Genomic DNA, 57,671 nt, shown 5'->3' with positions numbered 1-57,671 from the left:
CTGTATATGCAAATAGATTTAATACTTTTATAGGTCTGTCAGCTTTCTTTATTTTGTCTATCATCCAATCCCAATTGGCTGCTTGTTCTGGAAATAATCCAGTATGTTTAAATCCAGTTGGTTTAATGTGAAACTTTAAATTTTTATAATTTATAGTCCATTGTTCAGGGTATCTTTTTTTGTGTTCCCATTGCCCCCCACCTTTATTACTTCTATGATAATGTCCATGAGGGTTTTTCCATAATGCCCATTCAGATTCCATTGGCCATACAACTTGTGGGTCTGGTCTTCTAAGTACATAATTACCCCAACGTTCTAATTTTTCTCCATTTCCCATATCTATAAGTTCATAATCTTTCCATTTATCTGCTAATAATAACATATCTTTCCTCCTATAAAATAACTCTCAATCCTATGTATTATACCACAAAATTAGTCATTTTTTGCTGTTTTAGATACTTTCTATTCTTTACATTTACTATTAACATTATTACTGTTTTAAGCATATTATATTGTATCTGATTTTTTTAATAAAAGGGGGAGGATTTTAATGGAAAATAATCAATCTACAAATACTTGTACATATAATATATTATATGTGCAATTTAATGAAGACTTTGAAAGAAGTAAGTATTTTTCTTATGATGTAAAGTATCCGATTATATACAATATCAGAAATCAATCTACTTTCGTAAATCCAGCTATTTTAAATAATATAAACAACGCTGTAAGAATGACTGTAAACAATTTTAAAAATGGCTTAAAGGAAGAAGAACAAGAGTATAATAATGCAGCTTCTCAAAATTCACTTCCAAAACAAAGTTACTGGGTATCAACTAGTTATGCAGTTACTTTTAATAAAAATTATGTACTAAGTATGATATTAAGCCTTATGGGATTTGCTAATAATGCTGGACCTAAATATAATACATTGAATAATTACAACATAGATTTGACAACTGGAAAAGAACTTTTAATTGGTGATATTTTTAGAGATGGGACTGATTATATAAATATAATAACTGATTATATAAAGTCTCAAATAAATGAAAATAGAGATATGTATTATTCTAATGTAGAATTGGTTATACCTGAAGACCAAGCTTTTTATCTTACAGATGATGGAATCGTTATCTATTTTGGAGTCGATGAAATAGCACCTGAGAGCTTCGGGATACCTAAGTTTGAGATGAAATTTTCTGATTTCGGCAATTTTATAAATTCACGTTTCTATTGTATTTCTCCAGATATATATGTTCAATCAAGAGGAAAATCGAAACATTTTATAGTATAAAAATATAGATAATTCTGAGCCCTATTTTAGTATTTATACTGGAGTAGGGTTAAGATTTATCTATCTTAAATAATGTGATTTAAACTGTACTATTTATATGTGTTAATTATATAAATTTAGACATATTGATAAATATTTAAAATAGCACGATTGTTTTGTATTAAAAGTTTTAACTTTTGAATCCACAAGAGGTTTATATTATTATATACATTTAAGTCACTATTTTTTTTTATACATTTGCTGATAAGCAGAGTTTTTATTGATAACCTCTACATCTAAATTGGGATTACTTACCACTTCATATAAAAAGAGCTTTCCTAATTTTAATCTGATATTCATCTCCAACCTGTTCCATTCATAGCCTTTGAACAATTCTTTTAATAAAAAAACTTCTCCACAATTGATGTTTTTTAATTCATCTATTGCTTCTTTTAACAGACTATTCATATTATTTCCTCCAATTTGTATAAACTCATTAATTTCATTATATTGGTAAATTTTGACAGAGTCAAACAAATTATAAAGGAATTATTATGGTGTCAAAAGTTAACAGTATTGACACCAAAAAACCATTTTAGTAAAATGGATAAAGATGATTAGATACAAGCCTCTAGGCAACTTCTGTACTAAATCTTTATGTTAGGAAGTGATTATTATTATATATGGATATTGTCGTGTAAGCACAAAAAATCAAACAGATAACAATAGTCTGTATCAGCAACAACAGGAAATATTGAGTAAATATAATGATGCTAAGATAATAAAAGAAACTTATACAGGTACTACTACAAATAGACCTAAGTTTGAAAAAGTTATATCATCTTTAAAAAAGGGCGATTTACTTGTTGCAACTAAATTAGATAGACTAGCTAGGAGTACATCAGAAGGAATACAATTAATAGAGGGATTGTTTGCTAAAGAAGTGAGTGTTCACATTTTAAACATAGGACTCTTAGAAAATACTTCAATGGGAAAATTCTTTCTAACTACATTGCTTGCAGTTGCAGAGCTTGAAAGAAATATGATAATAGAGCGTACTCAATTAGGTAAAGAATTTGCCAGAAAGAAAAAGGATTTTAAAGATGGTAGACCAAAGAAATACAGTAATCAACAGATACAATATGCATTAGGTTTATTAAACTCTAAGCCATATAGAGAGGTTGTGAAGATGACTGGCATCTCTAAAAGTACACTTATTCGTGCAAAGAAATCAATATAATAGAGGTGTAATTTATGAAAAATTAGAGGTATAAATAAACTAAAGATATTTATACTTCTAACTAATCTTATTTTCAGCTATAATGCATAAAAGATTCTTAAAGTTTTTGTAAGTTATTTTTTTATATTATATAATTTTATTGTCAGGGTATGACTGATTAAAAATATTAAGTAATATTAAAATATTTAACTGTAGTATATCTATAAAGAGGTAATAAATCTTTAAAAATTTATGTGTTACATAAAAAATTAATGATTTATGTAATTATTTAAAATACAATATAAAAATAGGTATATCTTAGAGTGACATTAGTTATTCTAAGGTATACCTATTTTTGTGCTAAATATTTTAAACATTGTAAAAAAAATATCAAAAACATATTGACTCTATAGTTACTATAGAGTTTATAATTAGAACTGTAAAAAGACAAAATAAATGTCAGATTTTTAGAAATTATAACAAATATAAAAGTATACTTAAAAAATTTGTATTAAGATTAAGTCAAATTGGTGAAATTTGGCAGGGAAAACGTTGTATAAATAAGTCAAACCAGGAGGGAATTAAAATGAGCAATAATATTAATCAAGATTTGGAGACAAAAATAATACATTGGGGACATAGTGCAGACCCAACGACAGGGGCATTAGCTACACCAATATGTCAAACAGCAACATTTGCAGCAAAAACAGTAGAGCATTTTGAAGAGTTATGCATGACATGGGGATATGTATATACGAGAGAATGTAATCCTACACTTACAGAGTTAGAGACTAAATTAGCTATGCTTGAAAATGCAGAAAGTGCTATATCTAGTACATCAGGCATGGGAGCAATAACATCTACTATTTTAGCGTTAGTAAAAAGTGGAGACCATATAGTTAGTTCAGATGGTATATTTTCACACACTAAATTATTTATGTCTGAATTATTATCTAAATTTGGAGTGGAAGTTACATTTGTAGATGCAGTAAATCCACAAAATATAAAAGATGCAATGAAACCAAACACTAAGATAGTTTATATAGAAAGTCCTTTAAATCCATCTTTAGATTTAGTAGATATAAAAGCAATAGCAGAAATTGCTCATGAAAATAAGAGTTTAGCTATAGTTGACAGTACTTTTGGTACACCAATTATACAAAGACCAATAGATCTAGGTGCAGACTTAGTAATACATAGTCTTACTAAATTTATAAATGGACATGGAGATACTTTAGGAGGATCAGTAGCAGGTTCAAAAGAATTAATAGATTTAGTTAGATGGCCAAGTTTATGTTGTTTTACAGGAGCATCTTTACCACCAATGAGTGCATGGATGATTCTAAGAGGTATGAAAACGTTAGATATGAGAATGAAAAAGCACTGTGAAAATGGATTAGCAGTAGCAGAGTTTTTAGAGCAGGAAGAAAGTGTAGAATTAGTAAAATATCCAGCACTAAAATCTCATCCTCAATATGAACTTTGTAAAACTCAGATGAACGGTTTAGGTGGAGGAGTAGTCTCATTTAAACTAAAAGATGGTATCAATGGTTTGACAAGAGACCAAGCTAGTAGAAGATTAATGAACTCTTTAGAACTTGCAACAATAGCAACAAGTTTAGGAGAAGAGCATACATTAGTTCAAATGAATGGAGAGAATCTAATAAGAATAGCTGTAGGATTAGAATCTTCAAATGACATAATAAATGATTTTAAACAAGCAATCGAAAAATTAAAATAAAATTACATGCATAAATTTATAAATAAAAAATTTTAAGGAGAGAAAATCAATGGAGAACAAAAGTAATGTTAAAAGATTTCTAATAATATTCATATTGGCATTTGGAACAACAGCTATGTATAGTTTACCATATATGAAATCATCATTTTATGACCCAATGCAACAAGCTTTAGCATTGAGTCATACACAAATAGGGAACTTATTGAGTTTATACGGATTAGTAGGAATGGTATCTTATTTTATAGGGGGATGGTTTGCGGATAGATTCTCAGTTAGAAAGCTGATAACTTTTTCTTTAATCACTTCAGGATTACTAGGATTTTATTTTTCAACATTCCCATCATATAGTATGATACTTTTAATATTTGTATTATGGGGATTCACAACAATATTAACTTTCTTCTCAGCATCTGTTAAAATTGTTAGAATGCAAGGAAGTGAATCAGAGCAAGGTAGAATATTTGGTTTTTATGAAGGATTATCAGGTGTATCAGGTACATTAATTTCTTTTATAGGTCTTTACTTCTTTGGTAAATTTGCTGAAATAACAATAGGATTCAAATATGTAGTATGGTTATATTCTGCAGCATCTATAATATGTGGTATACTTTTATTCTTCTTAGTAGAAGAGAAAAAAGATACTGGAGCATCAGATGAAGGTCTAAGCATTAAGTCATTATTAAAAGTAGTTACAATGCCAAAAGCTTGGTTAATTGGTCTTATAATATTTTCAACTTATCTAGTATTCTCAAGTTTAACTTATTTAAGCCCATATTTATCAGAAGTTTATGTAATGCCAATGACTCTAGTTTCAGCTCTATCAATAATTAGAACTTATGTTATAAAAATGGGAGCATCTCCTATTGCTGGTGTCATAACAGATAAAGTTGGTTCATCTATAAGAGTAATGTTTGTAGGGTTTATACTAATGACAGTAAGTACAGCTGCCTACTTGGTAATTCCTAAAGGAGCGGGATTTATATGGATAGCTGTAATAAATATGATAATACTAAGTGTAATCTTATTTGGATTTAGAGGTATATACTTTGCATCTGTTTCAGAATCTAATATATCTTTAGAAACTACAGGAGCTGTAGTTGGATTTGCTTCATTTATAGGATTTTCTCCAGACGCATTTTATTACACTGTAGCAGGTAATTGGTTAGACAAATATGGACAAACAGGATATACTTATATATTCATTTTATCTGTAGTGTGTGCAGTTATAGGTATATTTGCTACTTATGCTCTAAATAAAATAAATAAAAAAGAAAATAAGAATTTGAATAATAAGATTGCTTAATAACAAGATTGATTAAATACTTATAATTATTATATAACTCTACCTATTTTTTATGAAAATGGGTAGAGTTGTTCATATTTAAATATTAAAGAAGGAAAATTAAAATATAAGAACATGGAGATTAGATATGTTAACATTGTGGGAAAATGGAATTATAGTTATATTTGCATTTATATTATTAGGGATAGGTTATTATTTTTCTAGAAATGTAAAAGATATGGAGAGCTATTACCTAGGAAATCGAAGTTTACCATGGTCATTGATAGTAGGTACTTTAGTTGCCTCATGGTATGGGGGAGTTGGTACAGTAGGTAGTGTGGAGTATGCGGCTATATATGGGATATCTGCTTGGGCAGTTTGGTCAATAGCTGCACATATTGGAAGAATGCCTTTAGCATTATGGGTTGGACCAAGAATCCACATAAGAACCAATATAACAGTTCCTGATTTATTAGAAAGTTTTTATGGGAAACATGTTGCTATAATTGGGGCAATCTTAATGTTTATATATTGTGCACAACTTGGAGAAATAACAGCTATGGGAACTATAGGTAATGTAGCTTGGGGAATAGATAAAGAATTGATAGGCCTAATAATGGTAGTTGTAGTCGTTGTACTTACAGTACTTGGTGGACTTATGGGAGTTGCCATTACAGATATGGTATTATTTTTCTGTATGGTATTTGGTCTAACTATGGTTATGCCAGGTCAATTTGAACAAATAGGAGGTTTCCAAGGGCTTACAGAAGCACTTAAAGATGCGCCTCAGCTTATGCATCCTACAAAAGGAATGTCAGCGATGAAAGCACTGATGCTAATTGTATATTCTTTTGGAGCTTATTCAGACCCAACTTTTTATCAGAGATTTTCGGCAGCAGACTCTCCTAAAGTTGGTAGAAGAGCCTTATTAACTTGTTTCTCACTATGGATATGTTTTGATATGGTTTTAACTATGACAGGTCTTATAGTAAGAGCTACTTATCCAGAAATGGCACCAGCCGCTGGGTATATAACTTTAGTTTTGGAGACATTGCCACAAGGAATAAGAGTAATATTCATAATAGGAATTTTAGGTTCTATAGTATCAACATTAGATAGTTATTATCTAGCAGCAGGAGCTACATTAGCCAATGATATATATGGAAGAATTACTAAAAAGGAGTTATCTCAGAAACAATTAGTAAAATTTACTAGGGTAGGTGTATGTTTAGCAGCAGTTATGGGACTTAGTGTAGCGTTTAGATTTGAAAATGTATATGATGCATGTATATTTGTAGGAAGTATTTGGATGGGTTCTGCATTTGTACCTATAGTAGGTGGACTTCTTGGAAGTGGAAGAAGAACATCTATGGGTGGTATTTTAGGAATGATTGTAGGAGGAGTGACTTTTGGTTACTTTAAAATATTCCCAGTTCAAAGCTTTGAGTTAGAGCCTCTTGTAGTGGCTATACCTCTTTCATTTATTGCATGGATGATTGGAAATAGAATAGGTAAGAATTTAAATACACAAAATAATCTATAAAAGGAGAAACTGCTATGTCTAAATTAGTGTCTAAGGTAAAAAAAGATTTAGAAATAAAATGGTTTGGGATAGATGGTTTTCTAGTATTATTGTACTTTTTAATAACAGGATTTATATTTTATGGTATAGTGACTAGAAATGATATTATAGTTGGCAAGATAATTCCATATGGAGTTATGACAGTTGTAGTTATAATATTTTTTGATTACATATATAGAGTTCTAAAAATGACAAGAAAAAAATAAGAAAGAGAATGATTTTATGGATATAAGAGCGTTACCTATAAAAATTACAAAAGATAAAGCTATAGATATAGCTAAAAGTGGAAAAAACTCTTTAATTAGCAAATTGATATTAAAGAATAAGGATACTCATGAAGTTAGACTTCACTATATAGAGTTTAAAATTGTTACGCTTAAAATTCATAAAAATAAATCTATTTTTATGAAGAAAAAGCATTCTAATAATATAAATGAATTGAAAATTTTGGTGAATGGTTCTACTGGTGCTGGTAGTATAGTACAAGAGTTGCCAGTCTGTGAAATGGTTAAAAACGTAGATTGTAATATTGTACAATATAGTGATAAAGATGAAAGAAGAGTAAGAGCAAAGGCAAATAAGATGGCTATGAGGTTAACTCATAGGTTTATGGGAGGAATTCCAGAGATTGAAATAGTTAAAATCGAAAGTATTTTTAGGCCATACTGGGTAGTATTTTTTGGAAAAGTCGAATTGAATACAAGAGTTAGTTATCTCCCAATTGAAGCTGATGGCTTTGTTATAGGAATGTAAAATATTTTGCACTTATTGTATAATACATATTAAGGGAAGATGTTATATTTAGTTGTATAAGATGTCTTCTATAGTAGATAATATGATTTGCAATAAGTGCATTTTAAGTTTTACAGATTATAAAAATGGAGGAAATTAAGTCTTATGCAAAATTATGAATACAATGGATTTTATATAGAAAAGCCAATGGGAAATAATGTATTTTCATATGATAAAAGAGATAATAAGAGTATATATGTACCAAAACTTATAAGTGGCACATTAGATGATGTAAAGTTGGGTAATAAAGTAGTTTTTAATGAAGTAGATGAAAATGAGGAAATAAAAGCAATAGGATTGGAGAATATGGTCGAATATGTCCTGGGAAATAAAAAAATATATGTATTTGATAATCATAATCATGCATTTTATTTTTGGTTAAAATCTATGATGAATGATGAATTTACAAGAGGATGCAAGTTAGTACATGTAGACCAACATAAGGATACTAGAGAACCTGATAACTATGATGTAGATATAAACAATATAGAAGATGTATTTAGGTATACAAATGAGGTTTTAAATGTAGGAAGCTTTATAAAACCAGCATTGCAACATAAAATATTCTCGGAATTAATAATAATAGATAGTTTATATGGATTTGATTTAGATATAGAGCCAGAGTTTGTTCTCGATATAGATTTGGATATATTTTCAAGTGATATGGATTACATACCGTTTGATTTCAAACTGGATAAGATAAAAAACTTAATTAAAAAAGCTAAAGTCATAACAATTGCCACAAGCCCTTACTTTATAAACCAAGAGTATGCTATAAAAGTATTAAAAGAATTGTTTAATTATGATATAATATAAGAGTTAACTTTAAATAGAATATGGTATAAACAAAAAGAAGAAACTTACAATCTAACCAAAAGATTTTATACTATAAAAACTATAAAAATATAGATTTACTTAGGAGGAAAAAGTATGAGTTTATATACTGAATGGAGAAATTTAAGCGATAATCATGAAAATCAAGAAGCAGAGGTAAAATTCTGGGAAGAATATTTAAAAATTGAAGCTGGAATATACAATGAAATATTAAACAATAAAATGGATGTTGTTGAAGGTAAAGTAAGTGAATTGGCTGAAAAATTTGGAACTACTAATGAATTTTTCATGGGATTCATAGATGGAATCAGTGAAAGTCTAAAAGAAGATATAGTTTTAGAAGATGTAGAAGCTGATAAAGAGGTTTCTATAAAAATAGATTGGGAAAAATTATATAACAATATGGTGACTGTTGAAGCTCATTGGCTATATAATTTACAAGGTTGGGAAGAAATATTACCAGCAGAACAAAGAAAAGAAATAATAAAAGCGTACAAAAAATCTAAAACAGTAGTTAAAGAAGCAAAAATAGGAAGAAATGATTCATGCCCATGTGGAAGTGGTAAAAAATATAAGAAATGTTGTGGGAAGTAAGGTAGTCTTATGTTTATTTTAAGATTTGCAGACGATGATGACAATTTATCAGTTAAAGATTTTACATCTTTAACTGATTTAAAAAAATATATTAGTGAAAATGATATAGATAAAACATGGCATCAAATTGAAGAAGTTAAAAGAGTAATACCCAACTTAAAAGAGGAATAAGATTAAGTAATATAAAAAAGAATATTAAAAAATAGTTGTCAATAGTTGTCTATAAGGACAACTATTTCTATTTTTGGATATAAATATAAAATATACAGGGGGTATAAATATGAAATTTATTGATTTACATTGTGATACTATAGCAAAGCTAATGGAAAATGTAGAAACAAGTGAACTTAAGTCTAACAAGTATTCTGTTGATATAGACAGATTGAAAAAAGGGGATTCGTTAGCTCAAACATTTGCTCTTTTTGTTGATACCGAAGAAGTAAAGCATCCTTTTGATTATTGTATGAGCATGGCAAATAAATTTCATGAGGAAATGAAAAAAAATAGTGATGTAATAGCTTTAGCTACTAATTATGAAGAGATTATGAAAAATCAATCAGAAGGAAAACTTACTGCACTTTTATCTATTGAGGAGGGAGCAGTACTTGAAGGTAAGATAGAGAATTTAAAGAAATTTTACAATTTAGGGGTTAGAATGATGACAATAAGTTGGAATCATGTGAATGAATTAAGTTTTCCTCATAATAAAGTAGAGTATAGAGAAAAAGGTCTCACTGATTTTGGAAGAGAAGTAGTACATAAAATGAATGAATTGGGAATGTTAGTGGATGTTTCACATATTTCAGATGGTGGATTTTATGAAATTGCTAAGATTTCTTCTAAACCAATAATTGCTACACATTCTAATTCAAGAGCAATGATGAATCATTCTAGAAATCTAACTGATGATATGATTAGAGTATTGGCAAATAAAGGTGGAGTTACAGGTATAAACTTTTTCCATTTGTTTTTAAGTGATAAAAGCGAAAGTAAGCTTGAAGATATGGTAAGACATATAAAACATATTGTAAATGTTGGAGGAATAGATGTTGTAGCTCTAGGCTCAGATTTTGATGGAATAGATTCAAAGGTTGAGATTGAGGATATATCTCAGATGGGTAAATTATATGAACCTCTAAAAAAAGAAGGGTTTAGTGAAGATGATATAGAAAAGATATACTATAAAAATGCTTTAAGAGTGATAAAAGAAGTATTATAAGAAATGTTTTTTTGACATTAGGAAACAAAGTTTTATATCGAACATAGTATAAACTAAGATAAAAATTTATTGGAGGTTTAACTATGAAGGTAGGAGACATTGTAGCTAGAAAGTCACATAACAAAGATATAGTATTTAAAATAGTCTCTTTTGGTGTAGATGAAAATAATGAAAAAATAGCTATACTAAAGGGAATTGCATTTAGAGTAATAGCAGATGCTTATATTGATGATTTAGAGTTAGTAAAAGCACCTGATATAAAAGATATATTAATAGATAAAAATGTAGAAAATTTATTATATAAGTCAGTAAGAAAAGCTAAAGAAAGACAGAAAAGAATGACAAGAGCAGTTCCAAAACTTCAATTAAATCCTAACACATATGGAATGCCTGGAAAAGTATTACAGATAGATGGAGATAAAGAATATTTAAAAATTTGTTTGGATGTATATGCTCAACTTGGAATACCTGCTGTAGGAGTGGCAGTTTCAGAACAAAATCAATATAAAGAAGTAAGAGCACTGCTAGAAAAATATAATCCGGATATACTAGTAATAACAGGTCATGATGCAATGACAATAAAAAGAGGCGATATAGAAGATATGAGTAACTATAGAAACTCTCTGAACTTTATGAAAACAGTAAAAGAAGCACGTAAATGGCAACCAAATTTGGATAATCTTGTTATATTTGCAGGAGCATGCCAATCAAATTATGAAAAAATAATAAGTGCAGGAGCAAATTATGCAAGTTCACCTGGAAGAATAATGATACATGCTTTAGACCCAGTTTTTGTAGTGGAGAAAATTGCTTGTTCAAGAATCGATGTAGTAGTGCCTATTGATGAGGTTATAGAGCAGACTATTACAGGTGTTAAGGGGATTGGTGGCTCTGAAACAAGAGGCAAATTTAGATGGGCAATGCCAAAAACAATATTACATTAAAAAAAAATAGAATAATTATACTGTATATCTTCAAAAATAGTATTGACATTTTTGCAAAAAATATATAAAATAATTAGTTTAAACATTTGACAAAAATGTTTATATGTGATATTATGTAAACATATAAACGTTAAAGAAGGTGATATTGTGGCTACTGTTCAAACTCTAGATAAGATAAGAGTAAGCTTAGAGAGACATATAGGAAAGAAAATATTGTTGAAAGCTAATAAAGGAAGAAAGCAGATTATTACAAAAGAGGGTATACTAGAAAAAGTTTATCCAAGCGTGTTCGTTATAAAATTAGATGATGAAAGTAATGGATATCCTAGGGTATCTTATAGTTACTCAGATTTATTAACATCTAATGTAAAATTGCAAGTTTTTAGAGATCAAGATAAATTACAGATAAGTTAAAATTATACCTATTAAAAATAGGTGTAATTTTTTTTTTGCTCCTTAAATATAAATATAGTGTGATACTTTTATAATACTTAAGGAGGTAAACTATGGAATTAATTAAAGATGTAATAAAGATTGACAATAGAATAGACTTCGGGAAATTTCAAACATTTATTGAGGCGGAGGCGGTAGTACCAGACAAAAAATTAGATGTATATGAAATCGTAAAGACAGAAGGATACATATCACTTAAAAAAATTGAAATGGCAGATGGGAAGATACTTTGTAGAGGAAGTTTTAATTATAATGTAATTTATATTGCAGATGATAAAAATACTATTTCTAATGTAGATGGAAAAGTAGATATAAACGAAGTTATAGAGAAAGATAATGTTGTTCAAGATATGGAATACATGTTATTTTCAGAAGTAGAGCATATGGATTGTACTATAATGAATGAGAGAAAAATCAAAGTAGGAGCTCTTATGAATATAAGAGGAAGTTTATTTGAAAAGCAAAGATTAGATATAGTAAAAGATGTATCACAAGTAGAGGGGATACAGAAACATAGAAAAGAAATTTGTTTCCAAGATATAGTTGGAATAGAAAAAGCAGAAAGTTCTATAAGAGATACTATAACTATAAATACAGAAGAAATTCAGTCTATAATAAGTTTAAATCCATCTATTAGAGTAAAAGAAAGTAGAGTGACTGATAATAAGGTTATCATTGGTGGAGTATTGGAAATAAATCCATTAGCTTGTACATATGAGGGTGAACTTGTAGAGTTAGATAGAGTAGGTATTGAGTTTACTCAATTTGTAGAGGTGCCTGGAGTTAGTGATGGCATGATTGAAGAAGTCTTGTTGTCTATGTCAGACTTCAATCATATCTTCAAACAAAATAGTGAAAGTAATACAGGTCTTCTAGAAATAGATTGTATGGCTTCTTGTAAAGTAAAAGTTACAGATGAAGTGACAAGAGAGGTATTGCAAGATGCATATTCTCCTCAAAAAATAATAAAATTTGATCATAAGCCTATTCAATTAAACAAGACTCTAAGAAATAGCGAAGAGACATTTATGGTTAGAGAAGGCATAAGAAATGATAATGATGATATACAAATAAAAGATATTGTAAGCGTTTGTCCAACTATGTCTATAGAAAATAGTTATATTGAAGAAAATAAAAGTATTATACAAGGGATTATAAAAGTTGAGATTTTATTTGTTCCAGTTGAGGGTCTAAAATTAGTTTATAAAATTAGTGAAGAAATTCCATTTGAACATGATATAGAGATGGATAACTTAACTGATACAGCATCTGTGTTTAATACAGCATGTATTGATAAAATTGAAGTTGATTTAAATAGAGATCAAATAGATTTAGTTATAAAAATTAAGCGATTTACTGAGGCACTAGACAAGAAGGCAGAAAACTTTATAATCAAAGGTGAAGACCAAGGTGTATATGACTTGTCTAAAGCTCCTAGTATAATTGTATATATATGTAAAGAGGGCGATACTTTCTGGAATATCGCAAAAAAATACAATACAACAGAAAATGAAATTGCAGAGCTTAATGATATAAAACTGGATGAACCAATTAAGCCTGGCAAGTGTCTTATTTTAGAAAAAAAAGTCGTATTAGTAGATTAATATTAAAAAATTTAAAGTAATTAAGTATAATAGGGTATTATAATACCCTATTATTTTATTTTTTGTAGTATAATATTATTGTTAGTGATGCATTATTCTTTAAACAAGGAGGATAGAATGGATTTTATAAAACTAAAAAGTAAGGCAAAAATAAATTTATCCATTGATGTCTTAGGAAAAAGGCAAGATGGTTATCATTTTGTTGAAATGATAATGCAAACGATAGATTTATACGATATAGTAAAAGTAAAAGGATTAAATGAAGATGAAATAAAGGTAAAAAGCACTAGTTTAGATATTCCTTTAGATGAAGATAATATTGTTTATAAAGCCGCCAAAATACTTAAGAATAAATTTGATATAAAAAAAGGTGTAGAAATATTCATAGAAAAAAATATCCCTGTAGCAGCAGGAATGGCTGGAGGAAGTTCTAATGCAGCTGCGGTATTAGTAGGTCTAAATCAATTATGGAAGCTTGAATTATCTGAATATGAATTAAAAGACATAGGATTTAATTTAGGAGCAGATGTTCCATTTTGTATATCAGGACAACCTGCTTTAGCTCAAGGAGTTGGAGAAGAGCTAACTAATATCAAAGGTTTGCCATATCATATAAATATATTGATATGCAAACCAGATTTATTTGTTTCTACTAAGGAAGTTTATCAAGGTTTAGATTTGAATAATATTAAAAAAAGACCAAATAATAAATATTTGATAGAGTGTTTAAAGTCTGAAGACATAAAAGCTTTATCAGAAAATATGGTAAATGTTCTTGAAAATGTTACTATAAGTAAACATAAAGAAATAGATAATATAAAGCAAGTCATGATGAAAAATAATGCTTTAGGTTCTATGATGAGTGGAAGTGGTCCTACAGTTTTTGGACTATTTGAAAGTAAAGAAGATGCTCTAATTGGAAAAAAAGAATTATTAAAAAAATATAAACAGGTATATGTTGTTAATAGCAGTCAAAAAGGGGTTGAAATTTGTGGAGAATTTAACTAAACTGAACTTGGATAATTACAAGCCATTGAGAGATGTAGTTTTTGAGAATTTAAGAGAAGCAATCTTAGAAGGAAAATTAAAGCCTGGTCAAAGGCTAATGGAAGTACAACTAGCAGAACAATTAGGAGTAAGTAGAACTCCAGTAAGAGAGGCAATAAGAAAGCTTGAATTAGAAGGTTTAGTTGTTATGTTGCCTAGAAAAGGTGCTTATGTAGCAAATATGTCATTAAAAGATATTATGGATGTATTAGAAGTAAGAGCGAGTTTAGAAGGTTTAGCAGCATATCTTGCAGCTGAAAGAATCAGTGATGAAGATATCAAAAAACTTAAAGATATATCAGAAGACTTTAAAAAAAGCACTTTAGAATGTGATGTAGATTCATTATTAAGACTTGATGTAGAATTTCATGAATGTATATTTAAAGCAACAAACAATAAAAAATTAATCCAATTGATAAACTCACTATGGGAACAAGTATATAGGTTTAGAGTTACTTACATGTCTGATTATGACACATCGCACAATATCGTTGAAGAACATAGATATTTACTTGATGCTATAATTAAAGGAGATAGTGAATTATCTAAGCAATATGCTACTGAACATATAGAAAAAGCAGAACAGTTTATGATAGATAAAGCTATGATTAATAAAGACTTATAAAATATAAAGTAAAAAAAGCTATTTTAAAATGATTATAATCATTTTAAAATAGCTTTTTTTATTAATATTAAAAAATATTATGAATAAATTAAATTAAATTGGACATAATTGATGATATAAATTTATCTTAAGGGGGAATTTTCAGTGAGAAAAGTTAAGATTAGATTGGGATTATTAATATTAAGTTTTATATCAGTTATATCAATAATGACAATAGTAATAAATGGTGAAGTAAAAAAAGTCGATAATATATCAAAAGACTATAAAGATAAATTAATAAGATTTCATGTTATAGCAAATAGTAATACAGATGAAGACCAAGCACTTAAATTAAAAGTTAGAGATGAAGTGATAAAATATCTACAACCTAAGCTTCAAAATTCAAAAAGTATAGAAGAAAGTGAAGCGATTATAAAAAGAGAATATGGTAGTTTGGAAGAAATAAGTAAAAATATTATTCTTGAAAATGGATATAATTACAGTGTAAAGGTAGGTATACAATATAGTAATTTTCCTACTAAACAATATTCTAATATAGTTCTTCCAGCTGGTGAATATAAAGCTTTAAAAATTATCATTGGAAAAGGTGAAGGGAAAAATTGGTGGTGTGTCATGTTTCCTCCATTATGTTTTGTTGATGAATCTAATGGAGTGATAGATAAATCTACAGATGATAAGTTGAAAGAAGTATTAACAGATAAAGAATATAAGTTGATAAAACAAGATACACCAAAGAAAACAAGTAGAGTAAAAATTAAGTTTAAGGTACTTGAAGTAGTAAAAGATTTAGAGAAAAAGTTCTAAAAATAAGATTTTAAGGAGTGGTTTTAATCATGGACAGGTGGAGTAAACTGATGGCTATACTATTAGCTTTTACTTGTATATTTATGCCTATTGAAGAGGTGTTTGCATATGAACCAGCAGAGAAAGTTAATAAAATAAATAAAAAAGAAGAAAATATAGCAAAGAAGGAAGTCATAAATTTATCTAATGACGATTTGATGTTATTATCTAGGTTGGTTGCAGGAGAAGCTAGAGGAGAAAGCTATGAGGGACAGGTCGCTGTAGCAGCTGTAGTAATAAATAGGATATTGGACCCTAGATTTCCAGACACAATAGAAGAAGTCATATATCAAAAAAATGCATTCTCAGTTGTGCTTGATGGTTCGATAAATATGGCACCAACAGATTCAGCATGTAAAGCAGCTCAAGATGCACTTTATGGAACTGACCCAACTAATAAAGCAGTATATTTCTGGAATCCAGAAATAGCCACTTGCAAATGGATAAATAGACTAAGTCCATATATGAGAATAGGAAATCATGTGTTTGCAAAATAAATATAAATTTTGAGTAGTGAAAGGAGTTGTCTTTTTCTAGAAATTATTTTCTAATTTGAGATAGCTCCTTTATTTTTTGTGTAAAATAAACTATAATAATCATTTAGGTAATAATATATTAACTATGAATATAAATATAAATTTTAGCGATAAATAAGTTGTTGTTAAACACAAAAATGTAAAGTAGGTGTTGTATAAAGATGAGTAATAAGCCAATAGGAGTTTTTGATTCAGGATTAGGTGGATTAACAGTTCTAAAAGAGATAATGAAAATATTACCAAATGAGGATATAATATACTTTGGAGATACTGCCAGAATACCATATGGTTCAAGATCTAAAGAAACCATAATTAAATATACTTTTCAAGCTATAAACTTTCTAAAGACTAAAGATGTAAAAGCTATAGTTATAGCATGTAATACTGCTACTGCAAGGAGTTTAAAAGAAGCCCAAGAAAAATATGATATACCTATAATTGGAGTTATAGAAGCAGGAGCTAGAACTGCTGTAAGTTCTACAAAAAACAAAATTGTAGGAATAATAGGAACTGAGGGAACTATAAGTTCAAAAGCATATAATTTAGAAATATCTAAAATAGATGAAAGCATAGAAATTGTTAACAAAGCATGCCCTTTATTTGTACCTATTGTTGAAGAAGGATGGGCAAATACAGAAGTAGCTAAATTAACAGCAAAGATATATTTACAAGAATTAAAAGAAAAGAATATAGACTCTTTGGTATTAGGATGTACTCATTACCCTATTTTGAAGAGAACAATAGGCGAAGAAGTTGGAGAACATATAAAACTGGTTAACCCAGCTAAAGAGACTGCTAAAGATTTAAAGACTATTTTAGAAGTACAAAATATGATAAATAACAAAGAAGTTCATGGAGCATATCAATATTATGTATCAGACATACATGAAAAGTTTTCGGATATAGCAAGAGAATTCTTAAAGAAAAAGATTGATAAGATTCAAAAAGTAGAAATACAAAAATATTAGCGTATATGAAGAATTTATGGAGGGAAAATCGTTGAGTGTAAAAATAAGTATAAATACTAGACAATATGATGAAAAAGGAAATATGGACACCATAGAGATGACTACCTTTGGTAAAATTTTTTATAAAAATGATGGAATATATGTTATTTACAAAGAAAAAGAAGAAAATATAGAGATAACTAATACTATAAAGATACTTAAAGATAAAGTTAGTATCAAAAAATTTGGTGCTATTAACTCAACAATGTTGTTTAAGTGTGGAGAAAATAGCACTACAAAATATGTGACCCCACAAGGTACTTTATTAATTGATATTAATACAAGGGAATTGGATATAAATATACAAGAAGGGGAACACATAAAATTGAAAATAGACTATAATATAAAGATACAAGATTTATTTTTAGGTAGGAATAAAATAGATATATACATAGGTATTAAATAATAACTATAGCTATTTTCTAGAAATTTTATAAAGGTAGTGAAAAAACTACCTTTTATTTAATTTATTTGGTATTATTATATTTATATTAAACTTTAATTTCTTAAAATTGATACAAGGGTTTAGCGTTTTTTTATAGAAAGTATACTTAAAAGTGAATAAAACTAAGTGTAAGAGGGATAAATATGATATTTGATAAGGTACTAGGTACTATAAATAAACATAATTTAATACAAAAAGGCGATAAAATAGTTTTAGGTCTTTCTGGAGGGCCTGATTCGGTTTGTTTATTGCATGTACTAAATAGATTAAAACAAGATTTTAATATAGAAATATATGCAGCACATTTAAATCATCAGATAAGAGGGATAGAAGCTCAAAAAGATGCATTATATGTATCTAAACTTTGTGAGGAAATGGGAATTGTATTCTTTGTAAAGTCTATTAATGTACCAAAATATTGTGAAAATGAGGGAGTGTCATTAGAAGAAGGAGCAAGGAAATTAAGATATGAAATGTTTTTTGAAATTAAGGATAAGATTAAAGCTAATAAGATAGCCATAGGTCATAATCTTAATGACCAAGCTGAAACTGTTATGATGCGTATCATGAGAGGAACAGGTCTAACAGGTTTAAAAGGAATTGATTATATTAGAGATAATTGTATAATTAGACCAATATTAGATGTGGAAAGAAGTGATATAGAGGATTATTGTGAAGCTTATAATTTAAATCCTAGAATAGATAAAACAAATTTAGAGAATATATACACTAGAAATAAGATAAGGTTAGACCTTTTACCATATATGAAGGATAATTTTAATTCAAATGTAATAGAATCTATAGTGAGGATGAGCAATAGTTTAAAAATTGATAACGATTATATTGAGAAAGAGGCAGAGGCTAAATTTATAGAAGTTTCAAGTGTAAAAGAAAAGGGCTTTGTAGAGATAAATTTAGACGATTTTATTTGCTTACATGATGCTATCAAAGTTAGGGTTCTTAGAAATTCTATAAAACATATACTAGGAGATACTAATTTTGTTGACCAAAGACACATAGAAGATATAATGTCTTTAGAGGATAATTCAAAAGTAAATAAAATGTTAACTCTTCCAAGAAATATATTTGTTTATAGAAAAAAAGACAGTATAATATTAACCAATGAGGAAATTGTTAATGAGGAGATTGAATTTTATTACAATGTACCTAGTAATGGGTTTATTAAAATAAAAGAATCAAAACAAATTATTGAGACCCAAGTAATGAGTATAGATAGGTATAAGAGTATGAAATTAGACAATTCATCTAAAGGGTTTGATTTTAATAAGGTAAAAGGGGGTATAGTAATAAGGAGCAGAAGGCAAGGTGATAAGATAAAACTTGCTATGGGAAGTAAAAAAGTGAAGGATTTATTCATAGATTTAAAAATCCCAAGAGAAGAAAGATGCAAAATTCCTATAGTCGCAGATAGTGAAGGGATAATATGTGTTGGAGATTATAAAATCAGTGAGAATTATAAAATTGATGAGAACACAAAAGAAGTATTAAAAATTAATTTTAACAAATTATAGAGCAAAGCAATGTATGAAAGGAGGGCTTCTATATTGAATAAGTTGCTAAAAGGGGCAGGTTTTTATCTACTTGTTTTTATAATTATAGTGGGTATAGTTCAATTCTCAGGTAAGCCTACAGAAAAAATAAAAGATTTAAAATTCTCTGAAGTATATAGAGAATTAACCGATGAGAATATATCAAGATTATACTTTGTAAATCAAACTTCAGTAGAAGGTACTATAAAAGATACAAATACAAAGTTTAAGTCATATGTTCCAACAGAAGTAATGGGAAATAAACTTGCAGATGAGGTGTTAGACCAAGCCAAAGCTGGGAAACTAACTTTTGGTGGTGAAGCTAAGCCATCTACACCTTGGTTTGTAGAAATGTTGCCTACATTACTGTTAATATTCTTTATGGTAATTCTTTGGTTCGTATTTATGAATCAGTCTCAAGGTGGAGGCGGAAAGGTTATGAGCTTTGGTAAATCAAAGGCTAAGGTTCATAAAGATGATGAAAAAACTAGAGTTACATTTAAGGATGTGGCTGGATTAGATGAAGAAAAAGAAGATTTACAGGAAGTAGTAGACTTCTTAAAGAATCCTAAGAAATATATTGAATTGGGTGCAAGAATACCAAAAGGTATGCTTATGGTAGGTCCTCCTGGAACTGGTAAAACATATCTATCTAGGGCTGTCGCAGGGGAAGCAGGAGTTCCATTCTTTAGTATAAGTGGTTCTGATTTCGTTGAGATGTTTGTTGGGGTTGGTGCTTCGAGAGTAAGAGATTTATTTGAACAAGCTAAGAAAAGTGCTCCAGCCATAATATTTATAGACGAGATTGATGCAGTTGGTAGAAAAAGAGGTGCAGGTCTTGGTGGAGGTCATGATGAAAGAGAGCAGACTCTTAATCAACTTCTAGTTGAAATGGATGGATTTGGAGTAAACCAAGGTATAATAATCATGGCTGCTACAAATAGACCAGATATACTTGACCCAGCATTACTTAGACCAGGAAGATTTGACAGACAAGTTGTTGTTGGTACACCAGATGTAAAAGGAAGAGAGGCTATATTTAAAGTTCATTCAAGAAATAAGCCACTAAGTGATGATGTTAAAATGGATGTATTAGCTAGGAGAACACCAGGATTTACTCCTGCAGATATAGAGAACTTAATGAATGAAGCTGCAATATTGACAGCTAGAAAAAGAGAAAAGAAAATTAAGATGGAAACTATAGAAGAAGCTATAACTAAGGTTATAGCAGGTGTGGCTAAAAAATCAAAAGTAATAAGTGAAAAAGAAAGAAGACTTACAGCATATCATGAAGGTGGGCATGCAGTTTGTGCTCATGTACTTGAGGAGGTAAGTCCTGTTCATCAAGTTACAATAGTCCCAAGAGGAAGAGCTGGAGGATTTACAATGCAGCTTCCTGTTGAAGATAAATTCTATGCTACAAAAAATGAAATGAAAGAAAATATTGTAGTTTTACTTGGAGGTAGAGTAGCAGAAGAGTTAGTACTTAAAGATGTATCTACAGGTGCTTCAAATGACTTAGAAAGAGTTACAGCTACTGCAAGAAGTATGGTAACAAAATATGGGATGAGTTCTAAGCTTGGTCCAATGTCATTTGATAGTGATGATGAAGTGTTCTTAGGTAATAGTTTTTCAAGTAAGAGAAATTATTCTGAAGAAGTTGCCTTTGAGATAGACCAAGAAACAAAACGTATAGTTGATGGTGCATACGATAAGACAAGAAGTATACTACAAGAAAATATGGATAGATTAGAGTATGTGGCACAAGCCTTACTTATATATGAAACTTTAGATGCAGAACAATTTGTAAAAGCGTTCAATAAAGAATTACCACTAAATGATATTGAAAATGCAATTACAGAGGAAAATTCGCCTAAAGAAGTTGAAGAACAACTAACTATAAAATTAGAAAAAGATGAAGAAAGAAACAATGTTATTGATATAAATAAAAATTTAGATAATAAATCTGATGAAGATAAATAATTTTAAAATATTGGTCATTTTAAGATTATTATCTGTTATGGATTAAATACTAAAACTGAAAGTATAATATTAAATTACTGAGCAGAGTATATTTGCAGGTGTTAATTTGATTGATACTTTCAGTTTTTTTATTATTTTACAAAGGTTTAAGTAAAATATCTACATAAAATATAAATTTGATTATGATAATATATTGAAAAGGAAATTTAAAATTAATAGTATTAAAAGTCTATGAATAATGTATAATTATTTATTAGAAGAAAATAAGTCATGAAATCATGTCATATTAGAGGTGAAATATGCGAGATAAGATAATAGAAATTATATTAAATAATAAATCTGAATTTATTTCAGGGGAAGAATTATCAAAACAATTAGGAGTATCACGTGCAGCTATATGGAAACATATGAAGGCTCTAAAAGAAGAAGGATATAATATAGAGTCTGTAAATAAGAAAGGATATAGATTAGCAGAAAACCCAACTGATTTATTAAGTCCCCAGAATATTTACTATAAATTAAATACAGAGTTTATTGGAAAGAATGTCATACATCTTGAAACTATAGATTCAACTAATGAATATGCAAAAAGAATAGCTACAAATAATATAGATGGAACTGTGATTTTAAGTGAACACCAGGATATGGGAAAAGGTCGATTGGGAAGAAACTGGGATTCTAAACCTCATGAAGGAGTCTGGATGAGCATTATTTTGAAACCAGATATGGAACCATTTAAAGCACCATTTATAACTTTAATAGCAGGGGCAAGTGTAACAAAGGCCTTAAATAATTTAGGAGCAAATACTCTAATAAAATGGCCAAATGATGTTATTTTAAATGGTAAAAAAATATGTGGTATATTAACAGAGTTATCTGCTGAGATTGAAAGAACAAACTATGTTGTTCTTGGAATTGGAATAAATGTTAAGACAATGGATTTTGAACCAGAAATAGCTGAGAAAGCTACATCACTATATAAAGAAGGATATAAATTATCTAGAGTAGATATTGTTAGAAATGTATTGACTGAATTTGAAAAATTGTATTTAGATTATATTGTAAATAACTCTAGAGAAAAAACTTTAAAAATGTGTAGAGATTATTCTGCAATTATAGATAAAAATATATATGTATTAAAAGGTAATGATAAGGAATTAGTGAAATGTATGGACATAAATGAGGATGGAAATTTGTTAGTTCAAAGCAGTGATGGAAATGTAAAAGAAATCATTTCAGGTGAAGTTTCTATAAGAGGAGAGAAGGGATATGTATAATAGTATTTTGGATGTAGAAGGTCTAAAGGTTGGGCAAGTGGAGGATAGAGATGGTCTTACTGGATGTACAGTAGTAATATGTGAAGAAGGAGCTACTTGTGGTGTTGATGTAAGAGGTTCTGCTCCAGGGACTAGAGAAACCGATTTATTGGACCCTGTGAATATGGTTCAAAAAGTTCATGCAGTAGTTTTGGCTGGTGGTTCTGCATATGGTCTTGAATCTACTTGTGGTGTAAGTAGATACTTAGAGGAAAAAGGAATTGGATTTGATGTAGGTGTAGGAAAAGTACCTATAGTTGTTGGAGCAGTGTTATTTGATTTGGCAGCAGGAGATTTTAAGTGTAGACCAGATTTACAAATGGGTTATAGAGCTTGTGAAGTCGCAAGCAAGGACATTTTAAATCAAGGAAATTATGGAGCAGGATGTGGAGCCACTGTTGGAAAGATAAGAGGCCAAGAGTATGCCATGAAAGGTGGTATAGGTAGTTATTCCATAAAATTGGATAATGGTCTAATTGTATCTGCATTGGTTGCTGTAAATGCTCTTGGAGATGTTTATGAAAATGGTAAGGTTATAGCAGGGGCTTTAAATGATAAAAAGACAGAGACTATTGATACATATAAGCTAATGAAACAAGGTGAAAGTAAAGGTGGATTTAGTATAGATAATACTACAATTGGAGTAATTGCAACAAATGCTAAGTTAACTAAAGCTGAATGTAAAAAGGTATCTCAAATGGGGCATGATGGTTATGCAAAAGCCATTTTTCCTATTCACACACCTCATGATGGAGATACAATATTCACAATATCAACAGGAAAAATAGAAACAGATATAACATTATTAGGTTCATTAGCTGTAGAAGCAGTAGAAAAAAGTATAATAAATGCGGTGAAAAAAGCAGATAGTGTAAAAAATATAATAGCGTATAAAGATATAGTAAAAAAACGAGAAATATGATGAAATCAGCATATTTTTCTTGTCAAATTGTTGACAATAGTAATTCGTCTTGATAAAATTATTCTTGTTAGAGCGGGCATCCTAGAATGGTAGCCTGACTCAGAAATATAAGAAAAAAGACCGAAAAACAAAAAAATTAAGTAGTCCGGCATCGTTATGAGCTGGAACGGAGGTGTATTTTTTATGATGAACACAAGTGCATCAGTAAGAAAAGTAAATGTAAGAAAAATGACTATAATAGGAGTACTATCAGCTATTTCTATTATGCTATCTATGACTCCATTGGGATTTATTCCAGTTGGACCTACAAAAGCAACTATAATGCATATACCAGTTATTATTGGGGCTATTATAGAGGGGCCAATAGTTGGGGGTGCAATAGGGTTTATATTTGGAGTATCAAGTCTCTTAAATGCTATAATAAATCCAACCATAACATCCTTTGTTTTTATAAATCCGTTAGTTTCAATATTACCAAGAGTTATGATAGGTATATTGGCTTATTATGTATATCAATTAATAATTAAGGCTACAAATAAGGTATACATATCAGGTTTAATTACAGGAGCTATAGGTTCCTTGTTAAATACAGCTGGAGTTTTAGGAATGATATATGTCTTATATGCTGACAAATATCTTCATGCAATGGGTCAAAGTGGTTCAGCAGGAAAAGTAATAATGGCTCTTGCCGCAGCAAATGGAGTACCAGAAGCAATAGTAGGAGCTTTAGTAGTAGCTGCCGTTGCCACTGTACTTAAGAAAAGCAAAAAATAGAAAGAAGGTTAGTGACATATGCTTCTAGTATTTGATGTTGGAAATACTAATATGGTTTTAGGTATATATAAAGGTGATAAATTAGTTAATTATTGGAGAATTAAAACAGATAGAGAAAAAACATCTGATGAATATGGAATCCTAATAAGTAGCTTATTTGAGTATGATAATGTGGATATAAATTCTATTAATGATGTGATAATATCATCTGTAGTACCAAATGTTATGCATTCTCTTGAAAACTTTTGTATAAAATACTGTAAAAAACATCCATTAATAGTAGGTCCAGGCATAAAAACAGGTCTAAATATAAAATATGATAATCCAAAGCAAGTCGGAGCAGACAGAATAGTTAATGCTGTAGCAGGAATAGAAAAATATGGAGCACCAAGTATACTTGTTGACTTTGGAACAGCAACTACGTTTTGCGCTATCTCTGAAAAAGGTGAATATCTAGGTGGAACAATAGCGCCAGGAATAAAAATATCTAGTGAGGCATTATTTCAAAGTGCGTCTAAATTACCTAGAGTAGAATTAACTAAACCAGGTATGACTATTTGTAAGAGTACTGTATCAGCTATGCAATCTGGAATAATTTATGGATATGTTGGTTTAGTGGATAAAATAATAAGCATGATGAAGAAAGAATTAAATTGTGATGATGTTAAAGTTATAGCTACAGGTGGATTAGCTAAACTGATTGCTTCAGAGACAAAAAGTATAGATTATGTAGATGGTTTTTTAACACTAGAAGGATTAAGAATAATATATGAAAAAAACCAAGAATAATTAATATACAGGGAATTGGGTTATATATCCAATTCCCTTTTTATGATAGTTTCATAGCTTTATGTGGTATATTATAATGAGGAAATATGAACTTTAAAATCAAATCATAAAATAAAGGAAAAAAATAGGAGAAAAGCAATGAAAATAGGAAATTTAGAATTGAAAAATAAAGTTTTTCTATCACCTATGGCAGGAGTAACAGACCTACCATTTAGATTAATTTGTAAAGAACAAGGTTGTGGACTTTTATATACAGAAATGATAAATGGTAAGGCACTTTGCTATGATGATGAAAATACTAAAAAAATGCTTAAGATAGAAGAGGAAGAACATCCAGTAGCTGTTCAGATATTTGGTTCAGAGCCAGATTTTATGGGAAGAGCAGCAGAGATAATGAATGATTATTCAAATGAGATTCTCGATATAAATATGGGATGTCCAGCTCCAAAAGTAGTTAAAAATGGAGATGGGTCAGCACTTATGAAAAATCCTAAGCTCGCGGAGAAGGTATTAAAGGCAGTGGTGAAGAATTCAAAAAAGCCAGTAACTTTAAAGATAAGGAAAGGGTGGGATGATAATAGTGTAAATGCTGTTGAAATAGCAAAGATAGCAGAAGCTTGTGGAATAAGTGCTCTAGCGATACATGGAAGGACTAGAGAACAGTTTTATACAGGTAAAGCAGATTGGAATATAATCGCAGAAATTAAGAAAAATTTAAACATACCTGTTATAGGAAATGGCGATGTATTTACAATAGAAGATTCAATAAATATGTTAGACAAAACTGGTTGTGATGCTATAATGATAGGTAGGGGTGCTCAAGGTAACCCATGGATATTCAAAAGAATAAATCATTATATGAATACAGGTGAGATTTTGCCAGAGCCAACTCTTAACGAAAAAATAAGTACTGCCATTAAGCATTTAAAACTTGCAGTAGAAGAGCATGGAGAGTATGTAGCTGTAAGAGAAATGAGGAAACACATCGCTTGGTATTTAAAAGGACTTAGGAATTCTGCAAGATTAAGGGATGAAATTAACAAAATAGAAGACTATCAAGAAGTTGTGTCGAAATTGGAGTACTATATGGAAGACTCCTTGACATAAAAATAATAGTGACTTATAATATAGCGCATAAATTAAAAAAAGATTATAAAATTTTTAAAATATAATTAGGAAAATTCCTAAGAAATCTGTGAAGGAGTTGTATTTATAATGGAAGAAAATAAAGAGTTTTTATTGACACAAGAGGGATATGATAAATTAGAAGAAGAATTAGAAAACTTAAAGGTTGTAAAGAGAAAAGAAGTTGCAGAGAGAATCAAGGTTGCTATATCTTTTGGTGATTTATCTGAAAATGCTGAGTATGATGAAGCTAAAAAGGAACAAGCACAAGTTGAAGAAAGAATTCTAAAATTAGAAAATATGGTTAGAAAGGCTGTTATCATAGATGAAAGCAAAATAGACCTTAATGTTGTCACAATAGGATCAATAGTTAAAGTTAAGGATTTAGAATTTGATGAAGATGTTGAATATACTATAGTTGGTTCGACAGAAGCAGACCCATATGATGGTAAAATATCAAACGAGTCTCCTGTAGGAAAAGCACTTTTAGGTAGAGCTGTAAAAGAGATTGTAGAAGTGCAAGTTCCTGATGGAGTTGCTAAGTTTGAAATATTAGAAATAAGAAGATAATCTGGAGGAAAAAAATGAAAAATAATCAACAAAGCAATGAAGAAGCACAAATTCAGGAAGACCTTAGTGAAGTACTTCAAGTAAGAAGAGATAAACTAAAAAAATTACAAGAATCAGATAGAGACCCTTTTAAAGAAAGTAGATATGATAGAACTCATTATTCTACTGAGATAAAAGATAACTTTGATTCTCTTGAAGGTAAAACTACAAAAATAGCAGGACGTATAATGAGTAAGAGAATACAAGGTAAGGCTGGTTTTATAGATATTCAAGACCAAGAAGGAAGAATTCAATCTTATGTAAGATTAGATGCTATAGGGGAAGAAGAGTATAGTGTATTTTCAACATATGATATTGGAGATATAGTTGGAATTGAAGGGGAAATATTTAAAACTAAAAAGGGTGAGATATCTGTAAAGGCTAAATCTGTAGTATTACTATGTAAATCTTTACAAGTACTACCAGAAAAATATCATGGATTAAAAGACCAAGAATTAAGATATAGACAAAGATATGTTGACTTAATAGTAAATCCAGAAGTAAAAAATGCTTTTTTAACTAGAACAAAAGCGTTAAAAGCATTGAGAACATACTTAGATGATAGAGGATTTTTAGAGGTTGAGACTCCAATATTAAATACTATAGCAGGTGGAGCAAATGCTAGACCATTTATAACTAACCATAATACTTTACATATACCAATGTATTTAAGAATAGCTAATGAATTATACTTAAAGAGACTTATTGTTGGTGGATTTGATAAAGTTTATGAAATGGGAAGAATGTTTAGAAATGAAGGTATGGATTTAAAACACAATCCTGAATATACTGCAATAGAACTATATCAAGCATATGCTGATTATACTGATATGATGGAAATAACAGAAAATGTTATCGCACATATGGCAGAAGTTGCTACAGGAAGTATGATAATTAACTATCAAGGAACAGAAATAAACTTTACACCTCCTTGGAAAAGAATGAGCATGGAAGAGTGTGTTAAAGAGTATTCTGGGGTAGATTTTTCTACTATAGATACAGACAAAGAAGCGTTAGAAGTTGCTAAAGAAAAAGGTATAGAAATAAAACCTGGAATGAGAAGAGGGGAAGTAATAAATGCTTTCTTTGAAGAGTTTGGAGAAGATAAGTTAATCCAACCAACATTTATAACTCATCATCCAGTTGAAGTATCTCCATTATCTAAAAGAAATAATGAAGACCCAAGAAGAACTGATAGATTTGAAGCATTTGCTAATAAATGGGAATTAGCTAATGCGTTTTCTGAACTTAATGACCCAATTGACCAAAAAGGAAGATTCATGGACCAATTGAGAAAAAGAGAATTAGGTGATGATGAAGCCTTTGAAATGGATGAAGACTTCTTAAAAGCATTAGAGGTAGGTTTACCTCCTACAGGAGGATTAGGAATCGGTATAGATAGAGTAATTATGTTATTAACTAACTCTCCATCTATAAGAGATGTATTATTATTCCCTACTATGAAACCTATTGATAATAATCTAAATAAAGAAGAAGAGAACTAAAAAATATAAGCATTCTACTAAGTTTTAAATTAAGTATAGCTGTTAAATTAGCAATAAATAGCTTTATTTTATTTAAAGTGTTACTGTAGAATGCTTTTTATATGTGACAAATTACTTTTTAGATATTTAATTTATAAATTACCAACAAACATTAAAAAATGATATTAATTTTTGTTGATTGAGACTTTATATTTAGAAAATATGATTGAAAGTAATTTATTATGAAAATATTTAGAATAATTTTTGAGAAGGTAAAAGGAATATTTTCTGAGAATACTATATATAAAAAATTATTGGGGGAATGTCTGATGTTTCAAGTAATTGATTTTTTATGTTTATTCTGTGTTGGATTTTTAGTTCTTGATGTTATGGTATATTTTTGTAAAGATGCAATGGATATCTTTGAAAGTACAACTAAGGTTAATAAAGTTAAGAGCATAAATGTTTGGGCAGATAGAGTCAGAGCTAATTCATATTCTTATGAAAATAAAATTGCAAAATAGGTAAAACTATATATGCAGGTATTGCTTGTAATATCAAGGGTTATATCTATTAGTTTTAATTGAATTTATTAAAAAAAACAAAGAGTTATAACCTTTTTAAAAATAAAAAATAAAAAAATATCGAAAAAGTGTTGACGAAACATTTTTAAGATGATATAGTATTACTTGTCCTTAAGAAAAGGGCAAACATGAAAAATGAACTTTGAAAATTAAACAGTAGGTTAATTTATAAAACAAGAAACAAACCATAAAGCCAGATATTTTGATAACAATAGTATCTGAGCCTGATAAACTTTTATTTGAGAGTTTGATCCTGGCTCAGGATGAACGCTGGCGGCGTGCCTAACACATGCAAGTTGAGCGATTTACTTCGGTAAAGAGCGGCGGACGGGTGAGTAACGCGTGGGTAACCTACCCTGTACACACGGATAACATACCGAAAGGTATGCTAATACGGGATAACATATTTGAGAGGCATCTCTTAAATATCAAAGGTGAGCCAGTACAGGATGGACCCGCGTCTGATTAGCTAGTTGGTAAGGTAACGGCTTACCAAGGCGACGATCAGTAGCCGACCTGAGAGGGTGATCGGCCACATTGGAACTGAGACACGGTCCAAACTCCTACGGGAGGCAGCAGTGGGGAATATTGCACAATGGGCGAAAGCCTGATGCAGCAACGCCGCGTGAGTGATGAAGGCCTTCGGGTCGTAAAACTCTGTCCTCAAGGAAGATAATGACGGTACTTGAGGAGGAAGCCCCGGCTAACTACGTGCCAGCAGCCGCGGTAATACGTAGGGGGCTAGCGTTATCCGGATTTACTGGGCGTAAAGGGTGCGTAGGCGGTCTTTCAAGTCAGGAGTGAAAGGCTACGGCTCAACCGTAGTAAGCTCTTGAAACTGGGAGACTTGAGTGCAGGAGAGGAGAGTGGAATTCCTAGTGTAGCGGTGAAATGCGTAGATATTAGGAGGAACACCAGTTGCGAAGGCGGCTCTCTGGACTGTAACTGACGCTGAGGCACGAAAGCGTGGGGAGCAAACAGGATTAGATACCCTGGTAGTCCACGCTGTAAACGATGAGTACTAGGTGTCGGGGGTTACCCCCCTCGGTGCCGCAGCTAACGCATTAAGTACTCCGCCTGGGAAGTACGCTCGCAAGAGTGAAACTCAAAGGAATTGACGGGGACCCGCACAAGTAGCGGAGCATGTGGTTTAATTCGAAGCAACGCGAAGAACCTTACCTAAGCTTGACATCCCAATGACATCTCCTTAATCGGAGAGTTCCCTTCGGGGACATTGGTGACAGGTGGTGCATGGTTGTCGTCAGCTCGTGTCGTGAGATGTTGGGTTAAGTCCCGCAACGAGCGCAACCCTTGTCTTTAGTTGCCATCATTAAGTTGGGCACTCTAGAGAGACTGCCAGGGATAACCTGGAGGAAGGTGGGGATGACGTCAAATCATCATGCCCCTTATGCTTAGGGCTACACACGTGCTACAATGGGTAGTACAGAGGGTTGCCAAGCCCGTAAGGTGGAGCTAATCCCTTAAAGCTACTCTCAGTTCGGATTGTAGGCTGAAACTCGCCTACATGAAGCTGGAGTTACTAGTAATCGCAGATCAGAATGCTGCGGTGAATGCGTTCCCGGGTCTTGTACACACCGCCCGTCACACCACGGGAGTTGGAGACGCCCGAAGCCGATTATCTAACCTTTTGGAAGAAGTCGTCGAAGGTGGAATCAATAACTGGGGTGAAGTCGTAACAAGGTAGCCGTATCGGAAGGTGCGGCTGGATCACCTCCTTTCTAAGGAGAATTACCTACTGTTTAATTTTGAGGGTTCGTTTTTACGAATACTCAAAATTAGCACTTAAAGCAACGGGATTTATCCGTTGGCGCTGTGCGTTAGCACTTTGAGCAACAGAATAAGCTGAGCGTATGCGAAGTTTGTTTGTTGGCGACGTGCGTTAGCACTTTGAAAACTGCATATATATTTAGTGATATGACATCTAATTTGTAATATATAAAGCTGATAACTTTTAAAAATTATCAAGTTGATAGACTTTAATCTATCAAACCTTTTTAACTGGTCAAGTTATTAAGGGTGCAGGGCGGATGCCTTGGCACTAGGAGCCGATGAAGGACGTGATAAGCTGCGATAAGCTTCGGGGAGTTGCACGTAAACTTTGATCCGAAGATTTCCGAATGAGGAAACTCACTTAGAGTAATGTCTAAGTATCATTAAGTGAATACATAGCTTAATGAGGGGAACTCAGGGAACTGAAACATCTAAGTACCTGAAGGAAGAGAAAGAAATTCGATTCCGTAAGTAGCGGCGAGCGAACGCGGAAGAGCCCAAACCAATAAAGTTTTCTTTATTGGGGTTGCGGACATATCATAACGAAGAGGTATCGTAATTGAAGAGGTTTGGAAAGACCCACCACAGAAGGTAATAGTCCTGTATGTTAAACGAGAAAACTTTAGATATGATCCAGAGTACCACGGGACACGTGAAACCCTGTGGGAAGCAGGAGGGACCACCCTCCAAGGCTAAATACTACCTAGTGACCGATAGCGTATAGTACCGTGAGGGAAAGGTGAAAAGAACCCCGGGAGGGGAGTGAAATAGAACCTGAAACCCTGCACTTACAAGCTGTGGAAGCACATTTCTTGTGTGACCGCGTACTTTTTGTAGAACGGGCCAACGAGTTACGTTAAGTAGCAAGGTTAAGCACTTAAGGTGTGGAGCCGTAGCGAAAGCGAGTTTTAACTGAGCGTTCAGTTACTTGACGTAGACCCGAAACCGGGCGACCTACCCATGAGCAGGATGAAGCGAAAGTAAAATTTCGTGGAGGTCCGAACCCACGAGCGTTGAAAAGCTCGGGGATGACTTGTGGGTAGCGGTGAAATTCCAATCGAGCCCGGAGATAGCTGGTTCTCCCCGAAATAGCTTTAGGGCTAGCCTCAAGGTGAGAGATACGGAGGTAGAGCACTGAATGTCCTAGGGGGTATTGCACCTACCGAAGACTATCAAACTCCGAATGCCGTCATCTTATACTTGGGAGTCAGACTGTGGGTGATAAGATTCATAGTCGAAAGGGCAACAGCCCAGATCGTCAGCTAAGGTCCCTAAATGTAAGTTAAGTGGTAAAGGATGTGGGATTGCACAGACAACCAGGATGTTGGCTTAGAAGCAGCCACTCATTCAAAGAGTGCGTAATAGCTCACTGGTCGAGTGATCCTGCGCCGAAGATTTCCGGGGCTAAAACTTACTACCGAAGCTACGGCATCATTATGATGGGTAGGGGAGCTTCCCATACGGGTTGAAGCATGACCGTAAGGACATGTGGACAGTATGGGAGTGAGAATGTTGGCATGAGTAGCGAGATGTGGGTGAGAATCCCACAGGCCGTAAACCCAAGGTTTCCAGGGGAAGGTTCGTCCGCCCTGGGTTAGTCGGGACCTAAGCTGAGGCCGAAAGGCGTAGGTGATGGACAACAGGTTGATATTCCTGTACTACCGATAACCGTTTGAGAGATGGGATGACACAGTAGGATAAGCTAAGCACACTGTTGGTTATGTGTGCCCAAGCATTGAGGCAGTCAGAGTAGGTAAATCCGCTTTGATAATGCTGGGATGTGATGGGGAGCGAAATTTAGTAGCGAAGTAGCTGATTTCACACTGTCAAGAAAAGTCTCTATCGAGGTTAAAGGTACCCGTACCGCAAACCGACACAGGTGGGTGAGGAGAGTATCCTAAGGCCCGCGAGAGAACTGTTGTTAAGGAACTCGGCAAAATGACCCCGTAACTTAGGGATAAGGGGTGCCACCATCCGGTGGCCGCAGAGAATAGGCCCAAGCGACTGTTTACCAAAAACATAGGTTTCTGCTAAGTCGCAAGACGATGTATAGGAGCTGACGCCTGCCCGGTGCTGGAAGGTTAAGGGGATCTGTTAGAGCAATCGAAGCAGTGAACTTAAGCCCCAGTAAACGGCGGCCGTAACTATAACGGTCCTAAGGTAGCGAAATTCCTTGTCGGGTAAGTTCCGACCCGCACGAAAGGCGTAACGATTTGGGCACTGTCTCAACAACAGACTCGGTGAAATTGTAATTCCGGTGAAGATGCCGGATACCTGCGACAGGACGGAAAGACCCCATGGAGCTTTACTGTAGCTTGACATTGGGTCTTGGTACTACATGTACAGGATAGGTGGGAGGCTTTGAAACCAGGACGCCAGTTTTGGCGGAGCCATCCTTGGGATACCACCCTTGTAGTACTGGGACTCTAACCATAGGCCATGAATCTGGTCTTGGGACACTGTCAGGTGGGCAGTTTGACTGGGGCGGTCGCCTCCCAAAAGGTAACGGAGGCGCTCAAAGGTTCTCTCAGTACGGTCGGAAATCGTACGTAGAGTGTAAAGGCAAAAGAGAGCTTGATTGCAAGACATACAGGTCGAGCAAGGATGAAAATCGGACTTAGTGATCCGGTGGTTCTGCGTGGAAGGGCCATCGCTCAACGGATAAAAGCTACCCTGGGGATAACAGGCTTATCTCCCCCAAGAGTCCACATCGACGGGGAGGTTTGGCACCTCGATGTCGGCTCATCACATCCTGGGGCTGTAGTAGGTCCCAAGGGTTGGGCTGTTCGCCCATTAAAGTGGTACGCGAGCTGGGTTCAGAACGTCGTGAGACAGTTCGGTCCCTATCCGTCGCAGGCGTAGGAAATTTGAGAAGACCTGTCCTTAGTACGAGAGGACCGGGATGGACGTACCTCTGGTGTACCAGTTGTTCTGCCAAGGGCATGGCTGGGTAGCTATGTACGGAATGGATAAGCGCTGAAAGCATCTAAGCGCGAAGCCAACTTCAAGATAAGATTTCCCACCGCAAGGGTAAGACCCCAGAAAGACTATCTGGTTGATAGGTCGAAGGTGTAAGTGCAGCAATGTATTTAGCTTATCGATACTAATAGGTCGAGGACTTGACCAAATTATTTGATGTCCATTCAATAAAATATATGTGTAGTTTTTAGAGTACTAACTCTAAAGAAACTAGTATTACTAGATTCTAAAAACTTAATAGAAATATTAAGCATAAAGATTATGTGGTTACAATAGCAGAGAGGATACACCTGTTCCCATTCCGAACACAGAAGTTAAGCTCTCTAGCGCTGATGGTACTTGGTGGGAAACTGCCTGGGAGAGTAGGACGTAGCCACGTAATTTTTTTATTTTTTGTAAAAAAAGACAAAAAATATGTATTTCTTTTTTTATTTCGGGGAAACTAAACACAGGAATTATGGACTATTATAAAAATTTAATTCTTGAGGAGTGATAGAAATGAAAAAAGTTGCTTTAATTTTAGCTATAATCGGTGCTCTTAACTGGGGAGGAATTGGTATCCTAGGTACAGATTTAATAGGTAGTATCTTTGGCGGAACATATGAAATGGTAAGTAGAATAATATACTTCATTGTAGGTTTAGCTGGATTATACTTAATACCAAGCTTAATGTCTGATGATAGAGAATAATTTAATTTGTACTTTTATATTAAATACCTCATTCTAAATATTTAGGATGAGGTATTTAATTTTATAAAAATCTTAATTTGTATCTTTTTTAATGGTAAAATAGATAAGAATTGAAGTTTTTAAAAAGATGTTTTATACAAGAAAGAAGTACTATGTGAAAAAAGGAGTATTATTAATATATGTTTATAATTAATGAATTAAGTAATATTTTAAATGATGAAGTAATATCTTTTCATATGCCTGGTCATAAAAAAGGCAGAATTTATGAGAAATTGGGATATAGAAATGTATTAGAAAATTTGTATAAAATGGATACTACTGAAATATTAGGAACTGATAACTTACATTCGCCAGAAGGGATTATAAAGAGTTCTCAGAAGAAAGCATCAAGAGTATTTAAAAGCGATTATACATGTTATCTAGTTAATGGGAGTAGTTGTGGAATACAGTCTGCGATAATGTCAGTGTGCGCTCCTAAGAGTAAAATAATTGTAAATAGAGATTGTCATAAATCTGTTATAAATGCATGCATTTTGGGAGATATAGATATAGAGTATATTTCTTGTGAGATAAGTGAAGATACGAATGTCTTAAAGGGAATATCCATAAGTAATGCGATTGATGTAATAGATAAAAACTTAGATGCAAAAGCAGTGCTTCTTACATATCCTACATATTATGGAATGACATATGATTTAGAATGTATTTGTAATTATGCACATGATAAAAAAATGGTAGTGATAATAGATGAAGCACATGGTGCTCATTTAGGTCTTAGTGATAGACTTCCTAAAACAGCTCTTGAGCAGGGTGCAGATATAGTTGTACAAAGTACTCATAAAACACTCCCATCATTTACTCAATCATCAATGATACATATAAAAGGAAATCGAATTGACATAGATAGACTCTTAAATCTGTTGAGAATCACAGAATCCTCAAGTCCTTCATATATATTGTTATCTTCTTTGGAGTTAGCGGTAGATATATATGAAAATAAGGGACAAGAACTAATGAAAGAGCTTTTAAATAAAATTAGAGTTTTTAAAAACAATATTAATGAAAATATTGAGATATATGATACGAATGATAAAACAAAGATATTTATATATTCTAAAAATATAGGTCTAACAGGTTATGAATTAGAAAATATTTTAAGAAATAAATACAACATACAGGTAGAATTATCTAATTATTATGGAGTCCTTTTAATATGTACAATAGGAAATAGTACTAAGGATTTCAATAGTTTAGAAACAGCATTGAACAATATTGTAAAAGAAGACTTTAGATTTACAAAGTTAGAAAATAAAGAATATCCCACTATTATTCCAAAGAAAATATTAACACCTAGAGAAGCATTTTATAAAACTAAAAAAAGTGTTAAAATATATGACAGCATAGGTAAAGTCTGTGGTGAATGTATAGTGCCATATCCACCTGGGATAAGCATAATATCTCCTGGTGAAATTATAAGCAAAGAAATAATAGATTATTTAATATTCTGTAATTCTAAAGGTATGGTTGTAAGTGGATTAAAAGACGTAGATTTAAATTTTATAGAAGTAATAGATTTAGAAAATATTTAAGTTTATAATACAAAGTTTAAAATTATAATATGAAGTAAAAAACTTATAGTTGTAATGAGTAATATATAGAATATTTATATAAAGTTGTCTAAATAAAAATTATATTAAAAAGTAAAAAGTGTTTGTATGGAGGATATGAAAATGAAAGGTAAGTTAATAATTATAGAAAGTGGTTCAGATGCAAGTGGAAAGGCAACTCAGACAAAAAGATTATATGAAAGACTAAAAAAAGAAGGCTATATGATTAAAAAGGTAGAATATCCAAATTATGAGTCTCCATCATCTGCTTTAGTAAAAATGTATTTAAAAGGAGATTTTGGTAAAAATGCATCAGATGTAGACCCATATATAGCATCAACTTTTTTTACTGCAGATAGATATGCTTCATTTAAAACCGATTGGGAGGAGTTTTACAATGAAGGTGGAATAATTATTGCAGATAGATATACAACCTCTAATATGGTACACCAAGCTTCTAAAATGGATGTTTCTGATAGAGAAGCATATTTAAACTGGCTAGCTGATTATGAATTTAATTTATTTAAGATACCACAACCTGATTGTGTTGTATTTCTAGATGTTCCTATTGAGTTTAGTGAGAAACTCATGGAAAATAGAAAAAACAAGATTACAGGAGAAGAAGAAAAAGATATTCATGAAAGTGATATAGAATATTTGAAGAAATCTTACAATAATGCTTTATATATAGCAGATAAATATGATTGGAAAAAAATAAATTGTGTTTCAGGTAACGAATTAAGAAGTATTGAAAGTATACATAATGAAGTTTATGAAATAGTTCTTGATTCAATAAAATCTATGGAGAGATAAATATGTATTTTGAAAATATTATAGGTCAAAATTTTGCAAAGAAATACTTAACAAATTCTATAAAGAAAAATAAACTTAATAATGCGTATATGTTTGAGGGTATAGATGGAATAGGAAAAAAGAAGTTTGCTGATGAGTTGTCTAAGTTGTTGCTTGATTATGTAAATCTAGAAAATAGTCCAGATTATATACTCATAAAGCCAGATGGAAATAGCATAAAAATAGCCCAAATCAGAAATATGCAATCAGACATAGTAATAAGACCTCATAAGGACTATAAAATATATATAATTAACAATGCTGAGAAAATGACTGTAGAAGCCCAAAATGCACTTTTAAAGACACTAGAGGAACCTCCAGATTATGCTATAATAATCTTAGTTACAAATAACAAAGAATCTTTACTAGAAACTATAAAATCTAGATGTGATATAATAAAGTTCTCACCTATACCAATGGAAGATTTAAAAAAATATTTAATAGATACAGGTATAGAGGAAGAAAGAGCCCAACTATTAGCTACTTTCTCAAGAGGAAGTATTGAGAATGCTTTGAGTCTATCTCAGTCTGCTGAATTTTCAGTGATGAGGGACGATATACAACAGTATATTCAAGTAATGTTAGATAAAAACATAGTAGAGATTCTAAACATCCCAAATAATATGGAAAAATATAGAGGTAATATTATAAGTTTATTGGATATTATGATAAACTATTTTCGAGATATTATCCTGTTAAAAGAAAATGTGAACAAAAATATGCTAATAAATGTAGACAAGCTAGTTTTTATTCAAAATATGAGTGGAAAAATTAGTTATTCTCAATTGTCCAAAATTATTGATATAATAGAAGATGCAAAGAGTAAAATAAAGAGCAATTGCAATTTTAATATAAGCATACAAGTTATGTCTTTAAATATATACGAGGTGATTAAATGATAAAAATAGTAGGTATAAGATTTAAAAGTGCAGGAAAAATATATTATTTTGACCCTGTTGATTTTAATATAGAGCAAGATATGGATGTAGTTGTAGAAACTGCAAGAGGTCTAGAGTATGGAAAAGTGGTAGTAGGACCAAAAGATATGGACGAGAGCGAACTAGTTTCCCCTCTAAAACCAATCATAAGAATAGCCACAGAGGAAGATAAAAAAATATATCTAGAAAATAAAGAAAAGGCAAAAGAAACTTTTGAATTATGCCAACAAAAAATAAAAGAACATGAGTTAACAATGTTTCTAATAGATTGTGAGTATACATTTGATAGAAATAAATTGATTTTTTACTTTACAGCAGAAGGAAGAATAGATTTTAGAGAATTGGTAAAAGATTTGGCTGCTATATTTAAGACTAGAATAGAGCTTAGACAAATTGGTGTTAGAGATGAAGCAAAATCTATAGGAGGTCTAGGACCTTGTGGTAGAAAACTTTGTTGTTCATCTTGGTTAGGTGATTTTCAACCAGTTTCAATAAAAATGGCAAAAGATCAAAGCCTATCTTTAAACCCAACAAAGATATCTGGAATATGTGGAAGATTATTCTGTTGTTTAAAATATGAGCATGATGTATATAGTGAGGCGATAGAAAAAATGCCTATTGTAGGTGCACTAGTGCAATCGGATGATGGAAAAGGAAAAGTTGTAGAAGTAAATCCTCTATTAGAGCAAATTAAAGTAGAGTTTCAGGATAAAACTGTAAAGATATATACAAGAGAAGATATAAAGATACTTAGAGAGCCTAAAAAATGTGATGGCTGTGGTGGTAAATGCAAAGATAATGATGGATTAGATGAAGCTACACTAAGAGAGTTGAAGAAATTAGAAGATTAAATTTAAGGTAGGTCTTTTCCTACCTTTTTTAAAGCAAATAATACTTGAGGTTATTAATATTTGAGGAGCGTTTATGAATATGCAATTAAAAGATTCAGAAAGAATAGATGATTTACAATTAAAAGGTCTTAAACTTATACAAGATACTAATGGATTTTGTTTTGGTATAGATGCAGTTTTATTAGCTAATTTTACTAAAATAAAAAAAGATGCTAAAGTTGTAGACCTAGGTACAGGAACAGGTATCATACCTATACTGATAGCAGGTAAAAGTGAAGCTAAAAAAATTATTGGTGTAGAAATACAAGAAGATGTATATGAAATGGCAACTCGTTCTGTAAAATTAAATAGTCTAGAAGAAAGAGTTGAGATTATAAATGAGGATATAAAATCTATAGATAAAGTTTTAGATATAAATGGTTATCATGTAGTTACATCAAACCCTCCATATATGCATATTGATGGAATAAAAAACCCAAATGATAAAAAAGCTATATCAAGACATGAAGTAAAGTGTAATTTAGAAGATGTAATTAAAGCTGCATCTAGATTAGTTATGCCTAGAGGAAAGTTTTTTATGATACACAGACCAACAAGATTGGTTGATATAATAACTTTAGGAAGAAAATATAAACTAGAGCCAAAGGTTATTCAATTTGTGCATCCAAGACCTAAAAAAGCACCTAATTTGGTTTTGGTTCAATTTGTGAAAGATGGAAGACCAGAGCTTAAGATATTAGACCCATTGTATGTTTATGGAGAAGATGGGAATTATACAAAAGAACTAAAAGCAATATATAATAATGAAGATATAGGAGAGTTATAGATGAGTGGGAAATTGTACATATGTCCAACACCAATAGGAAACCTAGAGGATATAACATACAGAACTTTAAGAGTATTAAAAGAAGTAGATTTGATTGCCGCAGAAGATACAAGACATAGTATAAAACTTTTAAATCATTTTGAAATTTCAAAGCCTTTGACTAGTTATCATGAACATAATAAAGATTCAAAGGGAGATTATTTAATAAATAAACTTATTGATGGAGAAAATATAGCTTTGATAAGCGATGCAGGTATGCCTGGTATATCTGACCCAGGAGAAGAGATAATAAAGCAAGCTATACAAAATAATATAGAGATAGAGGTTCTGCCAGGAGCAACAGCATTTGTAACTGCTTTAGTTGGCTCTGGTATGGATACACATAAATTTGTTTTTGAGGGCTTTTTAGATAGAGATAAAAAAGTTAGAAAAGGACAACTAGAAGAAATAAAAGAAGAAAGTAGAACTATAATTTTCTATGAATCACCACATAGATTGAAGGATACACTAAAAGATATGTTTAAGATTCTTGGAAATAGAAAAATTTCCATAAATAGAGAACTTACAAAAAAATATCAAGAGATAATCAGAGAAGATATAGAAACTGTTATAAAAATATTTGATGAAAAAGAAGTAAGAGGAGAGTTCGTATTAATAGTAGAAGGCTTTCATGGTGAAAAGTCAAAAAAAGAAGATTATGATGCTCTTACGGATAGGGAATATGTTTTAAAACTAATTGAAAGTGGTATGAACAAAAAAGATGCAATAAAAATAGTTTGTAAAGATAGAAAATTAAAAAAGGATGTAGTTTATAAACAAGTTCTGGATTTATAAAACCTGAATCTGAGGTGATTTTATGGAAATAGAAAAAATTATAATAGAAAGTTTAAAGAGAAAAGATACACATAAAACGTTTATAGAGTTGGATAAAAAGGATGAACTGGAAAAAATAATACCTAAAGTAAAATGTATGAAGTCTGTAGGAGAATGTAAATATCATGTTGTTAATTGCTTTGAGCACTCTATAAATGCATTAAGAGAATTGGAAATCGTTCTAAATGATAAAGATTTTTTCCCAATACATTTAAAAGAACATGTGTTAAATTATTTAGATGAATATGTTGAGGATGGTATAAATAAGTTACATGCACTAAAGTTAGGAATATTTTTACATGATATAGGTAAGCCTGATAGCATGACTTTAGATGAAACAGGAAGAGTTCATTTTACAAATCATGAAAAAATAGGTGCTCAAATAGTAGACAATATGGGGATAAAGTTAGAGTTATCAACAGAAACATATAAACTTATAAGTAAATATGTAAGACATCACATGATACTTTTGTCTTTGTATAAGAAAAATGATTTGAGTAGAAAAGAATTAATTAATGTATTTAATCTAATGGGTGAAGATACTATAGGAATAATACTACTTGGATATGCAGATATAGTTTCTACAATAAAGCTATTAGACAAAAGCGAAGAAGTGAGCGTGTTAAAGACATATATGGAATACATTCTAACAAATTACTTGTATAAAAGTAATTATACACATGTATAAATTTAGTCAATATAATTGAATTTTAAATGGTTAGTTAAAGTTTAAACTATGTAGATTTCAAAAACATAAAAGAAGTTGTCTTTGTTATAAAATTATGAAAGACAACTTTTTTTATATCAAAAATTGGAATTTCATTAAGGATACTTAATGGTCTATTAATTAATAAACCATTAGTATTTAACTTATATTACAATATTGATTTTGCTTGTATCGGTGTTGATAGTATAACAGAGGTCTTAGTAGAACCAATTTTCTTTATAGTATCAATCACATTTTCTAATTCGTACATATCTTTTACAATTACTTTTAGAAGTAAGCAATCATCACCTGTTATATGGTGACATTCTACAATTCTAGGGTCTTTTCCAGCTGACTCGATAAATTCTGTATATCCATTACTTGGAAGAGAAATATGAATAAACGCCTTTATAACTCTACCTAATGAATCTGGGTTAACAATAGCTTTATATCCTTCTATAACACCAGATTCTTCTAATCTTTTGACTCTTTCTGAAACTGCAGGAGAAGTTAAACCAACTATTTTTCCTAAGTCCTTCATAGAAATTCTCCCATCATCCTGTAAAATTTCTATGATTCTATAATCTGTAACATCCATAAATAAACAGTCCCCCTTAAATAAAAATAATTAATGCTATAAAACTTTTTTAGAATCTATCATTTTTGTTTTTAAATACCAAAGATCTTTAGATAAATCAACCTTATAAATGTGTGGTTTTGAAAGTCTTTTGTATTGTTCCCAGATAGTACTTAATTCATATTGTACATGATTTTTTATTTCAAGAACAGGTTTTTTATTATATTTGCATATTCCTTTTATATACAGTGGTTTAAGAAGCTCTTTAACTTTATATTTTGTAAATGTCTTCGTTTTCCATGTATATGTAGGATGGAAGATTTCTAAAGGTTTAGATTCATCTATAACTTCATCATGTAACATAATTAAATCTGCCTCTGCTTTATTGTCTTCGTTATATATTCTTATAACTTTCTTGTAACCAGGATTATTTATTTTTTCTGGATTTTCAGAAATCTTTATCTTAGGTTCAAGAGTTCCATTTTCACAAGATGCAGCTAATTTGTAAACTCCTCCAAGAGAAGGTGAATCAAAAGATGTAATGAGTTTTGTACCTACTCCCCATGAATTTATAGTAGCTCCTTCTGCTTTAAGTGATGATATAGTGTATTCATCAAGGTCATTAGATGCAGTGATACTAATATCTGAAAAGCCAGCACTATCTAATTGTTTTTTTGCTTCTTTAGATAAATAAGCTAAATCTCCAGAATCTAGCCTTATACCCATAGGTTTGTATCCTTTTTCAGAAATATTTTTAAACACCTTTATTGCATTAGGTACACCACTGTTTAATACATCATAAGTATCTACAAGAAGTAAGCATTTGTCTGGATAAACATCAGCATATGCTTGAAATGCATCAAGTTCAGTATCAAATTTTTGTACCCAACTATGCGCATGTGTACCAATTATAGGAATATCAAACATTTTCCCAGCTAATACATTTGCAGTTCCAGTACAACCACCAACTACAGCAGCTCTAGCTCCATATATACCTGCATCAGCACCTTGTGCACGACGTAACCCAAATTCAAATACAGGGTCTCCTTGAGCTGCAAAACAAACTCTAGAGGCTTTAGTAGCAATAAGAGATTGAAAATTGACTATAGTCAACAATGCTGTTTCAATAAGTTGAGCTTGATATAATGGTGCCTTAACAGTAATCAATGGCTCATTAGGAAACATGATAGTTCCTTCTTCAACAGCATATATATCTCCTGTGAACTTAAATTCTTTTAAAAACTTTAGAAATTTATCAGAAAATAAATTTAAGCTTTTTAAGTACTCTAAATCTTCATCTGAAAAATGAAGATTATCTATGTATTCAACAACCTGATCAATACCACAAACTATAGTATATCCTCCATCACAAGCGTTTTTTCTAAAAAACATATCGAATACAACAATGTCTTCGTGAATATTTTTTTCAAAATAGCCATTTAACATAGTAAGCTGATATAAATCAGTAAGAAGTGTTAGATTTCTCATTATTTCTCTCCTTAATTATTATTAAATATTAAAAATTATAAAAACTCCCACACTTATACTAAAACATAATATAGTACAACTTTCAAGTATAAAGTATTACCTAACTATCATAAAATTATTTAAAGAGGAGGATGATTAGGATAGGAAAAATATGGTTTTATATGGTATCAATAGGAATAATAGGAAGTTTGATTTCTAAAAATATGGGTGAATTAAATAAAGTTATATTGAGTGAGACATCAAAAGGTATAGAATTTGCAATAAGTTTAGCTGGTATCATGGCACTTTGGATGGGTGTAATGAATATTGCAAAAGAATCAGGTCTAATCGAAAAGATAGGTCAGAAATTAAATCCTATAATGAGAAGATTATTTCCTTCTATTCCAAAAGGTCACAAAGCAATGTCTTATATAGTTATGAATATTGCTTTAAATATGCTGGGAGCTGGAAATGGTGCAACAGCATTTGGTTTAAAGGCAATGAGCGAACTTCAAACTTTAAACAATAAAAAAGATACAGCAACTAATGATATGATTATGTTTATGGTAATAAATATATCATCTATACAGATAATTCCATTTACTATAATTAAACTAAGGATGGATATGGGAGCTCAAAATCCAAGTGAAATAATCTTTACAACTTTATTTGCAACCATTATATCTACAGCAATAGCTATAATAACATGTAAATTTTTTCAAAAAAGATATAGATAAAGGGGATGTAGATACATGGAAGTATTTTCAAACTTACTTATACCAATAATAATTTTGTACATAGTAGTTTATGGTAAATATAAAAAAATAGATGTGTATGATAGCTTTGTAAAAGGAGCAATCGATGGGCTAAAAGCAGCTTGGGATATTCTACCATATATAATAGGAATATTTTTGGCAATAGGAATATTCAAAACAGGTAAAGGTCTTGATATGTTAGAATGGTTATTTACACCAATAGCAAATGTGCTTAGTATACCAAAAGAATTAATAGGTCTAATAAGTGTAAAACCTTTATCTGGAAGTGGTGCTTTAGGTATGTATAGTGAACTTGCAAATAGGGTTGGAATAGGTAGTTTAGTAGAAAAAATGGGAGCTACAATTGTAGGTTCTTCTGAAACTATATTTTATACAATGGCAATATACTATGGAAGCCTAAAGATAAAAAACACTAGACATACATTATCATGTGCTATGATTACCCATGTTGCTGGTGTTATAGCAGCTGTTTTTATTTGCTATGTAATATTTGTATAATTTGTTGACAATGTGGGAAAAATTTTATAATATAGTGATTATATAGAAATAAATAGTAATATAAATTATAAGCTATGAAAAGAAGAGTAAATAAAGGTTTTTTCTATCAGAGAGCTAGATTAGGTGAAAGCTAGTGTCAAAAGCTTTATTGAAGATGGTCTTGGAGCTTTTTATCTGAGCATATATGCTAGGATAAAACGGTTGGACACGTTATAGTCTACTAAGATGTCTATAAAGTGAATTTCTACATTTCATGTGAAACATAATTATTATAGATGAATTAGGGTGGTACCGTGAATAATCTCGCCCCTATGTTAGCTCATAGGAGGCGATTTTTTATTATTTCAATGAAATATTTATAAAACTAGAACGATAAAAAAATTAGGAGGTAAATAATATGAGCAAACCGAGTTTTTATGTAACAACACCAATATACTATCCAAGTGGAGGATTACACATAGGTCATACTTATTCAACAGTAGCAGCAGATACGATAGCTAGATTTAAGCGTTTCTGTGGATACGATGTAAAGTTCTTAACAGGAACAGATGAGCATGGTGAAAAAATCCAAAAGAAAGCTATAGAACAAGGAATGTCAGAGATAGAATATCTTGATGGAATGATAAAAGATATAAAAGCTTTATGGAATACTATGGATATATCTTATGATGATTTTATAAGAACGACAGAAAAAAGACATACAGACATAATACAAAAAATATTTACTAAATTATATGAGCAAGGTGATATATATAAAGGAGAATATGAAGGTAGATATTGTACTCCTTGTGAGAGCTTTTGGACAGAATCTCAATTATTGGAAGGAAATAAATGCCCTGATTGTGGAAGAGAAACATACTTAGTAAAAGAAGAATCTTATTTCTTTAGACTATCTAAATATGAAGATAGATTAAAAGAGTTATTTAAGGATGATAGTTTCTGTTTCCCTGCTGCTAGAAAAAACGAAATGGTAGCAAACTTCTTAGATAAAGGATTAGAAGACTTAAGTGTAACAAGAACGACTTTTGACTGGGGAATAAAAGTTCCTTTTGATGAAAAACATGTAATTTATGTATGGGTAGATGCTTTATGTAATTACATAACAGCATTAGGATATATGACTGACAATGATGAAGAGTTTAAAAAATATTGGCCTGCCAATGTCCAAATAGTAGGCAAAGAAATAGTGAGATTCCATACAATAATATGGCCAGCACTTTTAATGGCTTTAGGTTTAGAAGTTCCAAAGCAAGTATTTGGGCATGGATGGATATTATTTGCTGATGATAAGATGAGTAAATCAAAAGGTAATGTGGTTTATCCAGAGCCTATAATAGAAAGATATGGAATAGATACACTTAAATACTTCTTATTAAGAGAGTTTGCATTTGGACAAGATGGAAGCTATACTCATAGAAACTTTGTAACAAGAATAAATTATGATTTGGCAAATGATTTAGGAAACTTAATAAGTAGAACTGTGGCTATGGTTGAAAAGTACAATAATGGAATAATACCAACAGCAAAAGTTTCAACTGATTTTGATGCAGATTTAAAAGAACAAGCTGTATCAACTAGAGAAAATTTTGAAGCAGAGATGGATAAGATGCAATTCCATGAAGCATTAGAGAGTGTATGGAAATTAGTTAGAAGAACTAACAAATATATAGATGAAACTATGCCTTGGGCACTAGCTAAAGATGAAGCTAAGAAAGATGAATTAGACACAGTTTTATATAATTTATGTGAATCTATAAGAATAATCGCTACATTAATAAATCCTATAATGAATGAAACAGCTAATAAAATATATGAGCATATAGGAATAAAAGGTCAAGATGATATAACTACATGGGAAAGTACAAAGACATTTGGACTTATTGGCGAAAATGTAAAGGTATTTAAAGGTGAGCCTTTATTCCCAAGATTAGATGTAGAAAAAGAAATAGAAGAATTAACTGAGATGTTTTCTGGAAAACCTCCAGTAGAGGAAAAACCATTAGAACATAAAGCAGAAATTACTATTGATGATTTAGACAAAATAGAGCTTAGAGTAGGAAAAATAATAAGCTGTGAAAAGCATCCAAAAGCAAATAAATTATTAGTGTCACAAGTTAAACTTGGACCAGAAACAAGACAAATAGTATCAGGAATAGCTGAATACTATAAGCCAGAAGATTTGGTAGGCAAGGAAGTTACAGTAGTATGCAACTTAAAGCCAGTTAAATTAAGAGGTGTAGAATCTCAAGGTATGATATTAGCAGCAGGTGATGATGGAGACCCATATATTCTACCATTTACACAAGGAGCTAAAGATGGATGCGAGGTTCGTTAATAGGCAATTAAACAGTAAGGAGATTAAAGATGTTATTTGACTCACACGCACATTTAAATGATGAAAGTTTTGATGAAGATAGAGATGAACTGATTGGTTCATTAAAAGAAAAAGGTGTCGATTTGGTTGTAAATCCAGGTGCGGATATAGAAACATCAATAACAGCAATTGAGCTAGCAAAAAAGTATGATTTTATATATTCAGCAGTTGGAGTACATCCACATGATGTATCAAAGCTAGATGATACAGCAATAGATACTTTAAGAAAACTTGCAACTGAAAATGAAAAAGTTGTAGCTATTGGAGAAATTGGGTTAGATTACTATTATGATTATTCTCCAAGAGAAGAGCAAAAAGAGTGGTTTAAGAAGCAAATTGAGTTAGCTAATGAGTTAAAACTTCCAATAATAATACATGATAGAGATGCACATGGAGATACTTTTGAGATAATAAAAAACACTAAGAGTCCTGAAATAGGATGTGTACTTCACTGTTATAGTGGCAATGTAGAGTTAGCTAGAGAATATGTTAAAATGGGTTGTTATATATCAATTCCAGGAACAGTTACTTTTAAGAATAACAAGAAAACTAGAGAAGTAGTAAGAGAAATTCCTCTAGAAAGACTGTTTATAGAGACTGATTCACCATATATGTCACCAGAGCCACACAGAGGAAAGAGAAATAACCCTTCTCAAGTAGCCTTTGTCGCTGATAAAATAGCTCAAGAAAAAGGAATATCCTATGAAGAAGTATGCAGAACTACAAAAGAAAATGCAAAGAAGTTTTTTAATATAAAATAAACAATTAAAATTTATAATGACATATGAAATGAGCAATTTATAAGTACAAGATGAGTATACCATTCAGTTTGAATGGTATACTTTTTTTATTTCTAGTGACTTATTTTATCTTTTTAATATATATTTTCTTAACATTGTTAAAAAAGAATTTACAAGATATCCATTAGACTTAACTGAAACATAATATCTATTTAACTTAAGTTGTTTATTATATTCTTAGATAAGTAAACGAAAGGTAAATTAAGGAGGCAAAATCTTGTATACAATTGATAGTACTAAGATATTGATAAATATGGATTTAGGAGAACTAGAAAAAATATATTCAATGATAAAAGATATATCAAGCATTTCTATAATCAAAGACCCTAACTTAGCTACAGTAATGGTAAGAGCCAATGAAAGTGTAAATAATACAACTTTTAATTTAGGAGAGATATTAGTTACAGAATGTAGCGTAAAAGTAGACGAAAGTTTAGGTTATGGAATAGTTGCAGAAAATGATGATAAGAAAGTTGTTTATTTAGCAACTATAGATGCAGTTTTACATAGCAATAACACTAAATTTGATGAGCTAAAAAATTATATAAATAAAAGTGTATATGAAGAGAACTTGAGATATGAGCAAGAGATTATTGATGAGTTTAGCTTAATTAATAAAACAAAAGTTCAATTCAATACTATGGATTAAATAGGAGGAGAGTCATGGTAAATTATACACAAGAAATATATAGAAAACTGCTAGATAGTGCTTCATTTCCTGGGAAATTAAATAATATAGATAATATAAATATAGAAAATAATACAAAACTATCAAATGGAGCAATTGGTATAGCAATTACTCTATTAGACCAAGAAGTTACCTTCTATGTAGAGAATCATACACAAGAAGATATAAAAAATATAAGAGCACTTACAATGTCAAATCAAGCAGATTATAAAAGGTCAGATTATATATTTTTAGATACTAATTCAGAAATAGATATACTAGAAGTTAGAATAGGTTCTTTTGAATATCCTGATGAGAGTGCTACCATAATACATCAAGTAAATGATTTATCAATAGATTATCAAACTAAGTATATAAAGCTTGATTTAAGTGGTCCTGGTATAAAATCTAAAAATAGTCTCTATTTACATGGCATTAAAAAAGAATTTCTAGAGAGGTTGTCTACTATAAATAAAGATTATCCAATAGGAGTAGATTTAATTTTAGTAGATAAAAAGGGAGAACTTGCTTTTATACCAAGGTCATCAAAATTAAGTTGGGAGGTACTATAACAATGGCTTATGTAGCAGTTAAAGGTGGAGAAGAAGCTATATTACAGGCTAAAAATATACTTGAATTTTATAGAGTAAAAGGAGAGAGTTTACCTATAGATGTAAAGCAGATTAAGGAACAGATGTCTTATGCTGTAGACAAAGTAATGTCTGAAGGAAGTTTATACAATAAAGAATTATCTGCCTTAGCTATAAAACAAGCTCAAGGTGATATATTAGAAGCATCTTTTTATATAAGAGCTTTAAGGTCAACAATGCCTAGAGTTACATATTCACAACCTATAAACACAGAAGAAATGAGAATAAAGAGAAGAATATCAGCTACATTTAAAGACATACCAGGAGGACAATACCTTGGAGCAACAAGAGATTATGAGAATAGAATACTAAATGTAGAATTATTAGAAGAAGATGAGAAAAAGAATAGAGAATTTAAAAATAATTTTATAAATGAATTAGAAAAAGTAGATGAAATCCCTAAGTTTACAAAGATATCTAATATATTTAGAGAAGAAAATTTATTGCAAGAAGAAGTGTGTTCAGATAAATCAGAGGAAGTGATAGATGATATTACAAGGAATAGTCTAAGATTTCCAGTTTCTAGGTCAGCAAAATTACAGGCTTTAACTAGAGGTGAAAGTGGAGTAGTATCAGGATTTGCTTATGCTATTGTAAGAGGGTTTGGTGATGAACATCCATATATAAGTGAACTTAGAACAGGTAATGTATCTGTAAAAATAAAACATCCAATCTATGAAGATGAGCAAATAACAATAGGTGATATGTTGGTTACTGAATGTGAAATAGTATCCAAAGCGTCACAGAATAAGACTGAAAATTCTAAAAATAATTTGGGAGATAAAAATAAGATGTCTCTAGGATATGGTCTTTGTATGGGGAACAATGAGAATAAGGCTATATCTATGGCTATACTGGATAAATCTCTAGAACCAAATAGTGAAAAACTAGCACAAGATGAAGAATTTGTATTGCTTCATATAGATGGAATAGATTCATTAGGATTTATATCTCACTTTAAACTTCCTCATTATGTAGATTTTAAAGCGGATGTAGAAAGAATAAAATAGTTTATGGAGGTAAGTTTAGGTGATATATAACTATGGTTTTTTAGACGAAAACACAAAAAAGGAAATAAGAAGAAAGATATTAAAAGCAGTATCAATACCTGGTTATCAAGTTCCTTTTGGTTCAAGAGAGTTGCCTATAGCTAAGGGATGGGGTACTGGAGGTTTACAATTAACACTATCATTAATTGGTAAAAATGATGTAGTAAAAGTAATTGACCAGGGAAGTGATGATTCTACAAATGCTTGTAATATAAGGAGTTTCGTTGCAGATGTAAGTAATGTAGAAACTACAAAAGATACGTTAGAAGCTACACTGATTCAAACAAGACATAGAATACCAGAAGAAAAACTAAAATCTAACCAAATACTAATATTTCAAGTACCAATACCAGAAACACTTAGAATAGTGGAACCTAGTGAAGTCGAAACGAGAAGAATGCATTCAGAAGAAGATTACAGTAGGATGTGGGTATATCTTTATGAAGATATAGTAAGATTTGATGATATATCAATAGCCGCTGAATACCCATGTAAAGTAAATGATAGATATTTAATGAATCCATCTCCAATACCAAGGTTTGACATAAAAAAATTAAACATGTCAGATAATTTATTCTTATTTGGAGCAGGGAGAGAAAAAAGGATATACGCAATTCCTCCATACACAAAAGTGGAACCTTTAGAATTTGAAGATTACAAATTTGAAGAGGAAAAATTTGAAGGAAAGCATTGTAGTTTATGTAAAAGTACAAATACATTTTTGGATGAAGTATACGATAGTGACACCAATGAAAAGTACTATAGTTGCTCAGATACAAGTTATTGTGAAAAAGTTAGGTTAAGAAATAACGGTGTAGATGTGACAATCGGAGGTGCTTGGAATGAGTAATATAAATAAAACGAAAAGAGTAGAAAACATAGACAAACAAGTATTAATAGGAAGAAATATCAATCTTATTTATGGAGATGGATGTGAGAAGTGTTTTGAAAGTACAGGATATGAAAGCAATAATATATGTAAATATTGTGGTTCTATAGTCGCATGTAATAATGTAAGTCTGGAACTTTATGAAGGAGAAGTCCTTGGGATTGTAGGTGAATCTGGCTCAGGAAAAAGTACATTGTTAAAGATACTGTTTTTTCAAGAACATGCAAATAGTGGAGAAGTATATATATCACATTACAATAAAGATGAAAATATATTAGAGCTTTCAGACCAGAAAAAGAGATATATAAAGAATCACTTTATGGGTATTGTGTATCAAAATCCTCATCTTGGTTTAAATTTGGACTTTAGCAGTGGTGGCAATATAGCAGAAAAATTATTAATGGCAAACTTGTATAATGTTGAAAAAATAAGAGATAGAGCCAAAGAACTTCTAATAAAAACTAATATACCTGTAGAGAGAATAGACCATAAACCAAAATATTTTAGTGGAGGAATGCAACAGAGAGTTCAAATAGCAAAAGCTCTTTCAAATAATCCTCCAATATTGTTACTAGATGAAGTTACAACAGGTTTAGATGTATCTGTACAAGCAGAAGTGTTGGATTTAATAAGAGAAATTCAAAGAGAATTAAAGATTTCTATGGTAGTTGTATCTCATGACTTTGATGTTATCAAGATGCTTGCAGATAGAACAATTGTAATGAAAAATGGAAGTGTGATTGAGTCTGGTCTTACAGACCAAATAATGGAAGACCCACAACACCCATACACTCAGCAACTTATAAATTCACTGTTATAAATATTGTTTGTAAATAAGTAAAATGGGGGCTTTAAATAAAATGAAAGAAACTATACTTAAGGTAAATAATTTTAGTAAAGATTTTGAACTACATGCATTAAACAAGACTATAAAAGCATGTAATAATATAAATTTTGAAGTTTTAAAAGGGGAGTTCTTAGGAATAATAGGTAAATCTGGAGCAGGTAAGTCAACTATATTAAAAAGTATTTATAAAACATACATACCAACAACTGGAGAAATAATATTTAACTCAGAAATATATGGAAATGTAGATTTAGCTAAAATTGGGGACAGAGAAATGATAAACCTTAGAAAAAAGGAAATAGGGTATGTATCACAGTTTTTAAAGACACTGCCACGTATAACTGCAATTGAACTAGTAGTACATTCATTAATTGAGAGCGGATTTGAAAAGATTTGTGCATATGACATGGCAAAGGATATACTAAATCAATTTGAAATAAAGGAAAATTTATGGGATGCTTATCCAAATAATTTCTCTGGTGGAGAAAAGCTAAGATTAAATCTTGCTCAAGCAATGGTTAAAAAGCCTAGACTCTTATTACTTGATGAACCAACTGCATCACTTGATAATCAATCTAAAATATATGTAAAAGAAAAAATGTTGGAACTTAAAAGTCAAGGAACTACAATGATAGGAATTTTCCATGACATAGAATTTATGGAAACTGTTATAGATAAAACCTTTACTATGGCAAAAGGGACTATGAGTGAAAGTGGGGTAGCCTAGATGATAAAACTAATTCATAATGCAAATATTGTATTAGAGGATATAATACTTGAAAATGCTCATTTAATTATAGAAGGAGATACAATAAAAAAAGTATCAAATGATAAGATTGATTATGCATTTGATTTTAATGAGATAGATGAAATAATAGATGCAAAAAACTTATATGTCATACCTGGTATTATAGATATTCATAGTGATGCCATTGAAAAGGAAATAGAGCCAAGACCAAGTACATTATTACCATTTAATATGGCATTTTATGAGCTTGATAAAAAACTACCTGCAAATGGAATAACTACAGTTTATCATTCTATATCTTTAGGAGATGGAGTAGGAGTTAGAAGTATTGATAATTCTTTAAAGATGATTGAAAATATCGATTCATATAAAAACATAGATAGTAAGAGTATAAATCATAAAGTACATTTAAGATATGAAGTATTATATCATGAAGGTTTAGATAAGGTTTCAGAATTATTGGAACAAAATAAAATAGACTATTTATCAATAATGGACCATTCTCCAGGCCAAGGTCAATATACAAATCCAGCATTTTATAGAGAGTATGCTACTAAAGTATGGGGAGTTACAGAAAATTATGTTGATACATGGCTAAATGGTTTAGTAGATTTACATGATAATTTGGATTGGAATAAAATAGCTAATGTTATAGGAAAAGCAAAAAATAAAAACATAAATATTGCTTCACATGATGATGATACGTTAGAAAAGGTAGATTTTATAAAAAATATAGGCGTCAATGTATCTGAATTTCCTATAACTCTTGAGGTTGCAAAACATTCAAAGAAGCTAGGAGTCTTAACTTGTTTAGGAGCACCTAATATTGTAAGGGGAAAATCTCATAATAACAACTTAAAAGCAATGGATGCTATATTGGAAGATTGTTGTGATATTGTTTGTTCAGATTATCTTCCATCAGCTATGATAAAATCTATGTGTATAGTTGCAGAAAAAACTAACAATTTAAATAAAGCAGTCAATTTATTTACTTCAAATCCAGCTAAAGCAGTAGGCATATATGATGAAAGAGGTAGCATAAAAGAAAATAAAAAAGCCGATTTAGTCTTGTTAGATATTGATAGTGAGTATCCAAAGATTGTAAATACTATTGTAAATGGAAATACAGTTTATAAAAGGGAGGTATAAATATTGTTAACGGATTTACATTGTCATACAAGTATATCAGATAATAATTTAACTACAGAAGAAATAATAAAAAAAGCATCAGAAAAGAATATAAATGTACTAGCAATAACAAATCATGATACTTTATCTGGATTAGATGAAGCTCTTGTACTTGGAGAACATTATGGAGTGACAATAATACCAGGGATAGAAATCTCAGCTTATGATTATAAAAATAGAAAAAGAGTTCATATTCTAGGGTATAACATAGATTTAGACAGTCAAGAAATAAAAAACTTATGTAATCCAATGGTATGTGATAGACATAAAGCATCTGTTAAGATGGTAAATAAAATTATGGATTTAGGGTACAAAATATCGCTAGAAGATGTAAAGAAATACTCATCAAGGACTGGAATATTTAAACAGCATATAATGAAAGCTCTCATAGATAAAGGATATACAGATAATATATATTCTAGTCTATATAAAGAATTGTTTCATAGAGGAAATGGCAAGGCATATGTATCCTTAAAGTATGTGGATTATAGAGATGCAATAAAAGCTATAAAGAGTTCTGGTGGAATTTGTGTATTAGCTCATCCTGGTCAAATGGATAATTTCAGTGCTATTGAAGATATGGTAAAAGTAGGATTAGATGGTATAGAAGTATATCATCCTTCGCACAATAAAGAATTAGAAAAAGAATCACTTTTTTATGCTAAGAAGTACAACTTGGTAATTACAGGAGGTTCAGATTACCATGGAGATTATTCTCAGCATAACTATGAACTTGGAAGCAAGAGCTTAAATAGAGAAGACTTATTTAAGTTTAGGTTGGCTTTAGGAGGGGTTTTATAAATGTCTTTTTTACAAGTAAAAAATATAAGTAAAAGTTATGGACAAGTCAAAGTGTTAAAAGATATATCTATTGATATTGAAAAAGGAGAGTTTATCTGTTTATTAGGTCCAAGTGGTTGTGGTAAAAGTACATTGCTTAGAATAATTGCAGGTCTTGAGGATAAGCATGATGGAAAAATAATAATAAATGATAAGGATATGACTAATTCGCCACCTGAAAGTAGAAATTTTGGTATAGTTTTTCAGTCATATGCACTATTTCCAAACATGAATGTTTACAAAAATATAGCTTTTGGATTAGAAAATAAAAATATAAGTAAATCTAACATCGATAAGAAGGTTAAAGAAGTGCTAGAAGTTGTAGAATTGAGTGGATACGAGAAAAAATATCCATCACAATTATCTGGAGGACAGCAACAAAGAGTAGCATTAGCTCGTGCAATTGCTTTAGAACCAGACTTTTTACTTCTTGATGAACCGTTATCTGCATTAGATGCAAAAGTAAGATTGAAACTAAGAGAGCAGATTAGAAGTCTACATAGAAAGCTAGGAATCACAACTATAATGGTAACTCATGACCAAGAAGAAGCGCTTTGTTTGGCTGACAAAATGGTGGTTATGAATAGTGGAGAAATAATACAGGTTGGAACACCAAAAGAAGTGTATAAAAATCCTAACACACCTTTTGTAGCTGATTTTATAGGAACAATAAATTTTATAGATGATGGTATTAATAAAATAGCTATTAGACCAGAAGATATAAAAGTAGAGTTTAATAAGGACTCTAAAGATAAGGATGTAAGAATTGGTGAGATTTTGGATATTGAATTTAGAGGCTTTAATTATAGAATTACAGTTGAGTACTGTTCTAAGCAAATGAAGTTAGATGTAGTTTCAAAAGTTGCTGAACAGATGAAACTATGTATAGGTTCTAAAATAAGCTTTAAGATACCTAAAGAAGGAATCGTAGAGTATAAATCAGAGGGATGTGCTTAATAGCTAGAGGTGAATAAATGATAACAGTAAAAAACAAAAGAAGAATAGGTGATAGCACGATACAAAAATGTTTTTTAGTTTTTTCAGTAGTTTTACTAATAATATTTATATTGTTTCCATTAGTATCATTATTAAAAAATGCATTCTTAGATACAAATGGAAATTTTATAGGATTTTCAAACTTTAGTAAGTATATTGAAAACCCAAGTCTTATAGCATCATTTAAAAACTCAATTTTTGTATCTACAGTTTCATCTTTAATATCATTATGTTTAGCATTTATATATTCGTATGCAATAACGAGAACAAATATAAAGTTTAAGAACTTTTTTAAAACAATGGGGATGTTTCCACTTTTTGCACCAACCATGTTATATGGTATCTCACTTATATACCTTTTTGGAAATAAAGGAATCTTTACCGCAATGGGGTTTGAAGTTCAATTATATGGTCCATTAGGAATAATCATTTCTCAGATACTATTTACATTTCCACAAGCATTCTTAATATTATCTGTTGCACTCTCAATGGCAGATTATAGACTTTATGAAGCGGCGGATAGCTTGGGGGCTAGTGAATTTAAGAAATTCTGTAAAATTACAATTCCAGGTATAAAGTACTCGCTAGTGAGTTCATTCTTTGTATCTTTTATACTTGCATTTACAGATTTTGGGGCAGCAAAGGTAGTTGGAGGAAACTATAATGTGTTGGCTACTGACATATATAAACAAGTAGTAGGACAATTTAACATACCAATGGGGGCAACTGTTTCTATGGTAATGTTGATTCCTGTATTGATAGCTTTTACATTAGACAAGATGGCAAGTAAAAAGCAAGGAATGACTATAACTGCAAAATCTATGCCATATAAAATTAAGGAAAACAAGCTTAGAGATAGAATGTTTTTAATAGCATGTAGTTTTATAACTTTATTAATCTTTATTTTGATATTCGTTTCAGTTGTAGGTTCAGTTATAAAGCTATGGCCATATAATTTAAGTTTTACAATGGAACATTATGCATTTAAAGGTATCTTGGGAAGTGGGATAAAAACCTATTTAAGTAGTTTAAAAATATCAACATTGACAGCAATATTTGGAACTATATTTGTATTTTTTAGTGCATATATGATAGAAAAGGTAGATAAATTTCCTAAATTAAGACAAACTGCTTACTTTTTATCGATGATACCTATGGCATTGCCTGGATTAGTTTTGGGTATATCATACATAACTTTTTTTAACTCATCAAATAACCCATTAAACTTTCTGTATGGAAGTACAGCAATACTAGTAATAGTAAATATAGTTCATTTTTATTCAGTATGTTTTATAACTTCAAATTCATCTTTAAAGATGTTGGATAAAGAATATGAATTAGTTGCAAAATCTATAAATATACCATTTTATAAAGTGTTTTTTAACATAACAGTTCCAATGTCTATAACATCAATACTTGAAATAGTAGTATATTATTTTGTAAATTCAATGGTTACTGTTTCAGCATTAATATTTTTATATACTCCTCAAACTCAGACTGCATCAATATCAATACTAAAGTTAGATGAGATAGGATATATAGGACCATCGGCTGCTATGGCAGTATTAGTGCTTTTAACAAATATAGTAGTAAGGCTTTTGTACGAATTTGTCACAAAGAAGTTGAAAAATAACACACAAAAATGGCAACAAAAAGATGTTGCTTAGGGGAGGTAAAAATGAAATTTAAGAAGCTAGTTTCTTTAGGAGTATTATCAACACTTTTATTGAGTGTAATAACTGGGTGTAGTACTGCCTCATCAGGTTCAGATTCAAAGACTGATAGTAAGACAAAAGGGGATTTAACAGTTTATACAGCAATTGAAGAGGATAGTATAGAACCATATCTGGCAACATTTAAAAAACAATATCCAGATATAAAATTAAATATCGTTAGAGCATCAACAGGAGATATAACAGCTAGACTACTTGCTGAAAAAGATAATCCTCAAGCAGATGTTGTATGGGGAGTTGCAGCTACAAGCTTGTTAGTTGCAGATGACCAAGGAATGTTAGA

General features: G+C 30.8%; 57 protein-coding genes, 3 rRNA genes and 1 other annotated feature (2 of these 61 only partly in view). Of the genes, 56 read left to right on the top strand and 4 right to left on the bottom strand.

The features are described 5' to 3' along the window. Positions 1–382, bottom strand: the 5' portion of a protein-coding gene (locus ACTG46_RS18920) for a class I SAM-dependent methyltransferase (protein WP_054272011.1). Its footprint begins 491 nt before the window's first position; 382 of the gene's 873 nt are visible here — the first part of the coding sequence; it begins with the start codon at positions 380–382; the stop codon falls past the left edge of the window. Between the two features lie 168 nt (positions 383–550). Here ACTG46_RS18920 and ACTG46_RS18915 point away from each other — a divergent pair, with 168 nt between their 5' ends. Beyond that, positions 551–1,294 (top strand): DUF3298 and DUF4163 domain-containing protein, encoded by a 744-nt coding sequence (locus ACTG46_RS18915; protein WP_054272010.1) that lies wholly within the window; start codon positions 551–553, stop codon positions 1,292–1,294. 219 nt (positions 1,295–1,513) lie between these two features. Here ACTG46_RS18915 and ACTG46_RS18910 read toward each other — a convergent pair whose 3' ends face one another. Next, positions 1,514–1,741: a single-stranded DNA-binding protein gene (locus tag ACTG46_RS18910; protein ID WP_054272009.1), complete on the bottom strand. Its 228-nt coding sequence runs from the start codon at positions 1,739–1,741 to the stop codon at positions 1,514–1,516. A gap of 202 nt (positions 1,742–1,943) precedes the next feature. On the opposite strand from ACTG46_RS18910, the gene ACTG46_RS18905 reads away from it, so the two are divergent. The 40 genes from ACTG46_RS18905 (at position 1,944) to ACTG46_RS18710 (ending at position 41,271) form a co-directional block, all read left to right on the top strand. Further along, the gene (locus ACTG46_RS18905) at positions 1,944–2,513 is read left to right on the top strand and encodes a recombinase family protein (protein WP_074178786.1); all 570 of its coding nucleotides are present in this window, start codon (positions 1,944–1,946) and stop codon (positions 2,511–2,513) included. 565 nt (positions 2,514–3,078) lie between these two features. After that, positions 3,079–4,233, top strand: coding sequence for a trans-sulfuration enzyme family protein (locus tag ACTG46_RS18900; RefSeq protein ID WP_054277785.1), 1,155 nt, complete (start codon positions 3,079–3,081; stop codon positions 4,231–4,233). Between the two features lie 49 nt (positions 4,234–4,282). After that, positions 4,283–5,536, top strand: coding sequence for an MFS transporter (locus tag ACTG46_RS18895; RefSeq protein WP_054272007.1), 1,254 nt, complete (start codon positions 4,283–4,285; stop codon positions 5,534–5,536). Between the two features lie 127 nt (positions 5,537–5,663). Beyond that, positions 5,664–7,058 (top strand): sodium:solute symporter family protein, encoded by a 1,395-nt coding sequence (locus ACTG46_RS18890; RefSeq protein WP_479923387.1) that lies wholly within the window; start codon positions 5,664–5,666, stop codon positions 7,056–7,058. 14 nt (positions 7,059–7,072) lie between these two features. After that, the gene (locus ACTG46_RS18885) at positions 7,073–7,303 is read left to right on the top strand and encodes a hypothetical protein (protein WP_054272005.1); all 231 of its coding nucleotides are present in this window, start codon (positions 7,073–7,075) and stop codon (positions 7,301–7,303) included. Between the two features lie 16 nt (positions 7,304–7,319). Further along, complete coding sequence (locus ACTG46_RS18880; protein ID WP_054272004.1) at positions 7,320–7,850, top strand: hypothetical protein; 531 nt, start codon at positions 7,320–7,322, stop codon at positions 7,848–7,850. Positions 7,851–7,994: 144 nt separating this feature from the next. Next, positions 7,995–8,705: a peptide arginase family protein gene (locus tag ACTG46_RS18875; RefSeq protein WP_407814917.1), complete on the top strand. Its 711-nt coding sequence runs from the start codon at positions 7,995–7,997 to the stop codon at positions 8,703–8,705. A gap of 114 nt (positions 8,706–8,819) precedes the next feature. Next, complete coding sequence (locus ACTG46_RS18870) at positions 8,820–9,317, top strand: SEC-C metal-binding domain-containing protein (protein ID WP_054272002.1); 498 nt, start codon at positions 8,820–8,822, stop codon at positions 9,315–9,317. Between the two features lie 9 nt (positions 9,318–9,326). Further along, complete coding sequence (locus ACTG46_RS18865) at positions 9,327–9,488, top strand: hypothetical protein (protein WP_054272001.1); 162 nt, start codon at positions 9,327–9,329, stop codon at positions 9,486–9,488. Between the two features lie 109 nt (positions 9,489–9,597). After that, entirely contained in the window at positions 9,598–10,536 is a 939-nt protein-coding gene (locus tag ACTG46_RS18860; RefSeq protein WP_054277782.1) for a dipeptidase, read from the top strand. An 83-nt stretch (positions 10,537–10,619) separates the two neighbouring features. Then, the gene (yabG, locus tag ACTG46_RS18855) at positions 10,620–11,480 is read left to right on the top strand and encodes a sporulation peptidase YabG (RefSeq protein ID WP_021386497.1); all 861 of its coding nucleotides are present in this window, start codon (positions 10,620–10,622) and stop codon (positions 11,478–11,480) included. A 147-nt stretch (positions 11,481–11,627) separates the two neighbouring features. Then, complete coding sequence (locus tag ACTG46_RS18850) at positions 11,628–11,894, top strand: Veg family protein (RefSeq protein ID WP_009892135.1); 267 nt, start codon at positions 11,628–11,630, stop codon at positions 11,892–11,894. 92 nt (positions 11,895–11,986) lie between these two features. Continuing rightward, positions 11,987–13,537 (top strand): DUF3794 and LysM peptidoglycan-binding domain-containing protein, encoded by a 1,551-nt coding sequence (locus ACTG46_RS18845; RefSeq protein ID WP_054271999.1) that lies wholly within the window; start codon positions 11,987–11,989, stop codon positions 13,535–13,537. Between the two features lie 117 nt (positions 13,538–13,654). Further along, entirely contained in the window at positions 13,655–14,545 is an 891-nt protein-coding gene (gene ispE, locus ACTG46_RS18840; protein WP_479923386.1) for a 4-(cytidine 5'-diphospho)-2-C-methyl-D-erythritol kinase, read from the top strand. Further along, positions 14,529–15,209: a GntR family transcriptional regulator gene (locus tag ACTG46_RS18835; protein ID WP_223195706.1), complete on the top strand. Its 681-nt coding sequence runs from the start codon at positions 14,529–14,531 to the stop codon at positions 15,207–15,209. Before ispE ends, ACTG46_RS18835 begins: the two co-directional genes overlap by 17 nt. Positions 15,210–15,353: 144 nt before the next feature. Beyond that, positions 15,354–16,013: a stage II sporulation protein R gene (gene spoIIR, locus ACTG46_RS18830; protein ID WP_479923385.1), complete on the top strand. Its 660-nt coding sequence runs from the start codon at positions 15,354–15,356 to the stop codon at positions 16,011–16,013. Positions 16,014–16,063: 50 nt separating this feature from the next. Then, positions 16,064–16,549, top strand: coding sequence for a cell wall hydrolase (locus ACTG46_RS18825; RefSeq protein WP_054271995.1), 486 nt, complete (start codon positions 16,064–16,066; stop codon positions 16,547–16,549). 200 nt (positions 16,550–16,749) lie between these two features. Next, entirely contained in the window at positions 16,750–17,556 is an 807-nt protein-coding gene (murI, locus tag ACTG46_RS18820; RefSeq protein ID WP_054271994.1) for a glutamate racemase, read from the top strand. A 16-nt stretch (positions 17,557–17,572) separates the two neighbouring features. After that, positions 17,573–18,001 (top strand): YwiB family protein, encoded by a 429-nt coding sequence (locus tag ACTG46_RS18815; RefSeq protein ID WP_054271993.1) that lies wholly within the window; start codon positions 17,573–17,575, stop codon positions 17,999–18,001. Positions 18,002–18,183: 182 nt separating this feature from the next. Then, positions 18,184–19,572: a tRNA lysidine(34) synthetase TilS gene (gene tilS, locus ACTG46_RS18810; RefSeq protein ID WP_054271992.1), complete on the top strand. Its 1,389-nt coding sequence runs from the start codon at positions 18,184–18,186 to the stop codon at positions 19,570–19,572. Between the two features lie 33 nt (positions 19,573–19,605). Further along, complete coding sequence (gene ftsH / locus ACTG46_RS18805; RefSeq protein ID WP_054271991.1) at positions 19,606–21,573, top strand: ATP-dependent zinc metalloprotease FtsH; 1,968 nt, start codon at positions 19,606–19,608, stop codon at positions 21,571–21,573. Positions 21,574–21,872: 299 nt separating this feature from the next. Beyond that, positions 21,873–22,850 (top strand): biotin--[acetyl-CoA-carboxylase] ligase, encoded by a 978-nt coding sequence (locus tag ACTG46_RS18800; RefSeq protein ID WP_054277780.1) that lies wholly within the window; start codon positions 21,873–21,875, stop codon positions 22,848–22,850. Further along, the gene (locus ACTG46_RS18795) at positions 22,843–23,811 is read left to right on the top strand and encodes a P1 family peptidase (RefSeq protein ID WP_479923384.1); all 969 of its coding nucleotides are present in this window, start codon (positions 22,843–22,845) and stop codon (positions 23,809–23,811) included. Before ACTG46_RS18800 ends, ACTG46_RS18795 begins: the two co-directional genes overlap by 8 nt. Before the next feature lie 183 nt (positions 23,812–23,994). Continuing rightward, positions 23,995–24,585: an ECF transporter S component gene (locus ACTG46_RS18790; RefSeq protein ID WP_021386471.1), complete on the top strand. Its 591-nt coding sequence runs from the start codon at positions 23,995–23,997 to the stop codon at positions 24,583–24,585. Between the two features lie 18 nt (positions 24,586–24,603). Next, positions 24,604–25,374, top strand: coding sequence for a type III pantothenate kinase (locus tag ACTG46_RS18785; RefSeq protein ID WP_021386477.1), 771 nt, complete (start codon positions 24,604–24,606; stop codon positions 25,372–25,374). 138 nt (positions 25,375–25,512) lie between these two features. Next, positions 25,513–26,481 (top strand): tRNA dihydrouridine synthase DusB, encoded by a 969-nt coding sequence (gene dusB / locus ACTG46_RS18780; RefSeq protein ID WP_054277779.1) that lies wholly within the window; start codon positions 25,513–25,515, stop codon positions 26,479–26,481. Between the two features lie 108 nt (positions 26,482–26,589). Beyond that, positions 26,590–27,069 carry a transcription elongation factor GreA gene (greA, locus tag ACTG46_RS18775; RefSeq protein WP_054271987.1) on the top strand — a complete coding sequence of 160 codons (480 nt, stop codon included), beginning with the start codon at positions 26,590–26,592 and terminating at the stop codon, positions 27,067–27,069. A gap of 14 nt (positions 27,070–27,083) precedes the next feature. Then, complete coding sequence (gene lysS, locus ACTG46_RS18770; RefSeq protein WP_479923383.1) at positions 27,084–28,613, top strand: lysine--tRNA ligase; 1,530 nt, start codon at positions 27,084–27,086, stop codon at positions 28,611–28,613. A gap of 308 nt (positions 28,614–28,921) precedes the next feature. Next, the gene (locus ACTG46_RS18765; protein WP_054271985.1) at positions 28,922–29,116 is read left to right on the top strand and encodes a hypothetical protein; all 195 of its coding nucleotides are present in this window, start codon (positions 28,922–28,924) and stop codon (positions 29,114–29,116) included. A gap of 295 nt (positions 29,117–29,411) precedes the next feature. Then, positions 29,412–30,915, top strand: a 16S ribosomal RNA gene (locus tag ACTG46_RS18760). Positions 30,916–31,197: 282 nt separating this feature from the next. Then, positions 31,198–34,094 (top strand): 23S ribosomal RNA (locus ACTG46_RS18755). A gap of 114 nt (positions 34,095–34,208) precedes the next feature. Beyond that, positions 34,209–34,325, top strand: a 5S ribosomal RNA gene (gene rrf / locus ACTG46_RS18750). Together the 16S, 23S and 5S rRNA genes form the textbook arrangement of a ribosomal RNA operon. A 119-nt stretch (positions 34,326–34,444) precedes the next feature. Beyond that, positions 34,445–34,636, top strand: a complete 192-nt coding sequence (locus ACTG46_RS18745) for a DUF378 domain-containing protein (RefSeq protein ID WP_021386455.1) — start codon at positions 34,445–34,447, stop codon at positions 34,634–34,636. A 179-nt stretch (positions 34,637–34,815) separates the two neighbouring features. After that, positions 34,816–36,225 carry an aminotransferase class I/II-fold pyridoxal phosphate-dependent enzyme gene (locus ACTG46_RS18740; protein ID WP_479923382.1) on the top strand — a complete coding sequence of 470 codons (1,410 nt, stop codon included), beginning with the start codon at positions 34,816–34,818 and terminating at the stop codon, positions 36,223–36,225. 141 nt (positions 36,226–36,366) lie between these two features. Continuing rightward, positions 36,367–37,056: a dTMP kinase gene (locus ACTG46_RS18735; RefSeq protein ID WP_054271980.1), complete on the top strand. Its 690-nt coding sequence runs from the start codon at positions 36,367–36,369 to the stop codon at positions 37,054–37,056. Between the two features lie 2 nt (positions 37,057–37,058). After that, complete coding sequence (locus ACTG46_RS18730) at positions 37,059–37,994, top strand: DNA polymerase III subunit (RefSeq protein WP_074180066.1); 936 nt, start codon at positions 37,059–37,061, stop codon at positions 37,992–37,994. After that, positions 37,991–38,884 carry a PSP1 domain-containing protein gene (locus ACTG46_RS18725; protein ID WP_167639855.1) on the top strand — a complete coding sequence of 298 codons (894 nt, stop codon included), beginning with the start codon at positions 37,991–37,993 and terminating at the stop codon, positions 38,882–38,884. The genes ACTG46_RS18730 and ACTG46_RS18725 overlap by 4 nt, the downstream gene beginning before the upstream one ends. Before the next feature lie 79 nt (positions 38,885–38,963). Continuing rightward, on the top strand, positions 38,964–39,710 hold the full coding sequence (locus ACTG46_RS18720; RefSeq protein ID WP_479924080.1) for a tRNA1(Val) (adenine(37)-N6)-methyltransferase: 747 nt from the start codon (positions 38,964–38,966) through the stop codon (positions 39,708–39,710). After that, entirely contained in the window at positions 39,711–40,544 is an 834-nt protein-coding gene (gene rsmI, locus ACTG46_RS18715) for a 16S rRNA (cytidine(1402)-2'-O)-methyltransferase (RefSeq protein ID WP_021386462.1), read from the top strand. 22 nt (positions 40,545–40,566) lie between these two features. Next, on the top strand, positions 40,567–41,271 hold the full coding sequence (locus ACTG46_RS18710; RefSeq protein ID WP_054271976.1) for an HD domain-containing protein: 705 nt from the start codon (positions 40,567–40,569) through the stop codon (positions 41,269–41,271). A gap of 187 nt (positions 41,272–41,458) precedes the next feature. Here ACTG46_RS18710 and ACTG46_RS18705 read toward each other — a convergent pair whose 3' ends face one another. Together ACTG46_RS18705 and ACTG46_RS18700 are read right to left on the bottom strand one after the other, a co-directional pair. After that, on the bottom strand, positions 41,459–41,887 hold the full coding sequence (locus ACTG46_RS18705; protein WP_021386461.1) for an Lrp/AsnC family transcriptional regulator: 429 nt from the start codon (positions 41,885–41,887) through the stop codon (positions 41,459–41,461). Positions 41,888–41,923: 36 nt separating this feature from the next. After that, on the bottom strand, positions 41,924–43,354 hold the full coding sequence (locus tag ACTG46_RS18700) for a nicotinate phosphoribosyltransferase (RefSeq protein WP_054271975.1): 1,431 nt from the start codon (positions 43,352–43,354) through the stop codon (positions 41,924–41,926). Between the two features lie 131 nt (positions 43,355–43,485). On the opposite strand from ACTG46_RS18700, the gene ACTG46_RS18695 reads away from it, so the two are divergent. The 15 genes from ACTG46_RS18695 to ACTG46_RS18625 all read left to right on the top strand — a co-directional run. Next, entirely contained in the window at positions 43,486–44,070 is a 585-nt protein-coding gene (locus ACTG46_RS18695; protein ID WP_054271974.1) for a nucleoside recognition domain-containing protein, read from the top strand. A gap of 15 nt (positions 44,071–44,085) precedes the next feature. Next, a complete protein-coding gene (locus tag ACTG46_RS18690) occupies positions 44,086–44,607 on the top strand; it encodes a spore maturation protein (protein ID WP_054271973.1) in 522 nt (173 codons plus the stop codon). Positions 44,608–44,672: 65 nt separating this feature from the next. Next, positions 44,673–44,921 (top strand) — a binding site (T-box leader). An 83-nt stretch (positions 44,922–45,004) separates the two neighbouring features. Further along, positions 45,005–46,942, top strand: a complete 1,938-nt coding sequence (gene metG / locus ACTG46_RS18685; RefSeq protein WP_074180069.1) for a methionine--tRNA ligase — start codon at positions 45,005–45,007, stop codon at positions 46,940–46,942. 29 nt (positions 46,943–46,971) lie between these two features. Next, positions 46,972–47,742 (top strand): TatD family hydrolase, encoded by a 771-nt coding sequence (locus ACTG46_RS18680; protein ID WP_479923381.1) that lies wholly within the window; start codon positions 46,972–46,974, stop codon positions 47,740–47,742. Between the two features lie 256 nt (positions 47,743–47,998). Further along, positions 47,999–48,430: a phosphonate C-P lyase system protein PhnG gene (gene phnG / locus ACTG46_RS18675; RefSeq protein ID WP_054271970.1), complete on the top strand. Its 432-nt coding sequence runs from the start codon at positions 47,999–48,001 to the stop codon at positions 48,428–48,430. Positions 48,431–48,444: 14 nt separating this feature from the next. Beyond that, a complete protein-coding gene (gene phnH, locus ACTG46_RS18670; protein WP_054271969.1) occupies positions 48,445–49,020 on the top strand; it encodes a phosphonate C-P lyase system protein PhnH in 576 nt (191 codons plus the stop codon). A 2-nt stretch (positions 49,021–49,022) separates the two neighbouring features. After that, positions 49,023–50,108 (top strand): carbon-phosphorus lyase complex subunit PhnI, encoded by a 1,086-nt coding sequence (locus ACTG46_RS18665; protein ID WP_054271968.1) that lies wholly within the window; start codon positions 49,023–49,025, stop codon positions 50,106–50,108. Positions 50,109–50,127: 19 nt separating this feature from the next. Continuing rightward, the gene (locus tag ACTG46_RS18660) at positions 50,128–50,997 is read left to right on the top strand and encodes an alpha-D-ribose 1-methylphosphonate 5-phosphate C-P-lyase PhnJ (RefSeq protein ID WP_243194192.1); all 870 of its coding nucleotides are present in this window, start codon (positions 50,128–50,130) and stop codon (positions 50,995–50,997) included. Next, a complete protein-coding gene (locus ACTG46_RS18655) occupies positions 50,990–51,856 on the top strand; it encodes an ATP-binding cassette domain-containing protein (protein WP_054271966.1) in 867 nt (288 codons plus the stop codon). The genes ACTG46_RS18660 and ACTG46_RS18655 overlap by 8 nt, the downstream gene beginning before the upstream one ends. A gap of 40 nt (positions 51,857–51,896) precedes the next feature. Then, on the top strand, positions 51,897–52,610 hold the full coding sequence (locus ACTG46_RS18650) for a phosphonate C-P lyase system protein PhnL (RefSeq protein ID WP_054271965.1): 714 nt from the start codon (positions 51,897–51,899) through the stop codon (positions 52,608–52,610). Further along, positions 52,611–53,780, top strand: coding sequence for an alpha-D-ribose 1-methylphosphonate 5-triphosphate diphosphatase (locus ACTG46_RS18645; protein ID WP_054271964.1), 1,170 nt, complete (start codon positions 52,611–52,613; stop codon positions 53,778–53,780). 3 nt (positions 53,781–53,783) lie between these two features. After that, entirely contained in the window at positions 53,784–54,620 is an 837-nt protein-coding gene (locus tag ACTG46_RS18640; RefSeq protein WP_054271963.1) for a PHP domain-containing protein, read from the top strand. Then, positions 54,621–55,616 (top strand): ATP-binding cassette domain-containing protein, encoded by a 996-nt coding sequence (locus ACTG46_RS18635; RefSeq protein ID WP_219673894.1) that lies wholly within the window; start codon positions 54,621–54,623, stop codon positions 55,614–55,616. It abuts the gene before it with no gap. Between the two features lie 17 nt (positions 55,617–55,633). Continuing rightward, complete coding sequence (locus ACTG46_RS18630; RefSeq protein ID WP_054271961.1) at positions 55,634–57,322, top strand: putative 2-aminoethylphosphonate ABC transporter permease subunit; 1,689 nt, start codon at positions 55,634–55,636, stop codon at positions 57,320–57,322. An 11-nt stretch (positions 57,323–57,333) separates the two neighbouring features. Further along, on the top strand, positions 57,334–57,671 hold the start of the coding sequence (locus ACTG46_RS18625) for a putative 2-aminoethylphosphonate ABC transporter substrate-binding protein (RefSeq protein WP_231301273.1). It continues 730 nt past the right edge of the window; 338 of the gene's 1,068 nt are visible here — the first part of the coding sequence; its start codon is at positions 57,334–57,336; its stop codon lies beyond the right edge, outside the window.

This window comes from Clostridioides sp. LIBA-7678, from assembly GCF_056716065.1.
The sequence above is the reverse complement of the archived record's forward strand: the minus strand, read 5'-3'. Positions and strand labels throughout refer to the sequence as shown.

Bases quoted from the DNA above. Each gene is read 5' to 3' on its own strand.
- ACTG46_RS18915 (WP_054272010.1), top strand. From the start codon at position 551: ATGGAAAATAATCAATCTACAAATACTTGTACATATAATATATTATAT.
- ACTG46_RS18910 (WP_054272009.1), bottom strand. From the start codon at position 1,741: ATGAATAGTCTGTTAAAAGAAGCAATAGATGAATTAAAAAACATCAAT.
- ACTG46_RS18900 (WP_054277785.1), top strand. From the start codon at position 3,079: ATGAGCAATAATATTAATCAAGATTTGGAGACAAAAATAATACATTGG.
- ACTG46_RS18895 (WP_054272007.1), top strand. From the start codon at position 4,283: ATGGAGAACAAAAGTAATGTTAAAAGATTTCTAATAATATTCATATTG.
- ACTG46_RS18890 (WP_479923387.1), top strand. From the start codon at position 5,664: ATGTTAACATTGTGGGAAAATGGAATTATAGTTATATTTGCATTTATA.
- ACTG46_RS18885 (WP_054272005.1), top strand. From the start codon at position 7,073: ATGTCTAAATTAGTGTCTAAGGTAAAAAAAGATTTAGAAATAAAATGG.
- ACTG46_RS18880 (WP_054272004.1), top strand. From the start codon at position 7,320: ATGGATATAAGAGCGTTACCTATAAAAATTACAAAAGATAAAGCTATA.
- ACTG46_RS18875 (WP_407814917.1), top strand. From the start codon at position 7,995: ATGCAAAATTATGAATACAATGGATTTTATATAGAAAAGCCAATGGGA.
- ACTG46_RS18870 (WP_054272002.1), top strand. From the start codon at position 8,820: ATGAGTTTATATACTGAATGGAGAAATTTAAGCGATAATCATGAAAAT.
- ACTG46_RS18865 (WP_054272001.1), top strand. From the start codon at position 9,327: ATGTTTATTTTAAGATTTGCAGACGATGATGACAATTTATCAGTTAAA.
- ACTG46_RS18860 (WP_054277782.1), top strand. From the start codon at position 9,598: ATGAAATTTATTGATTTACATTGTGATACTATAGCAAAGCTAATGGAA.
- yabG (WP_021386497.1), top strand. From the start codon at position 10,620: ATGAAGGTAGGAGACATTGTAGCTAGAAAGTCACATAACAAAGATATA.
- ACTG46_RS18845 (WP_054271999.1), top strand. From the start codon at position 11,987: ATGGAATTAATTAAAGATGTAATAAAGATTGACAATAGAATAGACTTC.
- ispE (WP_479923386.1), top strand. From the start codon at position 13,655: ATGGATTTTATAAAACTAAAAAGTAAGGCAAAAATAAATTTATCCATT.
- ACTG46_RS18825 (WP_054271995.1), top strand. From the start codon at position 16,064: ATGGCTATACTATTAGCTTTTACTTGTATATTTATGCCTATTGAAGAG.
- murI (WP_054271994.1), top strand. From the start codon at position 16,750: ATGAGTAATAAGCCAATAGGAGTTTTTGATTCAGGATTAGGTGGATTA.
- ACTG46_RS18815 (WP_054271993.1), top strand. From the start codon at position 17,573: ATGGAGGGAAAATCGTTGAGTGTAAAAATAAGTATAAATACTAGACAA.
- tilS (WP_054271992.1), top strand. From the start codon at position 18,184: ATGATATTTGATAAGGTACTAGGTACTATAAATAAACATAATTTAATA.
- ACTG46_RS18800 (WP_054277780.1), top strand. From the start codon at position 21,873: ATGCGAGATAAGATAATAGAAATTATATTAAATAATAAATCTGAATTT.
- ACTG46_RS18795 (WP_479923384.1), top strand. From the start codon at position 22,843: ATGTATAATAGTATTTTGGATGTAGAAGGTCTAAAGGTTGGGCAAGTG.
- ACTG46_RS18790 (WP_021386471.1), top strand. From the start codon at position 23,995: ATGATGAACACAAGTGCATCAGTAAGAAAAGTAAATGTAAGAAAAATG.
- ACTG46_RS18785 (WP_021386477.1), top strand. From the start codon at position 24,604: ATGCTTCTAGTATTTGATGTTGGAAATACTAATATGGTTTTAGGTATA.
- dusB (WP_054277779.1), top strand. From the start codon at position 25,513: ATGAAAATAGGAAATTTAGAATTGAAAAATAAAGTTTTTCTATCACCT.
- greA (WP_054271987.1), top strand. From the start codon at position 26,590: ATGGAAGAAAATAAAGAGTTTTTATTGACACAAGAGGGATATGATAAA.
- lysS (WP_479923383.1), top strand. From the start codon at position 27,084: ATGAAAAATAATCAACAAAGCAATGAAGAAGCACAAATTCAGGAAGAC.
- ACTG46_RS18765 (WP_054271985.1), top strand. From the start codon at position 28,922: ATGTTTCAAGTAATTGATTTTTTATGTTTATTCTGTGTTGGATTTTTA.
- ACTG46_RS18745 (WP_021386455.1), top strand. From the start codon at position 34,445: ATGAAAAAAGTTGCTTTAATTTTAGCTATAATCGGTGCTCTTAACTGG.
- ACTG46_RS18740 (WP_479923382.1), top strand. From the start codon at position 34,816: ATGTTTATAATTAATGAATTAAGTAATATTTTAAATGATGAAGTAATA.
- ACTG46_RS18735 (WP_054271980.1), top strand. From the start codon at position 36,367: ATGAAAGGTAAGTTAATAATTATAGAAAGTGGTTCAGATGCAAGTGGA.
- ACTG46_RS18730 (WP_074180066.1), top strand. From the start codon at position 37,059: ATGTATTTTGAAAATATTATAGGTCAAAATTTTGCAAAGAAATACTTA.
- ACTG46_RS18725 (WP_167639855.1), top strand. From the start codon at position 37,991: ATGATAAAAATAGTAGGTATAAGATTTAAAAGTGCAGGAAAAATATAT.
- ACTG46_RS18720 (WP_479924080.1), top strand. From the start codon at position 38,964: ATGCAATTAAAAGATTCAGAAAGAATAGATGATTTACAATTAAAAGGT.
- rsmI (WP_021386462.1), top strand. From the start codon at position 39,711: ATGAGTGGGAAATTGTACATATGTCCAACACCAATAGGAAACCTAGAG.
- ACTG46_RS18710 (WP_054271976.1), top strand. From the start codon at position 40,567: ATGGAAATAGAAAAAATTATAATAGAAAGTTTAAAGAGAAAAGATACA.
- ACTG46_RS18705 (WP_021386461.1), bottom strand. From the start codon at position 41,887: ATGGATGTTACAGATTATAGAATCATAGAAATTTTACAGGATGATGGG.
- ACTG46_RS18700 (WP_054271975.1), bottom strand. From the start codon at position 43,354: ATGAGAAATCTAACACTTCTTACTGATTTATATCAGCTTACTATGTTA.
- ACTG46_RS18695 (WP_054271974.1), top strand. From the start codon at position 43,486: ATGATTAGGATAGGAAAAATATGGTTTTATATGGTATCAATAGGAATA.
- ACTG46_RS18690 (WP_054271973.1), top strand. From the start codon at position 44,086: ATGGAAGTATTTTCAAACTTACTTATACCAATAATAATTTTGTACATA.
- metG (WP_074180069.1), top strand. From the start codon at position 45,005: ATGAGCAAACCGAGTTTTTATGTAACAACACCAATATACTATCCAAGT.
- ACTG46_RS18680 (WP_479923381.1), top strand. From the start codon at position 46,972: ATGTTATTTGACTCACACGCACATTTAAATGATGAAAGTTTTGATGAA.
- phnH (WP_054271969.1), top strand. From the start codon at position 48,445: ATGGTAAATTATACACAAGAAATATATAGAAAACTGCTAGATAGTGCT.
- ACTG46_RS18665 (WP_054271968.1), top strand. From the start codon at position 49,023: ATGGCTTATGTAGCAGTTAAAGGTGGAGAAGAAGCTATATTACAGGCT.
- ACTG46_RS18655 (WP_054271966.1), top strand. From the start codon at position 50,990: ATGAGTAATATAAATAAAACGAAAAGAGTAGAAAACATAGACAAACAA.
- ACTG46_RS18650 (WP_054271965.1), top strand. From the start codon at position 51,897: ATGAAAGAAACTATACTTAAGGTAAATAATTTTAGTAAAGATTTTGAA.
- ACTG46_RS18645 (WP_054271964.1), top strand. From the start codon at position 52,611: ATGATAAAACTAATTCATAATGCAAATATTGTATTAGAGGATATAATA.
- ACTG46_RS18635 (WP_219673894.1), top strand. From the start codon at position 54,621: ATGTCTTTTTTACAAGTAAAAAATATAAGTAAAAGTTATGGACAAGTC.
- ACTG46_RS18630 (WP_054271961.1), top strand. From the start codon at position 55,634: ATGATAACAGTAAAAAACAAAAGAAGAATAGGTGATAGCACGATACAA.